This window comes from Brevibacillus sp. HB1.3, assembly GCF_013186635.1.
Taxonomy (GTDB): Bacteria; Bacillota; Bacilli; order Brevibacillales; family Brevibacillaceae; genus Brevibacillus; species Brevibacillus brevis_D.
On sequence record NZ_JABMIT010000003.1, the window covers coordinates 402,949 to 459,339 of the forward strand.

A 56,391-nucleotide genomic window follows, 5' to 3' on the forward strand; every position below is an offset into this window, starting at 1 on the left:
CCTCTGGCCAAAGAGGCTTGTCGGGATTTGTGATGGACAATGTATGATTGTCGATCGTCAGCTCGTACTCTTTTGTTGCAGGACGCAATGATATGTTCACCTTCTTTTGAAACGATATAGGTGTTCCTACTATCTCCCATCCCCGATTCTCTATGTGATGGGAATGGCTCTTTGCATATATTTCCTGCCAATCAACCATAATACGGGTAGCTTTCCATTGGTTGGTGATGAAAATGAAATTCAAGAAGAAAGATAAAATGAAGGAACTGATTGAGACAATGAATGCCTGCAGCTTGATTGAGCTGGAGGGTGTACCGATTTCTCCCAAATTGGAAGAGAACATTGAGCTGTTGAAAAAAATGTTCGCTGATTGCTCTGATTTTGTCATACGAGATTTCTGCCAAAAAAACAGTGTCCGTGCGATTGCTGTCTTCGTCGATGGGCTCATTGATACCAAAGAGGTCAATTCCGCACTGAAATCGTTAATGGTGCTTGAAGACGGCGATGAAGATATAAAAGTGATAGAAGAGTCACGTTTGCCTGTTTCCCAGATGGGAAGAGTAGACGATTATAAAAAGCTACTACAGGCTGTGCTTTCAGGTGATACAGGTATTCTTGTAGAGGGAAATACAGAAGCGCTTACACTCGGCATTCGTGGAGCAGAAAAACGCTCGGTTAATGAACCAGAAGGAGAAGCCGTCGTACGGGGGCCGCGTGAGGGCTTTATCGAAAATATTCGCACGAACACGTCGATGCTGCGGCGCAAATTGCGAACACCTCGATTGAAAATGAAGTCCTTGGTAGTTGGACGTGAGACAAACACCAACCTGGTGGTTGCCTTTCTGGATGGGATAGCTGATCCAGAGATCGTACAGGAGGTCACTGGTCGAATCAGTAAGATCAATTTAGATGCTGTGCTGGAAAGCGGATATATCGAAGAGATGATCGAGGATAACACATACTCGCCTTTCCCTCAGGTTATGTATACGGAGCGCCCAGACACGGTTGCTGCGGCATTGCTGGAGGGGCGTGTCGCGATATTTGTGGATGGGACACCGATGGTTTTAATCGTGCCGGTAACGTTTTGGATGATGATGCAGGCAAGCGAGGATTACTACGAGCGATTTCAAATGGCAACCCTTGTGCGACTGTTGCGTTATGTTTTTCTCATTATCTCGCTCATTACCCCTGCTTTATATGTGGCCATTACGACCTATCACCAGCAGATGCTACCAACCACGCTTCTTTTAAGTATTGCGGCGGCACGCGAGTCTATTCCTTTTCCGGCTATTGTAGAGGCTTTAATCATGGAAATTTCTTTTGAGGCCTTGCGTGAAGCGGGGATTCGTCTCCCGAAAACGGTCGGGCAAGCCGTCAGCATTTTAGGTGCGCTGGTCGTTGGTCAGGCAGCCGTGCAGGCAGGGATTGTTTCTGCCCCTATGGTTATCGTCGTATCGCTCACAGGGATAGCCTCATTTACCGTCCCGCATTTTAATGCAGCGATTTCATTGCGAATGCTGCGCTTTCCGATCATGATAGCCGCTTCAATCCTCGGCATCTATGGGATGCTGGTATTGTTATTGCTAATCCTCGGGCATATGGCCAACCTGCGCTCTTTTGGCGTCCCTTATTTATCGCCGTTAGGACCGATGTCGATCGGCGATCTCAAAGACGTACTGATGAGAGCTCCATGGTCGATGATGGAAAAACGCCCGAGCTTTTTGGGCGTACAAAATGCAAGGCGTATGAATGATGAGTTTGCTAATTCTATTCAGCAAAGAGGAGGGCAATCAGGGGTGACAGGCAACCGTCATCCAAACGAGGAGGGGGAATCGTGAAGACTGTAACCCGCATGTTGGTTGTGGCGGTCTGTATGTTCTTGGTATCTGGCTGTTGGGATCGGCGTGAAGTCAATGATATGGCGATCGTCATTGCAATGGCGATGGATAAGGAAGGTGACGGCAAGTATCGGTTATCGATTCAGGTCCCACTGGTCAGCAGCCTTGGTGCACAGTCAGGAGGTGGTGGGGGGACAAGTGGTGATAAGAGTTATTACGTAGATTCCGCTGTAGGCAGGACAATTCGGGAAGCGAATGGATTTATCCAATCAAGAATGTCTCGGCAAATTTACTATTCCCATCACAGGATGATCGTTATAGGCGAAGAACTGGCGAAGGACGGAATGTCGGATGTGCTGGATATTGTCACACGTTTTCCCGAAAACCGATTGACAGCTTATATTGTCATGACGAAAGGCAAAGGAATTGAATTATTAACCGCACAGCCGCAATTTGAACGTTTTTCAGGTGAAGCGATGCGTGAGCTGGTAAAGATGGGGGGCATTTCGGTAACGCTGAAGGATGTGGCCCAAATGCTCAGTACTCCAGGGCTTGATGCCATTTTACCCGTTCTGGCAGCAGTGGATTCCCATCCGAAAGGGAAGTCAAAAGAAGTCGAGGCGACGGGGGTAGGTCTATTTCGGAACGACAAGCTCGTTGCCATCATTAAACCGAGAGAACTGCTTGGTTTGCGCTTGTTCCAACGCGATTTTACACCGTTTTCGTTTATCCTTCCCCTTAACAAGAAAGAACGGCTTACGATTAGTCTTTCGAAAGGAAGGGCGAAAATCAAGCCCGAGATCAGGAAAGGCCGCATTCATTACAAAATTGACCTCTATGCTTCTGCCGTAGTGGTAGAAAATATGTCAAACCTCGATCTCGAGAAAGAGAAAAATATCAGAATGCTGCAAGCGAAGCTCGACGAACAAATCAATAGCGGTGTGAAACACATGATGCAAACGATCCAACATTATCGATCAGACTTCATTGGGTTAGGAATTGCATTATCAAGGAATTATCCGCGAGAGTGGCGAGAGCGATATCGGAACAGGTGGAATGAAGAGCTTCCGAAAATCACTTATGAAATCCGAACCAAAGTGAACATGGCCAATATCGGACAGACAACGAAAAATATTACCCAAGGTGAAGATAATCATGAATAGAATATTTTTGGTCTTTTTTGTCCTCATGCTGATTCTTTCCTTTGGAGAATTCATCCTGAAGCGAAAAGGCATGGATGGAAGACAGCAGGGAGTCATTGTTATTTTCTACACCCTCACCATTGTTTGTCTGATCGCCTTGCAATTCCAGTATTATCAAGTGCTCCCCACGAGTCGTATCATGAACATGTTCTCTCCCTATGTGAAGCGATGGGTGGAACAGTTTATATAAGGAGGCCCAAGTATGATTCACAAGCAAGTTGTCAATCATCGACAAATTGCCTGGCTGGTCGGTAGTGTCTTGATGACAGGAATGATGATCAGTTTATTGCGATCTATTGTGCAGGTAGCAAGGATGGATGCTTGGTTCTCACAAATTTTACCGATTTTCTATGCATTTTTGATCGCTTACGTTTTGAGTGGACTGGTTGAGGCGTACCCGGGGAAAAACATCTTTGAAATCGTTTTTATTATTGGTGGAAAGTGGATTGGTGGAACGATCAATCTGCTCATTTTGTTTTATATTTGGATCATCTTGGCGCTCGATATCAAAGTGGCTGCTGATTTTTTACATATCTCGTTATTGCCAACCACACCAATGGAAATCATTCTACTCGTTTTCGTCCTGTTGTTGATGTACTATGGCAAAACGAGTCTTGAGGTGGCGGCACGGGTAAATGAGTTTTACTTTCCACTCTTTTTCATCATGTGGATATCGCTATATTTCCTGCTGATGAATGAATACAACGTAGAGCGTTTGGAGCCAATCCTGACGAGTAGCTTGGACCGGATTGTAATCAGTAATTTGTTTCCGTTGGGTGTATATGGGGATATTTTTTTGTTTGGGGCATTCTTACATGCCATTGTAGAGCCACGACTCTTTCATGCTGCGATGAAGCACGGGATCATCATCGTTGGCTTTATGACGACAATTTTGTTGCTCGTCTTGCTTGGAGTGTTGGGCTTCGTTATCGTCGGTCGACTGAATTTCCCCATCCATATTCTCGTCCAGCAAATCCACGTTACAGATTTTTTGGACAGGGTCGAGATAATCCTGTTTAGTGTGTGGTTCCCTGCTTTTACAACCAAGGTCACTGTCACTTACCTGGCATTTTTAGTGGGGGTTGGATCGTTTGGGGGACAGCGGCATTATAATACATTCAATGCTCCATGCGGATGGTTTATGGCTGTATCGTCCATACTCGGGTTTCCAAATGTCGTACAAAATGATCAGTTTATTAGTTATAGCTTGCCGATGATCGTGCTCGGCTTCCAATTGCCGTTGGCGCTCTTTTTGCTTATTCATGTGAGAAGAAAGAATAAAGGAAGAGAGCAAAGCCTCATTCCCGAAGGAACGAAGCTTTATCGATTTTACAGGTCGATGGTGTGGGGCACGACAGTCTGTTTGATTGGTTGCGTAATAGTCATTTTGATTGGGGACTTTTTAAAAGATAAATCAGCGATAGGTGGGATTGTGACAGCTCTCGTGTACATTGCCCTCTTACTGACAGCGCTGTTTACGAGCTACGGGGAAATGCAGGCTCTTAATCATGGTAAGCAAAGGCTCGGGAAAGCAAAACAGGCAGGAACGTTTCGACAATAGCAAAAGGCATCTTCTGTTGGACAAAGGGCTGGATTCTCTCCGTGAAAGCTCCCAGCCTTCATACACCTTTAACATTCAACTTTTTTCTGTCTTTCATCTATCTAAAAATCTCAATACACGTCCATTAACGTATTCTGGTTGTTCCATCGACAAAACGTGGCCAGCATTTTTTACGATTTCCGCTTCTATACCGGGAACAAAAGTCGAAGCACGATGTAATGCGGATTGCGGGTCATAAATGACTTCGTGCTCGCTAAGCAATAAGAGAATCGGAATTTTTACTGATTTTAATTCGTCGTCAGTGAAAACATACGGGAATCCATCAGCTTTCGGTTTTGGATTTCGTAATTCATCCTCCCACATAACTCCGGTATGAAACTGCTTTGCAAAGTTTGGGTGTAACACGTAACGATCGCCCATCATCCACTTTAAAAAATTCTCAACACCATCAGGCAGAGCAAGGCCAAGTGCATATTTGTAGAAATCTGGATGAAATGGTACGAATGTTTCAGCAGGACTAAGTAAAACTGCCTTTTCCACTCTCTCGACTGCACGTAAAACAAAATTCATAACATGAAGCCCACCAAGCGAAAGTCCAACCATATTCGCCTTTTTGATACCCAGATTGTCAAACACATCGAGAAGCCATTCGGCGTAACCCGCTCTCGTACCGTTTACATCCTCAGGAACACTTTTGTTTTTATCGCCCATGATATCAATGGCATATGTCCGGTATTTGCGGCTCCAATCAGCAATATTTGGATACCACATGGTGGAACTAAACAAGGCTCCGTGTAGCAATACGAGTGGTGGTGCATCCTTTGGTCCACTTGCAATGATATGCGTTTGTCCGAAACGGGTAGATACATAAAATGCTTCGTAGGGAACTGGCCAAAGAGTAAGGCTTTCTTCATAGGTTTGATAATAGTGAATGCCACTGTCATTTGGTGATGAAATGAACGATGCATGGTTAGACATACAATGCTTCCTCCCAATCCTGTTTATATTGATGTGAAAAAACATGAGGGAATCTGGAATTTGAATGATACAGTAATTAAATTTAATATAATACAGATTATAAAACTCGTCAATAATCAATAAAATAAGGAGTTTTATTGATTGTTACAGCATTGAAAATTGGGTATAACAGAATGGTTTCCCTGGTAATTAGGGCATGGCATTATTTTGGATTGTAACTATTTTTCAAGAATGAAACTGGGTATATCGTGGGAACTCCAGATACTACAGCGACTAATCGACCCGGAGTTTTTGCATAGTGGGTTAATTTCTGAAATCAAATTTGGTATGAAGAACAACAAATACTCCCATAAAGAGGAGTATAAGAGTAATACTACACCCTTTTCAGAGGTGAAAAATGAATCCAATTATACCTATGGAGCCAATTAGCTGTGAGGTAATACCCCAAGGGGACGACTGGATGGCCCAAGTTAAATGGGATGGAGTTCGAATCCTAACTTACTTTGATGGTCAGGAAACTCGTTTATACAATCGGAGAATAAATGAGAGGACTCACCAATACCCAGAGTTAGCTGAGATACAGACATATTGCAATGCTCGCTCGGTGATCTTAGATGGAGAAGTGATTGCACTAGGAGCTGACGGAAAACCGTCATTTCATGAAGTGATGCGACGGGATGGGATTAGACGATTGGAGAAAGTCAGCCAGGCACAGAAGGCTGTCCCCATTACCTACATGATATTTGATGTCCTATTTACAAATAATGAGTGGATAAACGATCTTACATTGAGAGAGCGTCTCAACTTACTATCAGAAATTATTATTCCAAACGAGCGTGTACAATTGGTTACCGGTCATGATGATGGAAAGGCTATGTATGAAGTCATCAAGCAGCACGGTATGGAAGGCATTGTTGTGAAGAATCTAAACAGCAAATACGTCATTGGTGGGAAAGAGAAGCAGTGGCAAAAGAAAAAATACTATCGGGACACCATAGCAGTCGTTGGGGGAGTTACACTGCGTGATAACGTTGTGAATTCTCTCTTGTTAGGGCTGTATGATCCAGAAGGGCGCTTATTTTATATAGGCCACGCAGGAACAGGTAAATTAACTCGAAATGACTGGATGGCCCTGACGGAAAAGATTGTACCCTTGATACAAAATGATAGGCCCTTTGTAAATACCCCAGCAAGGTTCAAGGGGGCTGTGTGGCTGAGACCAAGTGTCACGGTTAAGGTACAATTTGCGGAATGGACAGAAGGCTATACGTTACGACAACCGAGTATTCAAGCAGTTGTTGATATACCTGTTGATTACTGTGTCTTGGAGTAGATTCTCATGGTGCAACAAAATGAAACATAAAAAAACATCCCTTATCTTAAAGTGTGGGATGTTTTTCTGCGAAACTATCCTTTGATTCCGAAAGTTGGAAATTCACCGGGCGATCATTCGGTGTGAGTGGATGAATACTTGTTGGAATTTTACGAAACTTTTTTATTGATTAAGTATTGAATTCGAGCTATACTACTCTGTATAAAGTAACTGATCGGTTTAACGGATTTGGGCTGTATCTGGTTGAGCTGTTTCCTCCTTCCGTGGTACGTCCACCACACCTCATGGGAAGGGAGCTGCTCTCTGATATGGCCCTCTTTGCGTCTCTTGCTCCAGTTGGGAATGTTAGTTGTTCACTTTCCTTAATCCTTTTTTCATTGATATACGATTAGAGACTTGTTTATAATGACTGTGCGAACTCATTTACGAAAGAAGGAATTGACTTGCCGTTTCTTCGGTTTAAAGGCTTTGCGAAGCAAGACATAGAGCCCATATCTCAGATTCTTATAGAAGAGTTTTCCAAAAATGCTGAAGTCGCTCAGGAAAAGGTGAAATTGGAGCTGCTTCAGGTAGAGCAACTAACAAACAGTCCTTTGTCTGTAGAGATCATGATGTTCCCCCGCGAACAAAAGCAACATGATGCGATTGCAAGCGCCGTACACGGCATTTTGAAGAAGCAAGGCTTTTTGCATGTCCATATTTTCTTCATCCTGCTATCGCCTACTCTCTATTATAAGGAAGGACTTCCGTTGCAGGTCGGGATAGCGAAATAAGCACGAAAAAAGGTCGAGATCCTCCAGAAAGGATTTCGACCTTTTTCTATTAATAATAGAGGCTTTCGGTTTGCAGGCACTTGGCGCATGTTCGCGTTAGTGGAGTTTCGATATAGACGTGGCTGCAGTCTTGTTGAATGAGCCGCAATTGTTTTTTCGATTGCTCTAGCTCAGCCTCTAGTCGAATGATCTTTTCGCGTAAACGACTGGCTTCCTCCATAGGCATCCCCCTTGATTACGACTGGTACAAACGGCTTCCTTGTTCGCGGAATTCACGCGATTTTTCCTGCATCCCTGCAAGAATGGCGGGATCTTGGGCAGATCCTTGTTCATTAGCAATGTGACGAATGTCGTGCGATATTTTCATGCTACAAAATTTAGGCCCGCACATGGAACAAAAATGGGCGGATTTGGCGGCTTCTGCTGGCAACGTTTCATCGTGATATTCGCGGGCGCGCTCTGGGTCCAAGGACAAATTGAATTGATCGTTCCAGCGAAAATCAAAACGAGCTTTGGATAAGGCGTCGTCTCGCTGTTTTGCCCGCGGATGTCCTTTTGCGAGATCAGCGGCATGCGCTGCGATTTTGTATGCGATTAAACCGTTGCGGACATCCTCTTTATTAGGAAGGCCGAGATGCTCCTTGGGCGTCACGTAGCAGAGCATCGCTGTTCCGAACCATCCAATCATGGCAGCGCCAATCGCTGAGGTAATATGGTCATAGCCGGGAGCAATGTCTGTCGTGAGCGGTCCAAGTGTATAAAAAGGGGCTTCATGACAAATGGATAACTGTTTATCCATATTTTCGCGAATAAGATGCATAGGGACGTGACCGGGGCCTTCAATCATGACCTGTACGTCGTGTTCCCACGCAATTTTTGTAAGTTCTCCCAAAGTTTCAAGCTCCGCGAACTGTGCCTCGTCATTCGCATCCGCAATAGAGCCAGGACGCAGTCCATCCCCGAGGGATACACAAATGTCATAGGCCTTCAGGATTTCGCAAATTTCAGTGAAATGCGTATACAAAAAGTTTTCCTCATGATGGGCCAGGCACCATGCGGCCAAAATGGACCCACCGCGAGAGACGATGCCGGTAACACGGTTCGCTGTCATGGGGATGTAGCGCAAAAGAACGCCAGCATGAATCGTGAAGTAATCGACGCCTTGTTCCGCCTGCTCAATCAAGGTGTCTCGGTAAACCTCCCATGTCAAATCCTCGGCTTTCCCATTAACTTTTTCAAGTGCTTGATAAATCGGGACAGTACCGACTGGAACGGGGCTGTTGCGGATAATCCACTCCCGCGTGGTATGTATATGTTTTCCCGTCGAGAGGTCCATAATGGTGTCGGCACCCCAACGAACAGACCAAATCATTTTTTCGACCTCTTCTTCCATCGAAGAGCTGACGGCTGACGTTCCGATGTTGGCATTGATTTTGACATGAAAATTGCGGCCAATGATCATCGGCTCGCTTTCCGGATGATTGACGTTAGAAGGAAGGATCGCACGTCCAGCGGCGATTTCTGCCCGTACAAATTCAGGGGAGACACCCTCACGAATAGCAACGTATTCCATTTCCGGTGTGATGATATTTTTTCGGGCATAATGAAGCTGGGTAACATTTTTCCCTGGCTTTGCCCGTTTTGGTTTGTAGTCCTCTCGAGGGAAAGTGGGAAGGGTGGTAGCCTTTTCTTCGTTTCGGATGCCGTCGTCGACTAGTTGTGGTTCGCGACCGACATACGTTTCCGCATCATTTCGCTCATCGATCCACTGATGGCGAACGGAGGGCAGTCCTGCTTGAATGTCAGGAACGTAACCCGTTGCGGTATACTCGCCACTCGTATCGTACACGCGAAGAGGAGGATTGGGTGTGGAGCCAGACAATCCTTCGGTAGGATGAAGGGAAATCTCGCGCATTGGGACACGGATGTCCGCACGACTACCTGTTTCGTATACTTTGCGACTACCTGGAAAAGATGACACCAATGACATAAAAAAACCTCCTTGTTTTGGTTGCACGAAAGTGAGAACCGTTAGGGAGGCGAAAGAAACTTCCGCGAAAAAGCGCCGCATAAACAACATGCGACGCCAACGCGAGAGTAGAGAAGAAACGGGTATCCTAAAGATACGCGCATCTTTTCGTGTCGTATATGACATTCCTCCGCTGGCATTACCCAGTTCAGGTTCAACGGTCGATGGCACAGTACCATCCTCTCAGCCTGGTGAATCCCAAGCTCCCGTGCTTTTTTATTTTGGATTGCAAGAATAGGATAACGGGAAGTCCATCTAATTTCAAGGGAAATTTTCCAGCAGGAAATTGCAGGTGTGCAACACATTTTCCTCCTCCCTATTCTCGTGAACCGGACTAAAACTGTTTCTGTAGACCCACATGATTCCGATCTGTTACGATGAAGTTCGAAAAAAAGCAACTGCTTCCAGCGCTTTGATTTTCCTCGTTGTCGAAGCAGGATGGAGAAGTATTTTGAGGTGATGAGGTATGGATGTTTATTCGGATCTAAAACAAGGAGAACGTGGAGCGTGGGTGAGTATTTTCGCCTACATTTTCTGCTCTGTACTAAAAATAGGAGTTGCGTATGTCACTGCATCAGAAGCTTTAATGGCCGACGGTCTTAACAACTCAACAGATGTTGTCGCATCGATTGCTGTTTTGATCGGGCTGCGTATCGCAAGGAAACCACCTGATAAAGATCACCCGTATGGCCATTTCCGGGCCGAGACGATCTCAGCACTTGTCGCATCATTTATTATGCTATTTGTTGGAGTTCAGGTCATTACGAATGCTGTACCATCCTTATTTGACCCAAAACATTCGGCTCCTGACCTGTTGGCAGGGTGGACAGCACTTGCGACCGCCGTCATTATGCTTTTCGTCTATCGCTACAATAAAAAACTCGCCATCAAAACAAACAGCCAAGCACTAGATGCAGCAGCCGCTGACAACCGTTCAGACGCATTCGTCAGTATCGGGACGTTTATCGGGGTGGCTGGCGCACAGTTTCAATTGAATTGGCTGGATCCGTTAGCTGCTTTTGTTGTTGGTCTCATCATTTTGAAGACTGCGTGGGATATTTTCAGGGAAGCAACCCACCGTTTGACAGATGGCTTTGACGAAAGCGAACTCGCGGACCTGAGGGCTACAATTTCCTCGATTTCGGGGGTGAGGGATATTAGTGACATCAAAGCCCGCTACCATGGAAGCAGCGTGCTGGTTGATGTTGTGATCCATGTAGATCCAGGTCTGAATGTGGTGGAGAGTCACACCATCACCGAAAAAATTGAAGAACAGATGCGCAAGATTCACCGTATTAACGCCGTTCATATCCATATTGAACCGTGTAGAAAAATGGCGCCTAGTTAGATTCCGTCATGGGAATACCAAAAAACCTGTCCAGTGTGGGCAGGTTTTTTTGCTGTGTGTAGCTAACCAGTAGTAGCCTTCTTTTTGCGGAGTGTTTTGGTTGTAGAAGTAGTCGTAGTCTTTTTGGGACTGGCTGGCGCCGCCTTTTTCGCTGCCTGCTCTTTTTCGGACGAGGAGGCAGCGGTGGTGCGTTTTCGCGCAGGCTTTGACGGAGTTGGTTCTGGCTCGATTTTGATGGGCATAGCGGCTTGACCAGCTGTAGATTCCAAGCTTTCTTTTAGGGCCTGCATGAGATCGATAACATTGGTTCTTGCCACTGTAGGGGCAGTGGCGATCTCCTGACCCTCCAATTTTTTCTCAATCAGTTTTTGCAGATCGGATCGATATTCATCCGTATATTTTGCTGGATCAAAAGGGATTGTCATATTGCTAATGAGCTCAGTTGCCATCTTCAGTTCGTTTTCGGCCAACGGTACAGCGGCTTCAGGCAAGGCAGGCACTTGACTAACGGGACGTACCTCATCTGGATAAAAGATCGTCTCCAGCATGATGCAATGTTCATACAGTCGGATAACGGCCAGGCTTTGCCGATTGCGCATCGTCACCTGTGCAACGCCGATTTTTCCTGTCTGTTCCATAGCGGATCGCAGCAAGGCGTATGCTTTTTCGCCAGTGTCCTGTGGAGATAGGAAATAGCTCTTATGAAAATAAACGGGATCGATCTCTGACAAGTCTACGAAGTCGATAATTTCAATGGCTCTACGTGTTTCTGGGGTAATGGCTTCCAGATCGTCATCGTCGATCATGACAAAATGTCCTTTTTCGTATTCGAAGCCACGGACGATTTCGCTCGTATCGACCTCTCGTTGACAGTGCGGGCACATTTTCGTGTACTTAATCGGGGTATTGCACTCTTTATGCAGTTGACGAAAGCGAATATCGCGCTCTTCCGTTGCAGTAAACATGCGAACAGGTATATTGACGAGGCCGAAGCTGATTGAGCCCTTCCACACCGTATGCATGCGGATACCTCCTTCACAGTTATTTTTGTATAGTATCTGTATCCGCTTAAAAGAAGTGCCGAGGGAATTGAAGGTGGAAAAGTAAAAAGCCAGCCGATTCGATGCGGCTGGCTATTGTATGCAGCTACTGTCCATGTTTGACGATGTCCGATTGATCTGCACGCGATTGCATGTCACGCGCCAGCTCGACGTCTTTGCCTGTGCGGTCTGCAATGGACTGGGCTTTGGACGCCTTCAGCTTTTGTGCGGATGGTCGCTTTTCTGCCATGAATGACTCACTCCTTTCAGGCAAGCTACAGGAAGAAGGTGTTGCAGGTACATGTAGTATGCGCTGGACACAAAAAAATACCCCATCGTCAAATGACGAGGGGCGACCGTTCAACTCCTCCCGGTGAAGGGAGCGATGGCACGAAATGCTCCTATCAGACACGTCGTGCGCCTAAGTGAACAGCCTTTCAATTATGGGAGAGGAGAAACCGGAGGAAGAGCTTATGGGGAAACGTAAGTCTTCTCCGCGGTTGTCAGCGACACCGTTGCGTCGCTATTCAACATCTTTTCCAATCGAATGGGGTAATATACCTTTCTTGCGCATAAATTTTTCCAGTTGCTAATTTTACGGGTGTAGGCAGTTGTGATAGTATGATATCATTCTCAGTCTTAGAAAATCGCGTCTTAAAACATACATATTAGGAAAGCAGACAGGTGAAATGAGTATGCGAGTCATCGCTGGAGAACACAGAGGAAGACGGTTGGCAGCAGTCCCAGGCAAAGGAACGAGACCGACAACCGATAAAGTCAAAGAATCGATTTTTAATATGATTGGCCCTTATTTCGATGGCGGATGGGCATTGGACCTATACGCAGGAACAGGTGGTCTCGGGATCGAGGCGTTGAGTAGGGGCGCGGATCGAGCTGTTTTCGTGGAGCGAGATCAAAAAGCATTTGCCGTGGTAAAGCAAAACGTCAGCACTTGTAGGCTAGATGATTATGCCGAGCTATATCGAATGGATGCGGAGCGCGCCATTCGCACACTGAGTACCCGCAATCAAAAATTTGACCTCGTCTTTTTGGACCCGCCATACGCCCAGCAAAAGATCGTAGAAGAAATTGAGATGTTGCAGGAGCTGGGAATGCTGGCGGACGGAGCGTGGATCGTGGCTGAGCATGATATCGCAGACTCCTTTCCGGATGCGATTGGTCATTGTGTGAAGGATCGAGCGGCGAAGTATGGGGATACGGCCGTTACCGTGTATTATTACGATTTGGAGCCACACGTCTAACTTTTCAATCAAGGTGCAAAAAGAGCACTAAGGGAGGATAACCCGCTATGGCAATTGCCGTATGTTCAGGAAGCTTTGACCCTGTTACTTATGGGCATCTCGACATTATTGCGCGGGGTGCCAACGTTTTTGATAAGGTCATTGTGGCCGTCTTGATCAATTCCAAGAAAAACTCATTGTTCAGCGTAGAAGAGCGTGTCGAATTGCTTCGTCAGGCAACGGCTGATATGAAGAATGTAGAAGTGGACTCTTTTGACGGCTTGTTAATTGACTATATGAACAAAAAGGGCGCACAGGTGATCATTCGTGGCCTTCGTGCTGTTTCTGATTTTGAATATGAGATGCAAGTCGCCTCGATAAATAAAAAGCTAGACGAAAATATTGAAACGTTTTTCATGATGACGAACAATCAATATTCATACTTGAGCTCAAGTATTGTAAAGGAAGTTGCGAAGTACAAGGCGAGTGTCGCCGATTTAGTGCCGCCGATCGTAGAAGAGGCACTGAAGCGAAAAATGGCCGAGTAGATTATCGCGTCTTGCTGCGGTTCATGTGCGAAAGAGTCAGGCTGGTACACAACAGAATCGCACCGACGCCGATGGCGAGTCCCCCTGATAATAGTAAGGTCTCCCACCAACTCGTCGCAGGAATCTCAGCTTTCGCATGCACAAATACAGGGACGGCTTTCTCCACGAACCAGGAACTCACTGTGGCAAGTGGCCCCCAAAGGACAAAGGTCAAAATCGCAGCTAGCAAAGCATGCAGGGATCTGGCAATCAAGTAAGGGGCGACACGAATATCCGTTTCGCTCAAGATACTTGCGACCTGTGCGTGAACACTCAGACCGCCCCAAGACAATATCGCACTGGCTATGGCCGCTTTCCAGACCATGGAAACATCATTTGGCACAATGCTCGCTGCCTGTGCACCAAGGGTTACTTCGAACAATCCAGCCACGATTGCTTGGGAGAAGGCTGGTGGAAAACCAAAGGGACCGAGAAAAATCGAGAGAAGCGTACTGATGATTTGCGTCAGATGAATGGTGGAAAAAAGTTGGATTAATACCGAGAAAACAATGATGAAGCCACCGATCATAAGCAGTGTATTCAGAGCGGATTGCACGGCTTCTCCCATTAATTTTCCGAACGGACGACGATCGCGGATACGTGCCCGATGCATCGCTTGTAAGGCCCGCAAAGGAAGAGGTAGTGAATTTTTCTCCAATGGGGCTGAAGTAATCGCAAAAGGCGCATGAAAACGATAGATTACGCCCATGAGTACAGCTGACAAATAATGAGTCAGGGCTAGAATGATGCCCATTTGCTCGCTGTGGAAAAAGCCGATTGCCACTGCCCCCATGACGAATAAGGGGTCTCCTGTTGTTGTAAAAGAGACGAGACGTTCACCCTCAGCCTTCGTTACATTGCCTTGCAGACGCAGGCGTGTAGTCAGCTTTGCGGCTACCGGATAGCCGGACGAGAAGCCCATAGCCAGTACGAACCCGCCCGTGCCCGGAACGTTAAACAGTGGGCGCATCAATGGCTCCAGTAACACGCCGACGAAATGGACGACACCCAGACCCATCAACACTTCAGACAGCACAATAAAGGGAAGGGTAGAGGGAAAAACTACTTCCCACCATATCTTTAGACCGCGTACGGCAGCTTCAAAAGATATCTGCGAGTAAGCAATCAACGCAATCACAATGAAAACGGTCGAGATGGCGAGCAACAAGGTAAGTACGGGTGAGTGGCGTGACATGGATTCCTCCTGAATCGAAGAAAAGTAGTAGTACATGTCTACGTGGCAGGCGGAAGAACTATGCGTAAGCTTGGTCGACGAATCGCTCCCAAGTGTGAAAGGTTCAGCGATTTACCACATAGGCTGGTTACAGGGAGGGGTTTTTCCATGCAGACAAAGCGTAAACCAATCGTGGGTGTAGCCTTGGGTTCTGGGGGTGCTCGCGGTTTTGCACATATTGGTGTATTGAATGCGTTAGAAGCACATGGTATCCAGATTGACATGCTGGCTGGCTCCAGTATGGGTAGTCTGATTGGGGCCGTCTATGCCAACGGGATTGAACCGAGCATGATGGGGAAGCTTGCCATGAATTTAAAACGCAAGCATTGGCTCGATTTAACCGTACCCAGCATGGGCTTTGTTACGGGGGAAAAGATCAAGCAATTGATTCGCCTGTTAACGCACGGGAAGCGCTTGGAAGAGCTGAACAAGCCGCTTGCCATTGTCGCGACGGATATCGAAACAGGGGAGCGAGTGGTCTTTCGGGAAGGCCCAATTGATCAAGCGGTGAGAGCAAGCATATCCATTCCAGGCATCTTTGTCCCTGAAAAAGTAGGAGGGCGGCTTTTGGTCGACGGAGGAGTCATTGATCGTGTACCGGTGACAGTATTGCGTGAAATGGGTGCCGATATCGTGATTGCGGTAGATGTCGCCCAATTCGATACGCGGGTGGAGGTCAAAAGTATTTTTGATGTCATCGCCCAAACCATTGATGTCATGGAAAGGGAAATTCTGCGACATCGAATCATTGCGGCAGACATCGTAATCAGGCCGGATGTTGGACACTATAGCAGTATCGCGTACACGGGTGTCCAAGAAATAATCGAGCTAGGCGAACGTGCGGGTACTGAACATATCGAACGCATTCAGGAACGAATTGCAAATTGGGAGGCACAAGAATGAGTGAGGAACAGCTTTATGCCAACAGACGCAGATCTTCAGGAACCAGAGGCTTTAGCTGGATACTTGCCTTGGTTTTTGTCTTGTTGGGTATTTCTTTTTTTGTACCGACGAATTATTACGTGAGTCGTCCGGGTTCAGCGATTGAGCTGGGGCCGATGATTCAAGTGGAAGGCGGCAAGAAGGACGAGACCGGCTCCTTCATGCTAACGACAGTTCGAATGGGCGAAGCGAATTTGCCGTGGTATTGGTATGCAAAAATGGCGCAGGATGTTGAGCTGTTGCCCAAGGAACTGGTTGTCAGCAAGGGCGAGGACAGCGAAGATTTTATCCGTCGAGAACAAGCAGTCATGGACAATTCACAAAAAATTGCGGAGGCAGTCGCATTCCGTCTTGCTGGTTTCGAAGTGAAAATCGAAAAGCAGGGTGTGTGGGTGATGGGTACCTTGGAAGGCTTCCCTGCCCATAAAACGCTGCGAATCGGTGATGTCATTACGTATGTAGACGGGGTCCGCACATCTGAGGCAAAAGATTTGCTGACAGCCCTCTCTGCAAAAAAAGCAGGCGATCAAGTCGAAATTACGTACACAAGAGATGGACAAGAGGCCAAAACGATGTTAACCTTGGAACCACTACCTGAATCCAAGTCAGTTGGAATTGGTGTACGCCCTGACAACAAACAGGAAATCATCATTCCAAAAGAAGTAACCATTGCCTCTCAAGGGATTGGTGGTCCTTCTGCGGGATTGATGATGACGCTGGAGATTTATGACCAGTTAAATACGGAGACGGATTTGACAAAAGGCTATAAAATTGCAGGAACAGGCACGATTTCGTTAGACGGAAAAGTAGGCAGGATCGGTGGCATTAATCAAAAGGTAATCGCAGCGGACAAAGCGGGTGCAGAGATCTTCTTTGCTCCACAGGATACGCCAGATACGAGCTCCAACTACGAGGAGGCGTTAGCAACTGCCAAGCGGATTGGAACGTCAATGAAAGTGGTTCCGATCAAGACGGTAGAAGAAGCGATTACGTACTTGAATGCTCAAAAACCGAAATCTACCTGAGCAAACTAGCTGTCAAGCAAAAATGGTTGACAAAGCTTTGGGCAGGGTCTATAATCATCTTTGTTGTGCATGAGGTGAAATGCTATGAACATTAAGTTAGCAGAGTTAGAGCACCGAAAAGGAGAGCCGTTGCCATTCCAGGTAACTCTGGATGCAGATGAGCTGAAGAAGCGCCATCATGAGATTCGTGGGATTACTCCTGTGACTGCGAGTGGTGAAGCCGTACAGCTGGGCAATCTCTATTACGTAAAAGGAAGCATGAAGGCAGATGTGAATTTTGTCTGCGCAAGATGCTTGAATCCTTTTGTCGATCAGGCAACAGTAGATTTCTCTGAGACATTTGCGCTTGCGGATGATCCGATTCTGCAAGATGATGAGGACAGCGATATCCTTCCTCTGGAAGGCGATGAAATCGAGCTGGACTCACTGCTTCAAGAGGATTTCTTACTGGCTATGCCGACCTTCCCGCTTTGCGAGGAGGATTGTAAAGGTCTGTGCCCGACTTGCGGTGTAAACCGTAATGAAGTGGCATGCAGCTGCAAGAATGAGCGTGTTGACCCGCGATTGGCTGGGTTGGCTGACTTTTTCAAAGACAGCAAATAAGTATTCTTACTGTATTCAAGATGATTCGCCGACCATTCGTGGCAGCGTCTCATTTTTGAAGGATGGCATAAGCATTTTGCCTATACTGTCCACCCAATAGAGCTTCTTAGCATTTGTCAGTTGAAGGAGGTGTAAGGAAGATGGCAGTACCTCAACGGAGAACTTCCAAAACCCGTAAAAGAATGCGTCGTACGCACTTCAAATTAGAGATTCCAGGCATGATCAAATGCGATAATTGCAGCGAATACAAGCTTGCGCATCGTGTTTGCCCAAGCTGCGGTCACTACAAAGGCGTGAAAGTAGCGAAGTAATATTCGCTGCTAAGAAAGCAAGGTGAGAAATCGCCTTGCTTTTTTTGTTCCTTCTTATTGCTTATGATTACTTACAAACACTTATTATCACTTGTAACTTTTGCTTAAATAACTTATAATGAAGCCAAGATAAGGATGGGGTTGAGGCTTCGTGTTTCAAGAGGAGAGGCTCGCTGCAATTCTTGCGTATTTGCAGGAGCACCAGCGTATCAGTGTGCAAGAGGTAGTTGATCAGTTTGGTGTTTCCCGTGACACAGCAAGGCGTGATATTGTCAAGCTGGAGGAGCAGGGACAAATCCTGCGGACCAGGGGAGGAGCGGTACTGCCCAGCCTCAACAAAAAGAACTACTCCCATCAGGAACGAATGCAGCTTGATTTGACAGGAAAGCGCAGTATTGCGGCAGCGGCGGCTCGTCTGATCAAAGACGGCGATTACATGCTGCTTGATGCTTCCACAACTGTTCAGCTCGCAGTGGAATCGTTACAGACCCGCGACCATGTCATCATCACGAATTCATTAGCGACTGCCGCCAGTATGTCCCGAAAAGAAGGCGTTCTTGTCAAGCTACTGGGCGGAGACGTACATGCAGAGGATCAATGTGTGCTCGGTACACGCGTGATTCAAAACCTCGCTGATTTTCATGTCGATAAAGTACTGGTTGGTGCATGCGGTCTTACAAAGGAAGGGCTCATGTCCACGCAGGAGGATCACGGATTTCTGATTAAAGAAATGATCAAGCGTGCCGATCAGGTGATCATACTCACTGACCATACCAAGTTTGGAAAAAGCATGCTGTATCGGGTTGCAGGTTTTGACCAGATCGATATTATCGTGACCGATAAGCTGCCTGAAAAGGAAGTAGCTGAGGCTTTGCACGCCAACGATGTAGAGGTGATTGTAGCTTCCACATGAAGCTATTGATCCATAAAAAAGAGGATAAGTTCTATTTGGCTGGCGTGAATGGGTGACCAGCGTGACAGCAAATGGATTTATCAGGGAGAGTCCTTCAAATGGGAAGGGCTCTTTCTTTTTTCTTGCATTTGTGTACGGCCCCTGCTATTCTAGTAATCCTGACTTTTCCAAGAGGAGGGTTTTATGGTCTATTGGCGGATTATTCGCAAGAGTTATCGTCGGAATCTTCAGTATCGTTTATCGCATGTCGTCAACAATGTCGCAAGCTCGATTTTTGGGCTTGTTTTTATTGCCATTTGGACGGGGGTCCTTTCTGGGAAACAAGTTTACGGACCTTATGATGTCAAAACGATGGGGTTTTACATCGCGATTTGTCAAAGTGTTCTCTGGATGACAACATTTTTGTCCCCAGGTCTGAATGTGCAAATCGCGGTTAGAAGCGGGGCTGTCAGTCTGGATATGATCAAGCCTATTCACTATCTCTGGTACAGGCTCAGCCAGGAGTTTGGGCGACTTCTGTACAACGCTTGTTACCGAAGTGTTCCGATTGGCTTGCTGCTAGGATTAGCGGTAGGCTTCTTTTTTCCTTCCCAGCCGTTTACTTACTTCTGGTTTATCCTCTCGCTTCTGCTAGGAACGTACATAGGCATGCTGCTCTTTTATCTCGCGGGCATTTCTTCCTTCTGGACGACAGAAATTCGCTGGGTACACCTCATCCTTTTGTCATTGATCTTTGGGTTAGGCGGACAAATGATTCCAATAGACTTGATGCCCGGGGTCATTGGAAAAGTAGCGCCTTATTTGCCCTTTTCGGCAATGATTTATTATCCGGTCATGACTTTGCTAGAGCTTGCGCCTCCTTATGGCATGCTTGTACAAGTTGGCTGGGCGCTCGTTTTAACGGCAGTTGCTTTATTGGTGACGAAAATGGCAAGAAGAAAGCTAGAAATTCAAGGAGGATAACCACATGTTTGCCCTCTATCGCAAACTGATTGCGGCCAGCATTCGCTCGCAAATGCAATACAAGATAAATTTTGTCACGAGCGCTGCCACGACCGGAATGATTATGGTGCTTGATTTTATTATTCTCTCTGCGATTTTGTATCGATTTCACGATGTGGTCGGCTGGAATATTTACGAGGTTGGGATGCTTTACGGGATTTCCTCGGCATCTGTCTCCTTGTATCGGCTGTTTGCCCCGGAAATTAACGACTTTGAGAAGTACATCGTACAAGGGGAGCTCGATCAATTGCTCATCCGTCCTGTTTCGCCTTTGCTTCTGCTATTGACACGCAATCTTGATTTGTCGAGAGTGGGAGGGTTGGTACAAGGGGTGTCTGTTTTGGTCATCTCCTTGTCAGGTCTTGCGGCCGAAGGGAAATCGATCATAGGGTTGGTGCTATTCTCACCGGTTGCTATTTTGTCTGGCGGGGTGATTTATTTCTCGATTGGACTTGCTACGGCTGGGGTCGCTTTTTGGACGCATCAGATGAAAGACATGCTGACCTTTACTATTTATGCACCAGCCAATGCTTCCAATTATCCGATCGGGCTATATCCAAACTGGCTCAAATGGCTGTTTTTCTCAGCGATACCGATCGCGTACATGAATTATTTGCCAATGTTGACGCTTTTGGGCAAAGGGGGCGAATGGTTTTATCCATTACTCACCCCGGTAGCAGCAGCGTTTGCTTTTTATTTCGCTCGTATGCTGTGGAATGTCGGGATTCGACACTACCATAGTACTGGGAGCTAAGGAGGGGTAACATGATTGAAGCAAAGCACATCGGAAAATCATTTTTCCTGAATCAAGCCAAAGAGGGGCGCTTTGCTTCTCTACGAACACTCTTTTCTCGTGAACGAAGGGAAGTCAAAGCCGTCCATGATATCTCCTTTTCCATTGGCAGAGGCGAGTTCGTGGGATATATCGGGCCGAATGGCGCAGGAAAATCGACGACGATCAAAATGCTGGCAGGAATTCTTCATCCCAGTCAGGGGGAAATACGAATAGGCGGATATAGTCCACAGCGGGAAAGAATTCAAGTAGCCTCACAGATCGGAGTAGTGTTCGGGCAGCGAACACAGCTGTGGTGGGATTTGCCAGTCAGAGATTCCTTTGAAATTTTGCAAGCGATGTACAAGATTAACGACAACGCATATCGGCGATCGATGGAGGTGTATCAGGAGCTGCTGGACCTCCATGAATTCCTTGATACGCCAGTGCGTAAGTTGTCGTTAGGTCAAAGGATGAGAGCTGATTTAGCTGCGGCACTGCTGCATGATCCGCCTGTCCTGTTTTTAGACGAGCCTACGATTGGGTTGGATGTGGTTGCGAAGACGCGCATCAGAGCATTTCTGAAAGAAGTGAATCAGAGCCAGAAGAAGACCATTCTATTGACGACTCATGATATGGACGATATTGAACAACTCTGCAACCGGATTATCGTGATTAATCATGGCAAAAAGATGATGGATACGAGCTTGGCTGATTTGCGGCAACAGATAGGGCTACCAAGCCTCATACGAATTGAATTTCGACAACCGCCCAAAAAGCTTTACGAGCTAGAAGGAATCGAGCGGATGGAGCTATCAGAGAACGTACTTTCGATCTACTTCGACAAAGGGAAAATTTCTTCGCCGCGAATCCTTGCCGAAGTGGCGGGGTGGGGTGAACCTTTGGACATCCAGATGAAAGAACCGGGGATTGAGGAGATCATTCGTCTCATTTATCGGTAGGGACGGCTACCTAATTTCGTGATCCATACTTGTAATTCCACATCTTCTCCCTTATACTGTGTTTTGGTACCAGGTATTAAAAACAGATCGCAATCATACATAGTACAACTGAATCCTGCTTAAGGGGGTGTTCGGCATCGCCCGCTTGCCAAAAAAAGATCGCCAGTCTCGCTTGGTGCAGTATCTGGCGGATAACCCATTTGCGACGGACGAAGATCTGGCTGAGTTATTTCATGTCAGTATTCAAACCATACGTTTAGACCGACTGGAATTAGGAATACCGGAGCTGCGTGAACGTATCAAGACAGTCGCAGAGAAAAGTCTTGATCCTGTAAAATCATTGGGCATCGATGAAATCATAGGTGAAATGGTTGATTTACAGCTCGATTCACAGGCTATTTCCGTATTGGAAATAAAAGAAGAACACGTTTTCTCCAAAACACAAATTGCCAGAGGGCATTATATATTTGCTCAGGCCAACTCGTTGGCAGTAGCAGTAATTAACGCAGACGTAGCGTTGACAGCTACGGCGAGGATCCGCTTTGTCCGTCCTGTACGAACAGGGGAAAAGCTGGTTGCTAAAGCAGTGGTGAGAAGCCGTAACGGCGACGAATGCAAGGTGCGCGTAGAGACGAAGGTCCAAGGTGAACTGGTCTTTACCGCAACCTTCCGGGTAGTTGAAATGTCGAGCTATCATAACAGCATGGATGAGGAGTAAGGAGGAATCACGGTTGCGAATTGCAGTGGATGCGATGGGCGGCGATCACGCACCGAAGAGTACCGTATTAGGGGCGCTTGCTGCCATCAAGGAAAACCCGGCCATTACAGTTGTATTGGTGGGAGATGAACAGGCTATTCGGAACCATTTGCCGCAGGATATTCCGGCAAACATTGAAATCGTTCCTGCAGCGGAAGTGATTTTGCCAGATGATGAACCGGTTCGAGCTGTTCGGCGTAAGAAAAATTCTTCGCTGGTCGTAGCAGTTGAGATGGCGCGCGAGAAAAAAGTCGACGCGATGATTTCGGCAGGAAATACGGGCGCATTAATGACAGCGGGCTTGCTGTACGCAGGTCGCATGGATGGAATCGAGCGCCCGGCGCTTTGTGCCTATATCCCGAATTCAAAAGGCCGCGTAACACTGACGCTAGACGTCGGAGCCAACATGGATGCCAAGCCACATCAGCTTGTACAATACGCGGTGATGGGGAGCTTGTATGCTGAGAAAGTGTTGGGCTTTGAGCGTCCGACAGTAGGCTTGCTCAATGTCGGGACGGAAGAAGGAAAAGGAAACGAATTGACGAAAGCTGTTTTTCCTCTCCTTCAAGAAGCTGACTTAAATTTTGTAGGAAATGTGGAAGCACGCGATGTTATGCAAGGAGCCTGTGATGTGCTCGTATGCGACGGCTTTGTAGGAAATGTTTTGTTAAAAGCCGTAGAGGGTGCAGCCTCCACTATCTTTTCGCAGTTGAAGCAGGAGTTTACTTCCAGCCTGATTAATAAGCTAGGAGCGGCCATTCTGAAACCTGGATTGGTTCGTTTTAAAAAGAAAATGGATTATGCGGAATACGGTGGTGCTCCCTTGTTGGGATTGAAATCCCCTGTGATCAAGGCTCACGGTTCCTCAAATGAGCGTGCAATGAAAAACGCGATCGTCAGTGCTACGCGGTTTGTTCAGCAGGACGTGAACGAGGTTATCCAGCAATCATTACAGAAAAATACTTTGGGAGAAAGCGAGTGAAGCAGATGAGTGCAAAGCGTTCAGTAGGGATTTTGTCTACAGGCTCTTATACACCGGAGCGGGTATTGACGAACTTTGATCTGGAGAAAATGGTGGAAACCTCTGATGAGTGGATTGTTTCCCGTACTGGAATCAGAGAACGCCGTATTAGCTCACCGGAGCAAGCTTCTTCCGACTTGGCTTACGAGGCTGCCAAAGCTGCTCTCGAAAAAGCAAACATCAGTGCGGAACAGCTGGATATGATCATTGTCGCTACCGTAACACCTGACATGTCGTTCCCGTCTACTGCTTGCTTGTTGCAAGAAAAGCTGGGTGCTACACGCGCCGCTGCAATGGATCTTTCCGCGGCTTGCACAGGCTTTTTGTACGGAATTACAACAGCGACTCAGTTCATCCAAAACGGTTTGTATAAAAAAGTGTTGGTCGTAGGCGTTGAGACCTTGTCCAAAATTACGAATTACAAAGATCGAAATACATGTGTGTTGTTCGGAGACGGTGCGGGTGCGGCTGTTATCGGTGAAGTTACCGAGGGCTACGGCTTCCAGTCCTTTGAGCTCGGCGCAGATGGATCAGGCGGTTCGCTCTTGTGCTTGCCGGCAGGTGGCTCCAGAACGCCTGCATCTGCTGAGTCTGTCGAACAAGGACTGCACTATCTCTACATGGCAGGCGGAGAAGTTTTCAAATTCGCCGTTCGCGTGATGAATTCTGCAACAGAGGCTGTCTTGTCCAAAGCGGGCGTATCGAAGGAAGAGATCGACCTGTTAGTGCCGCATCAGGCAAACAAACGCATTATCGACTCTGCTGTACAGCGTTTCGGTCTGTCTGAGGATAAAGTTGCGATCAACTTGGATCGCTATGGAAACATGTCCTCTGCTTCTATTCCTGTAGCACTGGATGAAGCAGTAAAGGCTGGTCGTGTAAAAGAAGGCGATAACCTGATTCTGGTTGGGTTTGGTGGCGGCTTGACTTGGGGAGCGACGCTCTTGAAGTGGTGCACAACCCCGGCAGAAGGGAGCAAGTAGGAATGGGAAAGGTAGCCTTTGTTTTTCCAGGGCAAGGTTCACAATTTGTAGGAATGGGGCAAGCGCTCTCCGAACAATCGGAAGCGGCCCGTCACATATTTGAGCAGGCTGATGAAGCGCTCGGCTTTTCCTTGTCGGGACTGTGTTTTGCAGGACCAGAAGAGGAATTGAAGCTGACAGCAAACACACAGCCAGCTATTTTGACAGCAAGCATCGCTGTTATGGCAGTATTGAACGAAAAGTTGCCTGACTATAAGCCTGCGTTCGTGGCAGGTCACAGTTTGGGTGAGTATTCCGCTTTGGTTGCAGCTGGGGCTTTGTCCTTTGCAGATGCAGTCAAAACTGTGCGAGCTCGTGGTCAGTTCATGGAAGAGGCAGTGCCAGCGGGGCAAGGTGCAATGGCCGCTGTCTTGAATATGGATCGCGCAGCACTGCATGCGGTTTGCGAAGAAGTAACGGCATCTGGACATCCTGTTCAATTGGCGAACATGAACTGCCCAGGCCAAATTGTCATCTCTGGTTCTGCTGAAGGTGTGAAGCTGGCCGGGGAAAAAGCGAAGGAAGCTGGCGCAAAGCGCGTCCTTCCATTGAATGTAAGCGGGCCGTTCCACTCGAGCTTGATGCAGCCGGCAGCAGATAAACTGCAAGCTGTTTTGGCTGGCGTTACGGTACAAGAAGCGACAGTGCCTGTCGTGGCAAACGTAACAGCTAGGCCAGTATCTGAGGCTACAATCATTGTAGATCAATTGGTTCAACAAGTTTCCGCTCCAGTTTTGTGGGAGGATTCTGTACAGTGGATGGTCGAAGCAGGTGTGACCACTTTTGTAGAAATCGGTCCAGGAAAAGTTTTGGCCGGTTTAATCAAGAAAATCGCACCAGCGGATACGACGATTATCTCTGTGCAGGACATGGATTCACTTACTGAGCTTTTGAACGGAGGGGTACTATGTTAACTGGAAAAACAGCACTGGTCACAGGGGCTTCCCGTGGTATCGGGCGTGCAATTGCATTGAAGCTGGCAGAAGCTGGCGCGAATGTCGTTGTCAATTACGCAGGTAGTGAAGCAGCAGCGAGTGAAACTGTTGCCCTTATTAAAGAAATGGGCCGCGATGCCATTATGATTCGCGCGAACGTTTCTTCTACAGAAGATGTCAACGAGATGTTCAAAGCTGCTTTGGAACATTTTGGTGTGATCGATATTCTCGTGAACAATGCGGGAATTACTCGCGACAACCTGATCATGCGTATGAAAGAAGACGAGTGGGATGATGTGATTGCGACGAATCTGAAGGGTGTATTCAACTGCGTAAAAGCAGCGACTCGCCCGATGATGAAGCAGCGTTCAGGCAAAATCATCAACATCACTTCTGTGGTAGGTGTTTTGGGGAACGCAGGACAAGCAAACTACGTGGCGGCAAAAGCTGGGGTTATCGGCTTGACGAAGACGGCTGCTCGCGAGCTGGCTAGCCGTAATATTACGGTGAATGCTGTTGCGCCAGGATTTATCGATACAGAAATGACTGCTGTATTGCCGGAGGATGTCAAAGCAGGGCTCACAAGCCAAATTCCGCTTGCCCGTTTGGGACAAACAGATGATATCGCATCTGTCGTGCTGTTCCTGGCATCTGACGCAGCTAACTACATGACAGGGCAGACCCTGCACGTAGACGGCGGAATGTACATGTAGGAAGAAAACCTCAAACGAGCATTTTTACGAAACTGGTTTTTTGAAAGCTCATCCACTATAATACGGGAGAGGGGGTGAAGCAAGATGGCAGATACTTTGGAGCGTGTAAAGAAAATCATCGTCGATCGTCTGGGTGTAGATGAGTCCAAAATTACTTTGGAAGCTTCTTTCAAAGAAGACCTGGGCGCTGACTCCCTGGATGTGGTTGAACTCGTAATGGAACTCGAAGATGAGTTTGATTTAGAGATTTCCGACGAAGATGCTGAAAAGATCACTTCTGTTGGTGAGGTTGTTAAATACATAGAATCTCACAAGTAGATTGATCTGTTGGAAGTCCCGTACCATACGGGACTTCTCCTTCAATAGCCACCTGTACATAATTCAAATAAATACACGTTTTGCATGCAGTGAATGTTAGAAGCTGACTGCTGACTTTCATATAGAGGTGATTGAAATGAAACGCAGAGTGGTGATTACTGGCGTTGGTGTCGTTTCTCCAGTAGGGAATGACGCACAGACTTTTTGGAACAGCTTGCTGGAAGGAAAATCAGGCATTGACCGTGTGGCTGCCTTTGACGCTTCTGATTATCCAACACAAATTGCAGGCGAAGTGAAAAACTTCGATCCTGAGCAGTATATGGACAAGAAAGATATCCGACGTACAGACCGATTCGTTCAGTTTGGATTAGCTGCTGCCAAAATGGCTGTAGAAGATGCAAAACTGGAGATCACGCCAGAAAATGCGGAACGAGTGGGTGTATACATCGGGTCCGGAATCGGTGGTCTGACTACATGGGAAGAACAGCATTCCGTCTTGTTGGAAAAAGGACCACGTCGTGTGAGTCCATTCTTTATTCCGATGCTAATTGCGAACATGGCGTCTGGTGCAGTATCGATTCAATACGGTGCAAAAGGACCAACCTCCAGTGCGATTACCGCTTGTGCGACAGGTACAAACGCAATCGGTGAAGCACTGCGTTTGATCCAGTTCGATCACGCAGATGTCATGATCGCAGGTGGAGCAGAAGCAACCGTGCGTCCAATGGGATTTGCAGGCTTTTGCTCAGCGAAAGCGATGTCCACCAGAAACGATGAGCCGCAAAAAGCAAGCCGTCCGTTTGACAAGGATCGTGATGGCTTTGTAATGGGCGAAGGTGCTGGTGTTCTGATTCTGGAAGAGCTCGAGCATGCGAAAAAACGTGGAGCAACGATCATCGCGGAAGTCATTGGCTACGGGATGAGTGCAGATGCGCATCATATTACTTCTCCATCTCCTGGTGGCGAAGGAGCTGCGCGTTGCATGGCAAGCGCACTGAAAGACGCTGGCGTTGACCCAACAGAAGTCCAATATATTAATGCACATGGTACTTCTACTGGCCAAGGAGATATCGCAGAAACACAAGCGATCAAGACTGTATTTGGCGAGCACGCATACAAATTGGCTGTCAGCTCGACCAAATCGATGACAGGCCATTTGCTGGGTGCTACGGGTGGTGTCGAGGCAATCGCGACGGCATATGCGCTGCGTGATCAAATACTGCCTCCAACAATCAACTTGGAAAACCCGGATCCAGAATGTGATCTGGACTATGTTCCGAACCATGCGCGCAAGGCGACCGTCAATGTGGCTGTTTCCAATACATTTGGATTCGGCGGTCACAATGCAACGGTAATCCTGAAGCGATACGAAGCATAAATGAGCCCTACTGATAGAAAAAGTAGGCAGTCTCCTGGAATGGTGGTGAGGGTGATGAATTTTGCACAGCTGCAAGAAACGATAGGCTTTCGCTTTCGCGATGAAAGTGTTTTGCGGCAGGCATTCACCCATTCTTCCTACGTGAACGAGCAACGCGGCAAACGAATATCAGACAATGAGCGGCTAGAGTTTTTGGGGGATGCTGTGTTGGAGTTGACCGTCTCCCAGTTTTTGTATAAAACTTTTCCGAAGATGAGCGAAGGGGAAATGACAAAGCTGCGTGCAGCCATTGTCTGTGAGCCTTCTCTCGTCAAGTTTGCTGAACTGTTGAATTTTGGCGATCTCGTATTGCTGGGAAAAGGGGAAGAGCTGACAGGTGGACGTCAGCGACCAGCCTTGCTAGCGGACGTTTTTGAGGCGTTTGTAGGTGCGCTTTACTTGGATCAGGGGTTGGACGCAGTCTTTTCCTTTATGGAAAAATACGTCTACCCGCGCATTGACAAAGGAGAGTTTGCCCAGGTAACCGACTTCAAGAGCCAGTTGCAGGAATTTGTTCAACAAGACAATCTGGGAGACATCCATTACCGAATTGTAGAAGAAAAAGGACCAGCTCATAATCGAGAGTTCGTATCTGAGGTGCTATTGAACAATCGTTCGCTTGGCATCGGCTCTGGCCGCTCTAAAAAAGAAGCGGAACAGCAAGCTGCTGCACGAGCATTGGTCAAGCTGGGGGATAAATAATCACTCGTCAGCGAGAAGGGCTGCATCATCTGCTACAAGATGGTGCAGCTTTTTTCTTTCGGGTGGGAAACAGAGGGAAAATACTGCGAGATGACCGCTATCTATGATACACTTACCTACAGATGATCATGTAGGCTCGTAGTAGGTAGCTCCTGTTCGATGCAGGGGCTTCTTTTCGGGTACCATCCGATCCTTGCATGTTTGTAAGCTTGTCCATTTGGCTGGCAGTCTTGGATGGTTTCTTAAGGAGGACCGTACGTATGTATTTGAAACGCCTGGAGCTGGCTGGATTCAAATCCTTTGCCGATCGCACGGAATTGGAATTTGTACCAGGGGTAACAGCCGTAGTGGGACCGAATGGAAGTGGGAAAAGTAACGTTTCTGATTCGATCCGCTGGGTGCTGGGGGAACAGAGCGCGAAGTCGTTGCGTGGAGCGAAAATGGAAGACATTATTTTCGCGGGTAGTGACAAGCGCAAGCCAGTGAATTTTGCAGAAGTGACACTCACCTTGGACAATACAGATCGTTCACTCGATGTGGAATATTCGGAGGTATCCGTTACCCGCAGAGTGTATCGTTCTGGTGATAGTGAGTACTACATAAACAACAGATCCTGCCGTCTAAAAGACATTATGGAGATGTTCATGGATACCGGGCTGGGGAAAGAAGCGTATTCGATTATCGGCCAAGGTAAAATTGAGGAAATTCTCAGTACCAAGTCCGAGGATCGCCGTGGAATATTTGAAGAAGCAGCCGGAATCGTCAAATACAAAACACGCAAGCGCGAGGCGGAGAAAAAGCTCGATGACACCGAACAAAATCTGGTGCGTATTCACGATATCGTCAGTGAAATTACGGAGCAAATCGGACCTTTGCAAGAGCAAGCAGAAACAGCCAAAACGTACAAGGAGCTTCATCGCAAGCTGGTTGAGCATGAAGTAGCTCTTTATGTGCAGCAAATTGAAGTAGCTCATACGAAGTGGGAAGCAGCCACAGGACGCGTAGAGGAACTCAAGCATCTGTTAATTGGACAAACCACCGAAGCATCCAAGCAAGAAGCTGATTTGGAGCAGGCGCGTTTTCATGTCACCCAAATCGACCAATCGATCGAAGAACTGCAACAAGTGCTTTTGACAGTTAGTGAAGAGACCGAGAAAGTCGAAGGACAACGTGAGGTATTGCGGGAGCGTATGCGCAATCTCAATGCCAATCGCCAGCAGACGATGGAGCAGATGCATCGGATTACGGAGAAGCAGCACGGTCTTGAGGCCGAACTGGCAGAAGAACAAGAGCGGGCCAAGGAAGCGGATCGCCGCATGACCGAAGCCCACGCTTCGCTGCAAGAAGCAGAAGGTCAATTTTTTTCCATGGTGCAATCACTGACAGATGACGTGGAGCGTTTGAAGAGTGATTACTTCGAAAAGCTCAACGAAATGGCGAATCTGCGCAACGAAAATCGTCATCAAGAGCAGCTTCTCAAGACAAGCGAGGCCAGAGTCGAACGTCAATTGTCTGGAAAAAAACAGCTCGATGAAGAAGAAGAGCAGCGTCTAAATCAGTTGAGCCAACTCCAAGATCAGCTGGAGAAGATCGTTTCTACCATTCAAGAAACCGGCGTTAGATACAAAGAGCTAGTCGAGGGCATGCGAGAAGGACAAGCCCGCCTTGAAACAGCCCGTCGAGAGCTGCGCCATTGGGAACAAAAGCGGGAAGCAGCGAAGTCCCGTTTTGACCTGTTAAAAGAAATGCAGTCGGAGTTCGCAGGGTTTCAGCAAGGGGTAAAAGAAATTTTGAAAGCACGCGAGCGGGGCTTCAAAGGGATCCATGGAGCAGTCGCTGAGCTCGTTGTCGTGCCACAGCAATACGAGACAGCGATGGAAGTCGCATTGGGTGGCGCACTTCAAAACGTCGTCGTGGACAACGAAGCATCTGGTCGTGCAGCCATTGCTCACTTGAAGCAGCATAATGCAGGTAGGGCAACATTTCTACCGCTCGATGTCATCCGTCCTCGCACCTTGCAGGCAAGCGACAAGCGCCAGCTGGAGGATGAGAGTGGAGTCGTCGGAATCGCGAGTGAGCTCGTGACCTTTGAGGAAGCGTATCGACCCATCCTCGAAAGTCTATTGGGCAATGTCATTATTACGGAAAAGCTGGAGCAGGCAAACCGTGTGGCCCGTACGCTTGGCTACCGCTATCGCGTCGTGACGCTGGAAGGCGATATCGTGAATGCTGGCGGTTCCATGACAGGGGGGGCCTTGAAAAAGAACAGCACGAACCTGCTTGGACGCAACCGTCAATCAGAAGAGCTGGAAGCACAGCTGGTAGAAATCGACCAGGCAATTTCTGGGCATACTACCCTTATGGAGCAGCTGACGAAGGAACTGGCGCAAATGCAGCAGGAGCAAGAAGCTCTGCGGACAGAGGGCGAAAGTCTGCGACTGAAAGAACAGGAAGTAAAAGGGCTCTTGCAGCAAAAAGAATCGGAAGGCAGATCCTTGGGCGAGCGAGCAAAGCTAGTTGAGCAAGATATTGAAAGCTATCGCCGCGAGATGGAAGAAGCCAAACGCAAGCAAGAGCAGCTGCAAGCTTCTTTGACTGCCATGGAGCAAGAGGAAAAAGAGCTCAGTGAGCAGATCGCAGAAGCTGAGGCGAAACGCCAAGAGCAGCTCGAATCCAAAGAAGAAATGAATCAAAAGATAACAAGTCTCAAAGTGCTGAATGCGCAGGTCAAGCAAGAATATCAATCACGCTTGGAGCAAACAGAACGCTTGCTGGAGCAAAAAAGCCAATTGCAGCACGAATGGGAAGAACAAAACGCGAACTTGGCATCTCTTGACGAACTGGAGCGTACGAACGAATCGTCCGGGCTTGAGCTGGATCAGCGCATTAGCGAATTGCGTCAGGATAAAGACCGTGTAGCCGGCTTGATTCAAGAGCGGCGAAGTGAGCGGGCCACTCTCTTTTACAAACAGGAGCAAGTAGAACTACAGGTCAAGGAAATCCGCCGCGAGGTCAAATCGCTCGAGGAAAAGCTTCATCAGGAAGAAGTAAAAGTCAATCGTAACGAGGTAGAGCTCGATCATCTGTTGAATAAACTCTCCGAAGAATACGAAATGAGCTACGACCTGGCGAAGCAAAAATATCCGGCACGTGGCGAGATTCAGGAAGAGACACAAGTGGTCAATCGTCTGAAAAAGCAGATTGGGGCACTTGGCACTGTGAATCTTGGGGCGATTGAGGAATATGAGCGCTTGTCAGAGCGTCAACAGTTCTTAAGCTCGCAGGAAGCTGACCTGAATGAAGCAAAAGACATGCTCTATCAAGTGATCCAAGAAATGGACGCAGAGATGTCGCGCCGCTTCAAAGAAACATTTGATGCGATCTCGGAACAGTTCCGCGACGTGTTTGTCCAATTGTTTGGAGGAGGACGGGCAGATCTTGTGCTCTCCAATCCAGATAACCTGCTTGAGACGGGCATCGATATCGTGGCGCAGCCACCTGGCAAGAAGCTGCAAAATCTTGCGCTCTTGTCCGGGGGCGAACGTGCTTTGACTGCAATGGCCTTGCTGTTTGCCATCCTGCGTGTGAAGCCAGTACCATTCTGTGTATTGGATGAGGTAGAAGCCGCTTTGGATGAGGCAAACGTTAATCGCTTCGCCGAGTACATGCACCATTTCAGTAACCAGACGCAGTTTATTTGCGTCACTCACAGAAAAGGCACAATGGAGAGCGCAGACGTGCTATATGGTATCACGATGCAGGAGGGCGGCGTGTCCAAACTCGTCTCCGTGAAGCTGGAGGACAGTGATAAATTTATCGAATCAGCCTCTTAAACGGATTTGCCATTCAATTGATACTACCCGCAAAGGAAGATGAACATGAGTTTTTTCAAGCGCCTTCGTGATGCTATTGTCCAAAAATCCGAAGAGGTCACCCAGAAGTTTACGGATGGTTTGGCGAAAACGAGAGACCTGCTAGTAGAAAAAGTAGAGGATCTGGTACGTCGCTACAAAAAGATCGACGATGACTTTTTCGATGAATTAGAAGAAATTTTGATTACATCCGATGTGGGCGTCAATACCGTAATGGAGCTCATAGACGACTTGCGGACAGAGGTGCGCAAGCAAAAAATCGAGAATGCGATCGACCTGCAGCCGATTCTCTCAGAAAAACTGGTTGCCCTTTTGAAAAATGATGATGCTGCAGATACGACTCTGAACGTAGAGGACGGTCGTCTGAACGTCATTTTGTTCGTAGGGGTCAATGGAGTTGGAAAAACAACCACAATCGGTAAAATGGCGCATATGTTCAAGCAGCAAAATAAAAAAGTGTTGCTGGCAGCAGGTGACACATTCCGTGCAGCAGCGATTGAACAGCTGGAGGTTTGGGGAGAGCGTGTAGGAGTTGACGTAATCAAGCAGCAACAAGGCTCTGATCCGGCTGCCGTGATCTACGATGCGATTCAGGCAGCGAAATCCCGACAGGTCGATGTGCTGTTGTGCGATACCGCAGGTCGCTTGCAAAACAAAGTCAATCTCATGGAAGAGCTGGCGAAGGTACACCGCGTATTGCAACGCGAATTGCCAGGAGCTCCGCACGAGGTTTTGCTAGTTTTGGACGCTACCACAGGGCAAAATGCGCTTTCGCAGGCGAAAACGTTTGGACAGTCTGCTGGAGTAACAGGTTTGGTCCTGACCAAACTGGATGGTACAGCAAAGGGCGGTATCGTCATTGCGATTCGCAACGAGCTGAACATTCCGGTGAAATACGTAGGGTTGGGTGAAAGAATGGATGACTTGCAGCAGTTTGATCCTGAGCAATTTGTTCATGCGTTATTTGCTGGATTGATTCAAAAAGATGAAACAGAAGAGCAGGAAAATGCGTAAAAACATAGTGTTTCAAAGATAAAAAAATGATGTCAATAAAAAACCTTGACACTAGGTGTGGAATTAGGTACTATAATCTACGTGCTGTAAAGAAAAAGTCTTTACAGTTTGAAACGAGTACCTCATAGCAAAGGATTGGTTTCATGTTAGAAAAGACCAATCAAGTCAATCTCTTGTTTGACTTTTACGCGCCGCTACTCAAGGGCAAGCAGCGAGAATATCTTGAGCTGTATTATCTGGACGATTTATCGCTCGGAGAAATTGCCGAGATGCATGAGGTCAGCCGCCAAGCTGTTTATGATCATATCAAGCGGGCAGAGAAGCAACTGTTTGAATACGATCAGAAGCTTCGCCTCGCTGAGCGTCATGAAAAACGCATGGACGTGTTGAATCGCATGAACGAACTTGTAAATGAGCTTTCGGAGAGCGAGACAAGAGACGAGCTGAACACTTTGCTCCACCAACTGTCAGAGATGGATTAGGAGGGCTCGCATGGCGTTTGAGAGCTTAGCCAATCGGCTGCAAAACGCGTTTGACAAACTGCGCGGCAGAGGGAAAATAGACGAGACCATCGTGAGTGAAGCGATGCGTGAAGTTCGTCTGGCCCTGCTGGAAGCAGACGTTAACTTTAAAGTAGTAAAAGACTTCGTTGCTCGTGTCAAGGAGCGCGCAGTCGGTCAGGAAGTTATGAAAAGCCTGACACCTGGTCAAATGGTGATCAAGATCGTGAATGAAGAGCTGGTCGCTCTGATGGGTGGCAACGTCGCTCAGCTCACGATGGCGCACCGCCCGCCGACCGTCATCATGATGGCAGGTCTGCAAGGGGCAGGTAAAACGACCACAACCGGTAAGCTGGCCAAGTATTTGCAAAAGCAAAACCGCAAGCCGCTTCTGGTAGCGGGAGACATTTACCGTCCTGCTGCGATCAAGCAGCTTCAGGTTTTAGGGGAGCAACTCAATGTTCCCGTCTTCACTCTCGGTGATCAAGTCAGTCCTGTCGAAATCGCTCGCCAAGCGATTGAACACGCGAAGACAAATCATCTCGACGTAGTCCTTATCGATACCGCAGGTCGCCTGCATATTGACGAAGCGCTGATGGACGAGTTGAAACAGATTCGCGAAGTAACCAAGCCCGATGAGATTTTGCTCGTCGTGGACGCGATGACAGGTCAAGATGCCGTCAATGTAGCAGAGAGCTTTAATAGCCAGCTTGAACTGACTGGTGTGGTTCTCACAAAGCTCGACGGTGATACCCGAGGCGGTGCGGCACTATCCGTCAAAGCTGTCACTGGCAAGCCGATCAAATTCGCGGCGATGGGTGAAAAGCTGGATGCGCTCGAACCGTTCCATCCGGATCGTATGGCTTCCCGTATTTTGGGTATGGGGGACGTACTCAGCCTGATTGAAAAAGCACAGGCATCCGTGGATGAAGACAAAGCACGCGATATGGAACGCCAAATGCGTCAAGGTGAGTTTACCTTCGACATGTTCTTGGATTCCATGCAGCAGCTCCGCAACCTGGGTCCTTTTGAAGACATTCTCGGCATGCTGCCAGGAATGAACAAGATGAAGGGCAAAATGAACGTGGATGAAAAGCAGATTGCCCGCGTTGAAGCGATCGCCAAATCCATGACCAAACAAGAGCGCGCGAATCCTGATTTATTGAATGCCAGCCGTCGCAAGCGTATCGCAAGCGGAAGCGGAACGAGTATTCAAGAAGTCAATCGCTTCCTCAAGCAGTTCGAGGAAATGAAGAAGATGATGAAGCAATTCTCAGGCGCTGCTGACAAGATGGTCAAGAAGTCGAAGAAAAAAGGCTTCGGATTACCTTTCATGGGAAAAGGCGGAGGCAACAACCAGGGCGGGATGAATTTCCCCTTTAACTTCAAGCCACCGTTCAAGTAAGTAGGCATGATCTCTCGCGACACTGACTTGTCAGCTGGCCGCGATGGTTCAGATATAGTAGCACCAACGCAGATGTTCTTCTCGCGTTGATTAATACAGGAGGTGACACAACATGGCAGTTAAAATCCGTCTGAAGCGTATGGGTTCCAAGAAAGCTCCTTTCTACCGTGTAGTAGTAGCTGACTCCCGTTCCCCACGCGATGGCCGTTTCATTGAAGAAATCGGTTACTATAACCCGGTTGCACAACCGGCAGTGGTGAAAATTGATACCGACAAAGCGGTTCAATGGATCCTGAATGGTGCAGCTCCAACTGATACCGTTCGTAACCTTCTCTCCAAAGAAGGCGTTATGGCTAAAGTGCACGAAACCAAATACGGCAAATAAGTCGGTCATCTGGAGGTTTGATGATGAAAGCGCTGGTCGAAACGATCGCTAAAGCTCTCGTCGATCATCCGAATGAGGTTCGTGTTAACGCAGTGGACAAAGAGCGAACTCTCGTCTTTGAATTGTCGGTACACCCTGATGATATGGGGAAGATTATTGGCAAGCAAGGTCGAATCGCGAAAGCCCTGCGCACGGTCGTGATCGCCGCATCCGTGGAAACGGACAAGCGTGTCACGGTTGAAATTGTATGAGAAAAGGCTGGGAGCTTTCCCAGTCTTTTTTCTAGTATCCAAGATGCTTATAGACCTTGATGATTTTTCCGAAAGGAGTGGCGAAGGTGCTTACTATATTTCGGACGGTACAGGTTAAACTGATTATTACGGAAGCATCACGGGCTGCTCTCATTGATCAGTATAGCCAACGACTTCGTTTGCAGCGTAAAGAGTGGGAGCAGTGGCAGTTTCAATCCAAAAAGCTATTAACCGAGGCGAAGAAAAAGTCTGCGGATACATATGCGTTGGCGCAGGAAAAAATCGCGCAGGAAGAGCGACGACGCAAGGAAAAGATAGATCACCTGACATATACCCTCCAGCAGGTAGAAAATCTCCCGGAGGGAAGCGAGATCGATTACCAGACTGTTCAAAGCCCTGTCACGATCCAAGAGGGCGATGTCTGGGATGAAATGATGTCTGGAACGGAAATCATGATAAAAGATGGCTTGGTACATGAGATTCGGCTACAAACGAAAAATGGGATCAAAGAAAAGGGGAATGAACACGTTGAGCCAAAATAGCTTTTACGGAGTAGGCAAACTGGTTAATACGCATGGCCTGCGTGGTGAAGTGCGTGTAACACCAACGACTGACTTTCCAGACCAGCGTTTTCGCAAAGGAAATGAGCTGTACTTGTTCCACCCGACACTCAGTGAGCCACTAAAATTGAAAATCGCTTCTCGTCGCTCGCATAAAAATTTTGAGATTGTGAGCTTTCACGGCTATGAGCATATTAACGATATCGAAAAATACAAGGGCGGAGAGCTGAAAATTCCAGAGGAAGCACTGATGGAATTGGAAGAGGATGAGTTCTACATTCATCAGCTCGTCGGCTGCATCGTCGTAACCGACGAGGGCGAAGAACTGGGAAAAATCGTGGATGTCATGCAGCCAGGAGCAAACGATGTGTGGGTAGTGAAGGGGAAACGCGGAGAAATCTTGTTGCCGTATATCGATGAATGCATCAAGGAAGTGGACATCGCGAACAAACGTGTGGTCTGCCATCTGATGGAAGGCTTGCTGTAGGAGGAACTTCAGATGCGGATCGATATTTTTACGCTCTTTCCCGAAATGTTTACAGGTGTTTTGTCCAGCAGCATTTTGGGAAAGGCTAGCGAAAAAGAACTGGTTGATTTTCATGTCACCAACTTTCGCGATTTTTCTGAGAGCAAGCACGGAACGGTTGATGACACCCCTTATGGCGGTGGCGGAGGAATGGTCTTGAAGCCTGAGCCGTTGTTCCGTGCCGTAGAAGGCTTGACGGGAGAGAAAAAACCGCGAGTGATTCTGATGTGTCCACAGGGTGTGCCTTATCATCAGAAGCTGGCAGAAGAGTTAGCGCAAGAGGAGCATCTTGTCTTCATTTGCGGTCATTATGAAGGGTACGACGAGCGAATCCGGGAACATCTCGTCACGGATGAAATCTCAATTGGTGACTACGTTCTGACTGGGGGAGAGCTTGCGGCGATGGTGGTCATTGACAGTGTCGTTCGTTTGCAACCAGGAGCGTTGGGAAACCAGACGTCAGCCGTTGAGGATTCCTTTTCAACAGGACTGCTCGAGTACCCTCATTACACAAGACCGGCAGAGTTTCGCGGCTGGAAAGTGCCAGATATACTGTTGTCAGGGCATCACGCCAATATTGAAAGCTGGCGGTTAAAAGAATCACTGCGTCGAACAAAAGCACGGCGTCCAGATTTGTTGGAAAAGCTGGCGCTGACAGATGAAATGAAAAAGCTATTGGCTGAATTGGAACAGGAAAAAAAGTAGGGAACAATAGGAGAAGAGTCTTGTAGTTTTGTGCCAGCTGTGTTAATATACTTCTTGTGGCAATTTTGCCCGCTGACTAAGGCGGTCCGCTACTCGTAACGCAGCCTAAGCGGCTGGACCTATGGGTTAGACGAGTAAGAACGTCTATCGGAAGGAGGAAATTCAAATGAACCAAATTATCCGTGAACTGGAAAAAGCGCAATTGAAACAGGACATTCCTGCGTTCCGACCTGGTGACACTGTTCGTGTACACGTTAAGGTTATCGAGGGTCAGCGTGAGCGTATCCAGCTGTTCGAAGGCGTATGCATTCGCCGTCGCGGTACAGGTATCAGCGAAACATTTACAGCTCGTAAGATTTCTTACGGCGTAGGTGTTGAGCGTACATTCCCAGTACACACGCCTAAGATCGACAAGATCGAAATCGTGCGTCATGGTAAAGTACGTCGTGCGAAACTGTACTATCTGCGCGATCGCGTAGGTAAAGCAGCTCGTATTAAAGAAATTCGTCGATAAGCGTAACGCTTAGAAAGAGGACTGGCCTGCTTGCCAGGCCTCTTTTTTCCATTTAACGATCTTGAAATAAAATAGTTCATCTTGACATATGTTACAGCTAAGGTTGGACGAGCTTTCATGGGAGGATCGTAAGTCATGAGCGAAGAAATTACCTCCAGTCATAAGAAGAAAAATGAACTATGGGAATGGATAAAGGCACTTGGGATCGCTTTAGTCCTGGCGTTTTTCATTCGTACCTTTTTGTTCGCCCCGTTTATTGTAGAAGGCGAATCCATGGAAAGTACATTACATAACAGCGAAAAATTAGTTGTGAACAAGGCTATTTATTTTTTGCAAGATCCGAGACCTGGTGAAATCATCGTGTTCCATGCGGAAAAGGAGCGAGATTACATCAAAAGAGTCATTGCTGTTGAGGGTGATACAGTAGAGGTCAAAAACGATCAGCTGCTGGTCAATGGCAAAGTGGTAGAGGAACCGTATCTTGCACAATCAAAAGAACAAGCGAAGCAGCAGGGAGAGCCGTTCTTTACCCACGATTTTCCCCCGGTCCAAATACCGGCAGACCATATTTTTGTGATGGGCGACAACAGGTTGAACAGTCATGACAGCAGAGCCATCGGTCCTGTTGCCGTCAGTACGGTTGTTGGCAGAGCGGAATTTACTTTTTGGCCGGTAGCGGGAATTCGCTTGACAAGATAACCTAAAGCTTCAAGGTAGGTGAGACATCATGACGATCCAATGGTTTCCTGGCCATATGGCTAAAGCACGTCGTCAAGTAACGGAAAAGCTGAAATTAATCGATGTAGTCATCGAGCTTCTCGATGCACGTCTGCCGCTTTCCAGCCGCAATCCGATGATTGACGAGATTGTCAGTGATAAACCACGTTTGATATTACTCAATAAAGCAGATTTGGCGGATGAACGGGCAACAGATGAGTGGATTGCTTATTTTCGCAAGCAAGGCATTCGCACATTGCCGATTGATGCCCTGAGTGGAAAAGGCGTCAGCAAGCTGCCAGAAATGTGTAAGGAGCTAGCTGCTGACATGCTGGCAAAGCGCAGTGAGCGGGGGATGCAAGGTCGTGCCATTCGCATTATGATCTTGGGGATTCCCAATGTAGGCAAGTCTTCCCTCATTAACCGCTTGTCCAAGCGTTCGGTAGCGGCAACAGGTGATCGTCCGGCGGTAACCAAGGCACAACAATGGGTGAAAATGGGCGATACACTGGAGCTTCTCGATACGCCTGGTATTCTTTGGCCGAAATTTGAAGATCAGATGGTAGGTCTGCGATTGGCGGCAAGTGGGGCAATTAAAGACGAGCTCATCGATTTTACGGAGGTAGCATTATTTGTTATCAGCTACATGATGCACTACTATCCGGAACGCTTGATCGAACGCTTCAAGCTAAAAGAATTGCCTGAGGATCGAGTAGAAATGCTCGAAGAAATCGGGAAGAAGCGCGGATGCCTCGTTTCTGGCGGAAATATCGACTACGACAAGGCAGCGGAAATTTTTCTGCGTGAGCTACGTTCCGGCAAGCTGGGAACGGTCTCTGTTGAGCGCCCGATTGACTGGGAAATGGACGAACCGATTGGTAAGCCAGTATCTTTTCCAGAATAAACTTTCCAGCCATCAAAAACCTGTCTATCGACATACACGGTAGGCAGGTTTTTACTATGAGGATCGGTAAGGAGAAATGAGTCAATGAATCTAGCGGATATGTCGATAAAAGAAATACGAGTGACGATGGAAAAGTTGGACGAGGTACCCAAAGATTTTTTACAATTGCTGAAAGAAGATAAAAGAGCAGGTGTACAGGCTATGGCGAAGCAGGCGGAGGCAGCGATTGCACGTCAAGAGAAGCTTGCACAGATGTGGACTGACATGACCGTCTATGAGAAAGCCATGTTTGAAAAGGGGCATCAATACATATTCGGGATTGATGAGGTTGGGAGAGGTCCATTGGCTGGTCCTGTTGTTGCATGTGCCGTGTGTCTGCCAAAAGATTTTTACTTGCCAGGCCTGAATGACTCGAAGAAGATACCCGTGTCTACTCGGGAGGCTTTTTGCGAAATCATTCAAAGAGATGCACTTGCTGTGGGAATCGGCATTGTCGATGCAGCAAGAATCGATGTGATCAATATACTAGCTGCTACAAAAGAGGCGATGAAGCTGGCGATCCAACAGGCAGGTATCGCTCCAGACGTATTACTGATTGACGCCGTACAGCTAACTGGAATGAATTGCGAGCAGGTTCCGATTATCGGGGGAGATGCCAAAAGCGTTTCAATTGCAGCCGCATCGATTGTGGCGAAGGTCACCCGTGATCGATTGATGACCGAGTATGCCGAACAGTATCCAGCCTATGGCTTTGACAAACACGCAGGCTACGGCACCCCAGAGCATCTGGCAGCAATCGCTCGATTTGGACCTACACCGATTCATCGCAAGACTTTCACTGGAGTAAAAGAACACGCCTAACAAGTGCTAGGAACATACTAGCTACAGGAGGAGGATCTGCATGTTTTCCCCGTCGCAACTAATTCAATCATTCGTGCAAAAAGCACCCATATCCGCTCCGAAGCCGGTTGAGCTTACTCCCGGACAAGTGTTTAAAGGCACGGTAATCAAGAATTATCCGGACAATATGGCGCTCGTACAAGTCGGGGGAATGCAGGTTCAGGCTAAAATGGAGGCAAGTCTGGAACCGGGCCAAAAAGCTTGGCTGCAAGTCCAGCCATCAACAGGTGTCGTCACGTTGAAGGTTTTGGATAGTGCCGGTGAAGGAGCTGGCAAAGACGCATCTCTAGAAGGGCTAATGCGATCACTAGGGATTGCCGATACAAAAGAGAACAAAGCGATCATGCAAGCGCTGCTTGGTGCCAATCTTCCTGTGAATAAGGAGACCATACAAGCTTTTTCAGCCGTAGCTGGGCGATTAGGCGTTGACAATGGCACTATTGAGGCATTCATGACTGCCATGAAACGAAATTTGCCACTTACCCCTGATACAATCGCAGGGCTCAAAGCTTTTTTGTCGGACAAGCCAATGGGGCAGCTCATACAAAACCTGCTTCAGCAAGCCTCGCTCTTTTTAGAAGGAGAGGGACAGCCTTCGCAGATGACAGGGCAGGTGCCGCAAAGCCAATCACAGCAGGTCCCCGGACAAGCTAATGCAGCAACGGGAGATGTCAAACAGCTTGTTAGTCAGTTAAAAGAAAAGTTGACGGGACTCTCTATACTTATCACGGGCAACGATGGAACAGACGAGGGAATGGCAGTCAAACAAATGCCACAAGGAAATCAGCCCAATCAGGGTGCTTCGCAGAATGCGACTGGAGGAAACCAGACACAGCCGCTGCCTACGCAGAGCGGTCAGCCTTCATCGCAAGTTCAAACATCGCCTCAACCATCAATGGTGGCTCCAAGTAACATACCAACGCCATCACAGCCTGGTTCGTCAACTATTTCTACTGAGACAATGTCTGCACTAAACACCGCCGCTAAACAGGTAGACTCGCAGCAAAATGCCATGACCGGAAAGAGTAATCAGTTGCTGCCTAACCAGACCAGTGGTCCAAGCATCGATTCAAAGATTGCTCAAAACAAGCCCTTGCCTACTCCTCAGTCCTTACAGATGAATCAGGACCCGATCCAAAATAAACAGATGGCTGAGCAAAGGGTTGTAGTGAACGACGCGGGGCAAAAAGTCGTACCACAAATGATGTCTCAAGTAGCTGGTGCAGCGAATGGAACTACAGCTGCTAACCCGATTGCTGAATTGTTTCGTCATTTAGGCGTAACCCACGAGAGAGAATTGATGGGCCAGGCTTTTTCACAGGGAGCCATCGATTCACATTCATTAAAGCAGATGGATACAGTTAAATCCCTCTTGCTACAAATCAGTCAAGCGCCAGCTCAGGCACTGCCATCCGGCTTGCGTGAAGCAGCAGATCAACTGCTGCAACAAGTGACCGGACAACAATTGATGATGATACAGCCTGCTAACCAAGCTTTGTCTCAAATCGTCATGCAAATTCCGATTCGCCAAGGTGAAGGGGATGAGACGGCTTTCGTCCAAATCGAATCGAAAAAGAAAGGCTCTGGACAGCTTGATCCGGAGAACTGTCGTCTTTTCTTTCATTTGGAACTCCAAAGTATGGGGACAACCATGATTGATGTAAGTATCGTGAATCGAATCGTTAACCTGCAAATTTTTAACGATACGCCATGGGTGGAAGCACTCATTCAAGGGTCCAAGGATCGCTTTGCTGACCAATTACAGGACGTTGGCTACCATCTATCGGCTATGCGAGTCCAGCCAGTCCCGGCCGAGCGCGGGAAGTCGACAAGTCCGATTCAAACCAAAGGCCCCATCCTGGCTGACTATAAAGGGGTTGACCTTCGCGTATGATGCCGCCATCCCCTTCAGAGCAAAAACGCAAACAGGCAGTTGCACTAAAATATCAGGCGGGTACCATGGAAGCGCCAAAGGTCGTGGCAAAAGGAAAAGGGTACGTGGCTGACAATATACTGAAGACAGCGAAGGAGAATGATATACCGGTACAGGAGGATCCATCACTTGTAGAGGTTTTGGGCAAGCTGGATTTGGATCAACAAATACCGCCGGAGCTGTATCAAGTTGTGGCAGAAATCCTTGCTTTTGTCTATCGGATCGATAAAGGCGGAGGAACCAAATAATGAGTGATCGCCGCCGTCTGCTTGGTCAAAGAGGAGAACAGCTTGCTGAAGGATATTTAGTGAACAAGGGTTTCCGCATTATCGATCGAAATGTTCGAACAAAACGTGGGGAAATGGATTTGATTGCTCTTGACGGAAAATGCTTGGTTTTCATTGAGGTTCGAACGAGGAGCAGCCAATCTTTTGGAACAGCGGGCGAGTCGATTACTTGGAAGAAGAAACAGAAGCTGCGTGAGCTTGCCATCGAATACTTGCAAAAAAGCGCACAGCCAATCCCGACCTTTCGTTTTGATGTCATTGCAATTTACACCGGTGCATCAACGCAAGGTGAAGACTTCATGAAGCCTGTCATTGAGCATTATGAGAGTGCTTTCTAGGAAAAACGGGCTCTTGACCACGGATATATTGGGGATACGTCTACAGCATCAGTCGCAGAGCCAGCGTACTATGTACTGTACTCGACGCGATGAAACTCCTCCAAGCATCAATATCCGCTTTCCGGCTCAAAAGCTGGGAAGCATTTTTTTTGATGAAAAGGATCGATTCGTACAGACAAGCCCATAACTCATGGCAATTTTGCTTATGAATCCGGGTAATAAACAGTTGTTTAAAAGAAAAACAAATATTTTTCAAAAAAAAAGCTGATTTGGTGTGACATTTTTCCATCTCATTCGTCAATAGAAGTATAGGAAATAATTTGGAGGTAAAAAACATGAAAAAGATTAAGAACAATCTAATGAAAAACGTCTCCTTAGCAGTAGCAGCTATTTGTACTGTTCAGTTTTCAGTTACTGGCATTGCTTCTGCACAAGTTGCGACACCACAATCTATTCAAGCTTATAGCATGGTAGCAAGCACTACTGGGTTGAAAGCAAGCGTAGGCTCTTTGAACGTCACGATTGGAGATACAGAAACCATTCGCCTTACTTATAATGGCAGCCCTATCGATAACGCATTGGTTGATTGGGAAATTGGCAGCTCCAGCATCGCTTCTGTTAGCAATGGGGTTGTGTACGGTAAGAAAGTAGGAACGACTGTTGTTACTGCTAAATACAACGGTTATCGCGCTACAGTTAGAGTGACTGTTGACAGAGCGCAGACTCTCGAAGCAACGAAAACAGAGGTTTCTGTTAAAAAAGGTAAAAAGACAAACGTTAGTTTGAAATTTGCGGGCAGCAGTATCCCTGGATCAAAAGCAACTTGGAAAACCGCGGATAAAACTGTGGCAACTGTTGACGATGGTGACATTAAAGGTGTAGGCGAAGGAAGCACAGTTATTACTGCGAGCTACAAAGACCAAGAGGTAGAAATCCGCGTTGATGTTGAAGGCGGCGGAAATTCAGACGGTAAACTGGAAGCAGATGTTACCAAACTGAAATTGGAAAAAGGCGATAAAGAAACCATTAAGTTGACATATGACGACGATAAACTTTCTGGATCAAAAGCAACTTGGAAAACTTCAAAGTCCTCTGTAGCAACCGTAAACGATGATGGTGTCGTTACTGCAAAAAGCAAAGGTACAGCAACGATCACTGCAAAATACAAAGGCTACGAAGTAGAAATTGAGGTTTACGTAGATACAGACACTTCTGGTAAACTGGAAGCAGATGAAACCAGCATCTCCTTGAAAAAAGGCGACAGAGACACGATTCAGCTACGATATGATGATGATAAATTGTCTGGATCAAAAGCAACTTGGAAAACATCCAACTCCAGCGTGGCAACAGTTGATGATGGTGTCGTTACGGCAAAAGGCCAAGGAACAGCTACCATTACAGCATCATACAAAGGCGATAAGGTCGAAATTCGTGTAAAGGTCGATTACAACAACTCTGGTAAACTGGAAGTAAACGACAGCTCGATCTCCTTGAAAAAAGGGGAAAGAGAAACATTAACATTGAAATATGATGGCTCCACCATTAGCAACTCGAATGCATCTTGGTCCACATCCCGATCCTCAGTTGCAACAGTAAGCAGCTCTGGTACGATTACAGCAACAGGTAAAGGTAAAGCTACCATTACTGCTCAATACAAAGGTGAAAAAGTAGAAATTGAAGTGACTGTCGATAGCTCCTCCTCAGGAGATCTGGAAGCAGACGAAACGAGCATCACCTTGAAAAAGGGCGAGAAAGAAACTGTAAAACTGAGATATGATGGCGACACGATTAGCAATTCAAAAGCAACCTGGAAAACTTCTAAATCTTCCGTAGCAACAGTTAGCAGCAGTGGTACAATTACAGCAAAAGGTAAAGGTACGGCAACGATTACAGCTACGTATAAAGGCGAAAAAGTAGAAATTGAAGTAAAAGTTGGCACCAAGAGCTCAGGCAAGCTGGAAGCAGATGACACAAGCCTTTCCATGAAAAAGGGTGACTCCGAAAAGATCACGCTCACCTATGATGGCGATGACATCAGCAGCACGAAAGCTAAATGGAAGTCCGATAAAACTTCCGTAGCTTCCGTATCCAGCAGCGGTGTGGTAAAAGCTAAAAAGAAAGGTAAGGCCACTATTACAGCTGAATACAAAGGCTATGAAGTGGAAATCGAAGTAACGGTAAAATAATGGTTGATAAGAAACTCGCTGAATCGTAACTGGTTCAGCGAGTTTTTTTCCAAGTGGAAGGAAAGCCATTTATTTGATTGTGGAGGAGGAATGAACCTTGAGAGAGATCATTCTGGAAAAGTTAAGAGAAATCGAGCAAGCGCATGACTTAAAAGTATTGTTCGCGGTTGAATCGGGAAGCCGGGCATGGGGATTTCCGTCCAAAGATAGCGATTATGATGTGCGTTTTGTCTATGTGAAGAAACCGGAATGGTATTTGTCCATTGATGACAAACGGGATGTTGTGGAAGAACCAATCAATGACCTCTTAGATATAAACGGCTGGGATATTCGAAAAGCGCTCAAGCTATTTCGAAAGTCGAATCCACCTTTACAAGAATGGATTGTGTCAGACATCGTTTATCTCGATACACTTGGCTTTCGTGATGAGCTGGCAAAGTTGCAAGGCGAAGTATTTTCGCCGAAGGCTTCCTTGCATCATTACCTCAGTATGGCCAAAGGGAATTTTCGGGACTATCTGCAAGGTGAGCAAGTCAAAATCAAAAAATATTTTTATGTATTACGCCCGATCCTCGCGTGCATCTGGATCGAAACATATCATACGAATCCCCCCATTGGATTTGATCAGCTGGTTGCAGAGCTGATAACTGATCCTACATTAAAAAGTAAAATTTCTGAGCTGCTCCAAAGAAAAATAGCTGGGGATGAGTTGAACTTAGAGCCAAGAGTCGAAGAGCTTCACCATTTTATTGAGGAACAAATTGAGCGTCTGACTGCACTGGCTAGTCAATATACAAATGATCTGGAGGACCCGACAGAAAAGCTGGATGAGATATTTCGGAAGTATTTGCAGAAGGCGTGGATAATCAGTTAGTCATGAAGGAATCGTTATGATAGAGGGGGGGACATATTCATGAAGGATCATATTCGAAAACGTATACAGCAACCTCTCGAAATTCACTTTGATCAACCAGATAAACCATACGGCTGCTTCTCCAATTTCTCTACTCACCCAATAGAGCTGGAAGGGGAACTTTGGACAACTTTGGAACACTATCTGCAAGCCAAAAAATTTTTAGGGACTACCCAAGAAAAAGAAATCATGCGCAAGGCATTACAAGCAAAGGTAGAACAGTACCCTATCATCCGTGAAATTCTGCTCTCTACTGGGGATGCCACCTTAATCGATTGTATGAGCAACGATTCAGACGTACTAGGAAGATTATGGATGGAAGTGCGTGAAAGCCTAGATGGGTACCAACCGCATTTCTATTTGCCGCCATGGATTGTATTTCCAGAAGAGCATCCTTATAGTTTGTGTTGGCGGATGGGATTTGGTGAGGACTATCTCATGCATTATTGGCCATGGCTAGAGGAAATGAGTGTGGATGCCCGGAAAGAGTATGACGCTTATTTTCCGGTACCAGAGGAATGGCAGTTTGAAGATTTGGATGAGGAGGACGAATGAAGCTACTGTTCGTTTGCAGCAGAAATAAATGGAGGAGCTTGACGGCAGAAAAGATTTTTCATGGAATCAATGACTATGATGTAAGATCAGCAGGTACTGAAATTGGGGCGCGTATCAAAGTGAATGCCGGTCTTATTGGCTGGGCTGATCTCATTTTCTGTATGGAGAAAAAACATGTAAGGCGGTTACAAGAAAAGTTTAGTTCGGAATTGATGGATAAAAGGATCATCTGCTTGGGCATCCCTGATGAATACATATACATGGATGAGGAACTGATCGAGCTATTAAAATCGAGTGTGTCGGCATATATAGAGATACCGGATTAAGCTGTTATTGGACATGGTCGAAGTATACCGGATTATTTTGTATAATAGGGATGATATGACTCAATCGCACTATCCATACTTATCGTAAAGCGAGGATTTTCACCATGAAGAAAAAACTTGTACTGGTTCTAGATGTTGAAGTAGCAGACAAAGCTGATATGCAGCAACTGGCCGATTCTATGTCCACAGCTATTCAATCCGTTGATGGGATTGCCTTGCAAGACCTGGTTATGTTTGATAACGATGAAAACAATGCTGACAAGCTCATTGCGAACATAAAGAAAGAAATGTCCTAAAAAAGGAGAGCAGTCTTGTGTTTTTCGTTTATGTACTGGTTTATCTCATCGTTGCTCTCCTTTATGGATTTTGGACGATGAAAAGCCACCAGCTCTGGGTTCGACTGACAGGAAATTTCATCGTACACCTATTTATTGCTACAATCGTGAGTCTCGGTTACTTTTTTACGTAAAGAAGTGGCCATGACCTGTAAGGGGAGATGAGTGGATGGATTATCAAAAATTGAGTAAAGAATTGTCCTATGCGCTGCGTCATGCCCCTCATGAATATGAGCTTGAGTTAGACGAACAAGGATGGGTACCTATCAAGCAATTGCTTTTGTCACTTCATGAACAGCGAAAGTGGCGAGCGGTTACCGAAGAAGATTTACATAAGATGATTTCGTTATCAGAAAAAAAGCGCCATGAGATCAATCAAGGCAAAATTCGCGCCCTGTATGGACATTCGGTGCCGCAAAAGATTCGCAAGGAAGAAAAAGAACCGCCTGCGTATCTTTATCATGGCACGCCGCAAAGATTCCTCGATTCTATTTTGGCTAGCGGCCTTGTTCCAAAAGGAAGACAGTACGTGCATCTGTCTGAAGACGTCCAAACAGCACAGCAGGTTGGGAAAAGACGAGACGATCATCCCGTCCTTTTGCGAATCGATGCGAGGCAAGCTTGGCAAAATGGTGTGAAGTTTTACCATGGAAATGAGCTCGTTTGGTTGGCAGATCACGTGCAAAAAGAATACATCTCTATCTATAAGAAATAGCTCGAATTGCTCAGGAAGAAACAACACAGCATGGGAAAAGACTCGCATTTGGAACGCGGGTCTCTTTTTTGTATCAATGATAATCGCAAGGAGGTAAAAGCGTATGGAATGGATGTTTGCTTTTCTACTGTTGGCAGGACTTTTTGCAATCTACGACGCGATTCGGAAGCTGAACCAGAACATTGTAAAGCAAGTCGATCAAAACCAACGAATCATTGAACTCCTGAATGAGTTGAAGAAAAAGCAGTAAGTGGTAAGGATGACTGAGCACGAGATCTTAGCTACCACGATCGTGTATTCATAACGTGACGGTGAGCAGTTTTTTTACGTATTCCGCATGATGATTACCAAAATGGTAGTAAACTTCTCCAACGACGTTTCGTAAGACGGCTACATATTTCTGGCACGGTGACGTCCCATTCTTGAAGATTTTTAGAAAGATAGGGCCAAGATATATTAATCTGAATGTGACCTTGATCATATGTTGAGGACCAGCGATTATCGTTTTCGCCATCGTATTCAAATGGTTTCAGCAATAAGACACGTTCTAAATCGTTGGATAAAGTGATGACGTCCAGGTCAATCCAGTTCACCTTCGTTTTACACTTTTTCATACAGATAAAGTATGCCGTCGTCGATCGACCAACTAAGCAATGAATGCTTCCAATCGCTTGTTTGCGAGGGTAAGTATTTTTCGAGATCATTTACGATTTTTTCCCAATTTTGATCACTATCATTTATCTCAATGAACTTGCCATGAACAAAATCAAAAATAAGGTAACCCATTTCGTACTCAATGCAGTCGATTTTATAGTAAGAGACACTGTACACATCGTCCCAGTCGATCTTAACTGGTTCAGCATGCTCGTAGTGGATGGAAATTTGATGGGGATCAATAGTAAAAATCAATATAGAAACAACTCCTTACCCGTTTATTTGCAGTATACCTGTTGGAGAGAAAGTTTTCCAGAAAGGTATGGCGGAGTGGAGGGTGGTTGGCACGAGCATTCTTTAACAATGTGGCCTGCTATCATAAATTAGGACGACATTCCTAATCAAAAATACATTCTCAATTATGCAAGAAGTAGGATAATTCCGGAAATATTATGAGAGTAACAAATGTACTTAGATGAGCGCTGGACACAGCAAATCAGATTGCGTAAATTAATGGGACTATTATTTTAAATAAAATGATGGATTTCATGAATCAAAAAATAACAAAGTTTCAATTGTCCTTTTTACATAAAAAAAGGCACCATACCGTAGTATGATGCACAATTTTGATAACGCATATGGATGGTACGATTAATCGTAACTTCTGATGTATCCTTTAACATAATATTCAGCTCCGACCGTCAGCTTATACAGACAAGCTCCATCCATATAGTAGTTGGTGGTGAAAGTTCCATTGTCCACTTCGAAAACGTTAATTGTATCCGCCTTCCATGTTTTCCCACCATCGCAACTAGAGCTTATATGTCCACCAGCAAGGCTATTTGATGTAATGGTGACCCTTCCGTATTTGTGCTGCCCCTGAATTGGATCACTAGTTGCTGCGGTTCGATTGGCTGTAACAGTTGCCTCGGTTGGGGCTGCTAAAGCTGAAGTAGTTGAAAATGCTGAGAGAATAGCTGCAATTCCAAGTGTTAGAACTTTTGCTTTCATTAGATACAACCTCCTATATGTTTTTTGTTGGAACAAAAGGGAAAATTTCCTAATTTATGACAATTAACTCAAAATTAATTATAATTCCAATAATTTAAATTGTAAACAATTCTAAAGCGATATTTTTATAGTAGTTTCCAGTAATCCTATATATCTACTTGAGGGTGAAATAAAACTTAGATTTCAGTTTCAAAATGCTACTCAACATTCTGATAAAGCAGTGATTTGATAGTATTATGAGCTTGACTGGAATAGATACGAGGAAAGATGGTCAATGGGTTGTGAGAAATACAATAAGGAATAAAAACTCGAATTAAATGAGTTTATAGAAATAGTATCCCTGAAGAATTTCATAGATGGGTTAAAATATAATAAAGGGCAATATGCTTTGATTCTTGTGGCAAATTTCACTTATCAAAGGCTGTTATTTACTTGCCCACCCCCTCTATCTTTTCCTACCCTATAACCAGAGGGGGAGAGGACATGTACGCATGCAGTTATTCAGGCACAGTGCTTGGCATAGATGGAATGGTCGTCACTGTAGAAACAGACATAGCCAATGGCTTGCCTCAATTCGATTTGGTGGGACTTGGCGGTTCCGCAGTAAAAGAAGCGAGAGATCGTGTTCGTGCTGCCTTGCGCAACGCAGGCTACGACTACCCCATGCAGCGGATCACCGTCAACCTAGCACCAGCAGATCAACGCAAGGAAGGCTCAGGTTTCGACCTTGCGATTGCGTTTGGAATTTTACTAGCCTCGAAGCAGATGCTCCCTAGACCAGAGAGAATTCTTGTTCTAGGAGAGTTGGCATTAGATGGTTCTCTTCGCCCTGTAACGGGCGTACTCTCCATTCTGCTAGAAGCTAAAAATGCAGGATTTACGCACGTAATTCTCCCCGAACAAAATGCAGCGGAAGCACGGCTCGTCGACATTACAGTACTGCCTGCTAGCAATCTGGAAGAGGCCGTAAACTATTGGAAAGAAGGACTTCATAGTAAGAACATAGACTTGATTATTACCGAATCAGAGATAGGCAAGACTAATGCCAACCAGCTGCCTCCCGACTTTGCCAATGTTTACGGACAGCAATTTGTAAAACGGGGCTTGGAGATCGCAGCAGCTGGATTTCATAATGTGATATTGGTGGGGCCGCCAGGTTCAGGGAAAACTCTTTTAGCTACTTGCCTGCCTGGTATCATGCCGAACATGACTATTCATGAATCTTACGAAGTGACGAAAATATACAGTATTGCTGGTCAATTGAAGCGGGAGAGTGGGCTTGTTGAAGAAAGACCTTTTCGTGCCCCGCACCATACGATTACTGCTACTGCACTAATTGGCGGTGGTGCGCAAATCCCGCGTCCGGGAGAATGTAGTTTGTCTCACGGTGGGATCCTCTTCCTGGATGAGATGCCCGAGTTTTCTCGACATGTATTAGAGGTACTACGCCAGCCGCTGGAATCAGGGGTTGTCACGATTGGACGATCTAAGCAGGTTTTTACCTTTCCCGCTCGTTTTCTATTAATTGGTTCGTGCAATCCTTGTCCTTGTGGATTCTTTGGTACTCGAGAGAAGCAAACCTGCTCTTGCTCTCCTCAACAAATCTACAAATACCGCTCAAAACTCTCAGGTCCCTTGCTAGACCGCATCGATCTGCACATCGAGGTGCCGAGAGTACCCGTTCAACTCCTTCACAACAGAAAAGCAGAAGAGTCTTCAAAAAACATTCAACGTCGGGTAGAACAGGCGAGGGCTGTTCAATGCGAAAGATACCACTATCGTCCTGGATGTCCTTTTAATAGTGTGATGAATGGAGAAGAACTGCGCCAATTTGCGCAACTAGATAAGGAAGGACAGGAGATGCTGCAGCTTGCCTTCGAGACATTAGGTTTAAGTGCAAGAGCGTACGATAGAATTGTAAAAGTAGCGAGGACAATTGCAGATTTAGATGGGGCGTCCCGTGTAGATGCTGCACATGTAGCAGAAGCAATTCGCTACAGAGCCTTGGACCGAGGGCTACTTTTTTAATGGAGCGGAGATATGATCAAAGTAGAATACAGTATCTGATAAAGGGATAAAACAAGTTAAAGCGAGATAGTATTCAAAAATCAAGCAGAGTAAAAGTAGATCCCAAGGTGGTAATAAAATTTACTAGTACAACATTTTTGAGACAAAATGTCGCTAAAATATGTGGGATTAATTACCTGAACGATTGTTAATGAAGCTATTTCGTCATCTAAGAATCTTGATTCAATACTTTTTTGTGGGAGGCTTTCTGTTAGGTTGCTCCCATATGTAGAATCCGGATATGGTGCGGATTCTATTCGAGTGGCAATCAGTAGAAAATTTGCTCATTTCCTAAGCAAAAAAAGTCTTGGTTCCCTCGATTTTGGTTACTCAACTATTGCTGCTTCGATGCAAAGTTTGTTTTCTTTGCTGCATAGTCACGTCTGCAAAGATATCAACCCCTGTCCAAATGTCAAATAGTCAAGTTTTCGAGGAAAACAAATGGTTAGTCTGCATGCGCCAGTAAATGAACACACCACATACAGACTAACCACTTCACTACCAAAAAAGTAACAGTAAATACTTTTGTAACCCTACACAATCGTAATAACATAAAACACAAACTCCCGACATTCCCCAGTATCCCAAGGCCGACAATACTTCACTGAAATCGACGTCATTCCTCGCCGCAAAGCCTGAAAGGACATCACTTGATGCCCCTCTTGCCCAATACGAGCTGGCGATGATGGAGGAACAAAATGATTCGCATGCAATGATAAAAAGCGAGCATCCACTGGATTAGACAAGTCCCACTGGTAGCCTGTAGAGGGATTTGCCACTAGCGTAATCGTGAACAAGTGGCCTTCCTGCACTTGCAGTGTATACGTCGAGGTCTTGACCACTGATTTTCTTTCCTCCCTTTAAATAAAGACGATACTCATTTTCCATACCATATGAAAGAGGCTCGATAGCTGCTCACGACGGAACAAACAAAGAAATTATTTTGCATGTATTTCAAGTGATTCCGTTCGTTTACAAGTTGTGGAATTACTTGATACATCTATCATTTTGCGAAAATATAACGATGAAAAATAGCCATTGTACGTACAATGTTCCTAATTAATTTGAAACAATTAGTATGATCTGGAAAGGAATATGCATGATGCTGGCGAATAAGTAGGGACAAAGACACATATTGTCGAAATGTCTGCTGATATTTGTAATCTTTATTACCTAGTTGGTGTGATGACTAGAAATATCCACAGAGAGTAGAATTTCTTTTGCTCGTGCACGTAGGTACATTTCCCAGCACTTCCATGGCGTAGAATACCTTGGCATGGAAGAAGCTTTTTCTTTGTGTTCATACTTGCTAGGAAAGGGAAAGGAAAATTGATGGAGAGCATTGCAGAATTATTTAAGAAAAAAGAGTACTACCACGCATTTCAGCCAATATGTCAACTTCCTGAGAAAAGTAGGATAGGGTATGAAGTATTACTTCGCAATAAAGCGGGGATCCATCCAGAGGCATTGTTTTCTTCGGCGAAGGAAAACAAAATGCTGCCAGAACTCGACGTCCATTCCCTGCATTATGCGCTCTTGACTTTTTTTCATTCGTCGATTGAACACAAAAACGAGCTTTTATTCGTGAATATTTTTCCTTCTACCATAATAGAAGACACATTTCCTAGCTTCATTCAAAAGATTGCTCGTTCCTTCCGTCCCTTTTTAACCCAAATCGTTTTGGAGATCAACGAATCGATTATGGAGGGAGAATGCTGGAGCGAACCCATTTTTACACGACGCATAGCTGAACTGAAAAAGTTGGGGTTCCTAATTGCGTTGGATGATGTCGGAGATGGCGCAAACATATTCGGTAAAATTGAAGATATTTCGCCTGATTACATTAAGATTGACCGCTTTTTTTCGCAAGAACTCTCGAGTTCATTAGAAAAGCAAAAGACTGTAAAATTGTTTGTCGATTTTTGCAAAGATGCACCTCAACTCATTCTCGAAGGAGTTGAAGAAGAAGAGGATTTTGCTTGTGCTTCTTTATTGGGCGTTGCAATCGGCCAGGGATACTTGTTTGGTAGACCAGGCAGTTTGCCGAACGAATAAGAGGGCAATGCAGAATTGGAGGAATTTTTATGGCTAGTGATAACAACGTATATTCCCGGAAAGCAACGCTTTCCTTAAAAATATCCGAGTTTGAAGTCCCTCCGATGCAGGATCTGTTGATCATCGGACGGAAAGCACCTATTGGTCCTGAGGCTGTAAGGAGAATGGCGGATGCGCTTTCCCCAGAGCAGTTTACCTTAATAAAGATGAATCATCCGAAGATTGAGGCAGTCTTGTTAAGAAATACCCTTTTGCAAATGATTGATGAAAAATTATTAATGAAAATCATTTTGGAAGAGGCAGAGCGCATGATTAGCGACTCCATGGTTCTGCGATCTGAATTGAAAATAGCATTGTCTGTTCAACGAGAGGTGGATCTATTATGAACATCTCCGACATCATGACGACGACGATTTGTACCATCACCTCTGACAAAAGTGTCTCTTATGCGGCGGAGCGAATGAACGAATCTCAAGTTGATTCGTTAGTTGTCATGGATCACGGAGAGGTGCTGGGAATGGTTACGACAAGAGACGTGCTCTCCGCTCATCCTAACCGAATCGTTGCCGATGCCATGAGCAGTCAGCCGTTCTACCTGTCAGCAAATCACAATGTTTGGGAGGCCTATCACGCGCTTCATCAAGAACAAAGTGGTCTGGCTTTGGTCAAACAAGAGGATCAACTGATCGGATTCATCACAAAAGAAATCGTAGAGATGAAAATAGCAGAATATCGAGACCCATTATCGGGTTTGTATCGCGCTCCATACATCCAGTTTATTGGGGAAAATTTTTTAAAGGAGCGTAAACCTTTCCATTTGCTTTTCATCGATTTGAACGACTTTGGCCGAATTAATAAGCTGCATGGTCATCCATTCGGGGATGATGTCATCCGCACCTATTCATCGGTTCTCTCTTCTTTGGCTGAAGAACAGGGGGATTACTTATGTCGTTATGCAGGGGACGAGTTTGTTTTGATCTCTACGATTTCCGATGAACAGATTCAGGAATACATTTCGCTTATTACACGTCCAACAAACGTTCTCGATGTCTTTGTATCTGCAGCTGTTGGCCATGTGAATGGGTACCAAACACCAGACTTCTTCGCTAGGTCCTGGCGGGAATTAATCGCTGAAGCAAGTCTAGGCTCCTCAGCTGCCAAATTATCCAAAACACTTACGTCCTCAAAAGTATAGTTTGCTAGTAATGCGCATACACTTTTGGACAGGTTTAGATCTTTCTTTGCAACCGATTATTTTATGGTACGTAATATATATTGTGAATAGAGCAACACGAGGAGGCAATGACATGATTGTAACTACTACCAGCATGATTCAAGGAAAAGAAGTGGTTGAGTATTTGGATATCGTCAGCGGAGAGGTAATCATGGGTGCAAACGTAGTCCGTGACTTTCTCGCAGGAATTACGGACATCATCGGAGGCAGAAGTGGCTCGTATGAGAGTAAGCTCGCAGAAGGTCGCGAACTGGCCTTGCGTGAAATGAAAGAAAAAGCACGGGCATTAGGTGCAAACGCAGTGATTGGGGTTGATCTCGACTTCGAAACATTGCGGGAAGGTATGATGATGGTTATTGCCACAGGCACAGCTGTCCGTGTAAAGTAAGCCGGTAAACACCCGGCTTTCTTTTTTTACCGAAAGCGGTCCTTATACATAGCCAGCAAGGAGAAGTGAGCATGCAGGTACAAAAAACTCTTCAGGATTTATCGAATAGAATAAACACCCAGCCACAAGGGATCACTGGATTACATGCGGTTTACCATTTTGTCCTAAGTGGAGAAGAGGGGGGCACCTACGAGGTGGTTTTTGCCGATAGTCAAGCGGACTATACGATGGGCGTGACAAGGGAAGCGGGCTGCAAGCTGGAGTTGTCTGATAAAGATTTTATTAAGCTTGTAGAGGGACGCTTGAATCCCACAGTTGCTTTGGTAACGGGCAAGCTGAAGATTAGCGGACAAATGGGACTTTCGTTTAAATTACAAACAATATTGCATCACTATCAATTGCAAAAATAACGAAAAAACTAGTCAATTCTTAAAAAGTTGCGTTAAAATATGACCAAACAATGACACCTACTCTAACACAAAACGAGGGGAAACATGCGCCATATTTGTTCATTGATTGCGATGGTAAGCCAACTGGAAGAACAATCTGTGCGTTTTGATTT

66 protein-coding genes and 1 riboswitch (2 of these 67 cut by a window edge) are annotated in these 56,391 nt (G+C 46.3%); of the genes, 56 read left to right on the plus strand and 10 right to left on the minus strand.

The window, feature by feature from the left end; genetic code table 11:
• Positions 1–88, minus strand: partial view of a non-homologous end-joining DNA ligase gene (gene ligD / locus HPY31_RS09565; protein WP_172140666.1) — the 5' portion only. Its footprint begins 815 nt before the window's first position; the window shows 88 of its 903 coding nt (coding positions 1–88); the start codon lies at positions 86–88; its stop codon lies off the left edge, out of view.
• A gap of 169 nt (positions 89–257) precedes the next feature.
• Here ligD and HPY31_RS09570 point away from each other — a divergent pair, with 169 nt between their 5' ends.
• The 4 genes from HPY31_RS09570 to HPY31_RS09585 are packed head-to-tail and all read left to right on the plus strand — an operon-like array spanning position 258 to position 4,601.
• A complete protein-coding gene (locus HPY31_RS09570; protein WP_371811698.1) occupies positions 258–1,838 on the plus strand; it encodes a spore germination protein in 1,581 nt (526 codons plus the stop codon).
• Entirely contained in the window at positions 1,835–3,001 is a 1,167-nt protein-coding gene (locus tag HPY31_RS09575; RefSeq protein WP_172140408.1) for a Ger(x)C family spore germination protein, read from the plus strand. The genes HPY31_RS09570 and HPY31_RS09575 overlap by 4 nt, the downstream gene beginning before the upstream one ends.
• Positions 2,994–3,230: a hypothetical protein gene (locus HPY31_RS09580; RefSeq protein ID WP_064200662.1), complete on the plus strand. Its 237-nt coding sequence runs from the start codon at positions 2,994–2,996 to the stop codon at positions 3,228–3,230. Before HPY31_RS09575 ends, HPY31_RS09580 begins: the two co-directional genes overlap by 8 nt.
• Positions 3,231–3,242: 12 nt before the next feature.
• Positions 3,243–4,601, plus strand: coding sequence for a GerAB/ArcD/ProY family transporter (locus HPY31_RS09585; protein WP_172140410.1), 1,359 nt, complete (start codon positions 3,243–3,245; stop codon positions 4,599–4,601).
• Positions 4,602–4,694: 93 nt separating this feature from the next.
• Here HPY31_RS09585 and HPY31_RS09590 read toward each other — a convergent pair whose 3' ends face one another.
• Positions 4,695–5,579 carry a carboxylesterase gene (locus tag HPY31_RS09590; RefSeq protein ID WP_172140412.1) on the minus strand — a complete coding sequence of 295 codons (885 nt, stop codon included), beginning with the start codon at positions 5,577–5,579 and terminating at the stop codon, positions 4,695–4,697.
• Between the two features lie 397 nt (positions 5,580–5,976).
• Here HPY31_RS09590 and HPY31_RS09595 point away from each other — a divergent pair, with 397 nt between their 5' ends.
• A complete protein-coding gene (locus HPY31_RS09595; RefSeq protein ID WP_172140414.1) occupies positions 5,977–6,912 on the plus strand; it encodes an ATP-dependent DNA ligase in 936 nt (311 codons plus the stop codon).
• Between the two features lie 443 nt (positions 6,913–7,355).
• Positions 7,356–7,685, plus strand: a complete 330-nt coding sequence (locus HPY31_RS09600) for a DUF1904 family protein (RefSeq protein ID WP_064200666.1) — start codon at positions 7,356–7,358, stop codon at positions 7,683–7,685.
• 49 nt (positions 7,686–7,734) lie between these two features.
• Here the strand turns inward: HPY31_RS09600 and HPY31_RS09605 are convergent, their stop codons facing one another.
• Positions 7,735–7,905, minus strand: coding sequence for a hypothetical protein (locus HPY31_RS09605; RefSeq protein ID WP_172140416.1), 171 nt, complete (start codon positions 7,903–7,905; stop codon positions 7,735–7,737).
• 15 nt (positions 7,906–7,920) lie between these two features.
• Complete coding sequence (thiC, locus tag HPY31_RS09610) at positions 7,921–9,675, minus strand: phosphomethylpyrimidine synthase ThiC (protein ID WP_172140418.1); 1,755 nt, start codon at positions 9,673–9,675, stop codon at positions 7,921–7,923.
• A gap of 146 nt (positions 9,676–9,821) precedes the next feature.
• A riboswitch (TPP riboswitch) is annotated at positions 9,822–9,934 on the minus strand.
• 246 nt (positions 9,935–10,180) lie between these two features.
• Between thiC and HPY31_RS09615 the strand changes: the two genes are divergently transcribed.
• A complete protein-coding gene (locus HPY31_RS09615) occupies positions 10,181–11,062 on the plus strand; it encodes a cation diffusion facilitator family transporter (RefSeq protein WP_172140420.1) in 882 nt (293 codons plus the stop codon).
• Positions 11,063–11,124: 62 nt separating this feature from the next.
• On the opposite strand, the gene ku is transcribed toward HPY31_RS09615, so the two are convergent.
• Both ku and HPY31_RS09625 read right to left on the minus strand, forming a co-directional pair.
• Positions 11,125–12,084, minus strand: a complete 960-nt coding sequence (gene ku / locus HPY31_RS09620) for a non-homologous end joining protein Ku (RefSeq protein WP_172140422.1) — start codon at positions 12,082–12,084, stop codon at positions 11,125–11,127.
• A 124-nt stretch (positions 12,085–12,208) separates the two neighbouring features.
• Positions 12,209–12,352, minus strand: a complete 144-nt coding sequence (locus HPY31_RS09625; RefSeq protein WP_016743266.1) for a hypothetical protein — start codon at positions 12,350–12,352, stop codon at positions 12,209–12,211.
• A 445-nt stretch (positions 12,353–12,797) separates the two neighbouring features.
• Here HPY31_RS09625 and rsmD point away from each other — a divergent pair, with 445 nt between their 5' ends.
• A complete protein-coding gene (gene rsmD, locus HPY31_RS09630; protein ID WP_087346965.1) occupies positions 12,798–13,364 on the plus strand; it encodes a 16S rRNA (guanine(966)-N(2))-methyltransferase RsmD in 567 nt (188 codons plus the stop codon).
• Between the two features lie 47 nt (positions 13,365–13,411).
• Positions 13,412–13,891 (plus strand): pantetheine-phosphate adenylyltransferase, encoded by a 480-nt coding sequence (coaD, locus tag HPY31_RS09635; RefSeq protein WP_137028288.1) that lies wholly within the window; start codon positions 13,412–13,414, stop codon positions 13,889–13,891.
• Between the two features lies 1 nt (position 13,892).
• Here the strand turns inward: coaD and ylbJ are convergent, their stop codons facing one another.
• Positions 13,893–15,125, minus strand: a complete 1,233-nt coding sequence (gene ylbJ, locus HPY31_RS09640) for a sporulation integral membrane protein YlbJ (protein ID WP_172140424.1) — start codon at positions 15,123–15,125, stop codon at positions 13,893–13,895.
• A gap of 147 nt (positions 15,126–15,272) precedes the next feature.
• Between ylbJ and HPY31_RS09645 the strand changes: the two genes are divergently transcribed.
• The 40 genes from HPY31_RS09645 to HPY31_RS09845 all read left to right on the plus strand — a co-directional run bounded on the left by HPY31_RS09645 (position 15,273) and on the right by HPY31_RS09845 (position 48,670).
• Positions 15,273–16,067, plus strand: a complete 795-nt coding sequence (locus HPY31_RS09645; RefSeq protein WP_172140426.1) for a patatin-like phospholipase family protein — start codon at positions 15,273–15,275, stop codon at positions 16,065–16,067.
• Positions 16,064–17,131 carry a SepM family pheromone-processing serine protease gene (locus HPY31_RS09650; RefSeq protein ID WP_172140428.1) on the plus strand — a complete coding sequence of 356 codons (1,068 nt, stop codon included), beginning with the start codon at positions 16,064–16,066 and terminating at the stop codon, positions 17,129–17,131. The genes HPY31_RS09645 and HPY31_RS09650 overlap by 4 nt, the downstream gene beginning before the upstream one ends.
• Before the next feature lie 84 nt (positions 17,132–17,215).
• A complete protein-coding gene (locus HPY31_RS09655) occupies positions 17,216–17,734 on the plus strand; it encodes a YceD family protein (protein WP_087346950.1) in 519 nt (172 codons plus the stop codon).
• A 140-nt stretch (positions 17,735–17,874) separates the two neighbouring features.
• Positions 17,875–18,045 carry a 50S ribosomal protein L32 gene (gene rpmF, locus HPY31_RS09660; RefSeq protein ID WP_005834357.1) on the plus strand — a complete coding sequence of 57 codons (171 nt, stop codon included), beginning with the start codon at positions 17,875–17,877 and terminating at the stop codon, positions 18,043–18,045.
• A 151-nt stretch (positions 18,046–18,196) separates the two neighbouring features.
• Positions 18,197–18,958 (plus strand): DeoR/GlpR family DNA-binding transcription regulator, encoded by a 762-nt coding sequence (locus HPY31_RS09665; protein WP_172140430.1) that lies wholly within the window; start codon positions 18,197–18,199, stop codon positions 18,956–18,958.
• Positions 18,959–19,141: 183 nt separating this feature from the next.
• Complete coding sequence (locus tag HPY31_RS09670; protein ID WP_172140432.1) at positions 19,142–19,921, plus strand: ABC transporter permease; 780 nt, start codon at positions 19,142–19,144, stop codon at positions 19,919–19,921.
• 4 nt (positions 19,922–19,925) lie between these two features.
• Positions 19,926–20,714, plus strand: coding sequence for an ABC transporter permease (locus HPY31_RS09675; RefSeq protein ID WP_172140434.1), 789 nt, complete (start codon positions 19,926–19,928; stop codon positions 20,712–20,714).
• 11 nt (positions 20,715–20,725) lie between these two features.
• Complete coding sequence (locus tag HPY31_RS09680; RefSeq protein WP_172140436.1) at positions 20,726–21,694, plus strand: ABC transporter ATP-binding protein; 969 nt, start codon at positions 20,726–20,728, stop codon at positions 21,692–21,694.
• 127 nt (positions 21,695–21,821) lie between these two features.
• Entirely contained in the window at positions 21,822–22,412 is a 591-nt protein-coding gene (gene fapR, locus HPY31_RS09685; protein WP_016743276.1) for a transcription factor FapR, read from the plus strand.
• A 13-nt stretch (positions 22,413–22,425) separates the two neighbouring features.
• The gene (gene plsX, locus HPY31_RS09690) at positions 22,426–23,433 is read left to right on the plus strand and encodes a phosphate acyltransferase PlsX (RefSeq protein ID WP_015891899.1); all 1,008 of its coding nucleotides are present in this window, start codon (positions 22,426–22,428) and stop codon (positions 23,431–23,433) included.
• A 5-nt stretch (positions 23,434–23,438) separates the two neighbouring features.
• Positions 23,439–24,455: a beta-ketoacyl-ACP synthase III gene (locus HPY31_RS09695; protein ID WP_026134260.1), complete on the plus strand. Its 1,017-nt coding sequence runs from the start codon at positions 23,439–23,441 to the stop codon at positions 24,453–24,455.
• Positions 24,456–24,457: 2 nt separating this feature from the next.
• On the plus strand, positions 24,458–25,408 hold the full coding sequence (gene fabD, locus HPY31_RS09700) for an ACP S-malonyltransferase (RefSeq protein ID WP_016743278.1): 951 nt from the start codon (positions 24,458–24,460) through the stop codon (positions 25,406–25,408).
• Positions 25,402–26,142, plus strand: a complete 741-nt coding sequence (gene fabG, locus HPY31_RS09705; protein ID WP_015891896.1) for a 3-oxoacyl-[acyl-carrier-protein] reductase — start codon at positions 25,402–25,404, stop codon at positions 26,140–26,142. The genes fabD and fabG overlap by 7 nt, the downstream gene beginning before the upstream one ends.
• Before the next feature lie 84 nt (positions 26,143–26,226).
• Positions 26,227–26,460 carry an acyl carrier protein gene (gene acpP / locus HPY31_RS09710; protein ID WP_005834336.1) on the plus strand — a complete coding sequence of 78 codons (234 nt, stop codon included), beginning with the start codon at positions 26,227–26,229 and terminating at the stop codon, positions 26,458–26,460.
• Between the two features lie 136 nt (positions 26,461–26,596).
• Positions 26,597–27,838, plus strand: a complete 1,242-nt coding sequence (fabF, locus tag HPY31_RS09715) for a beta-ketoacyl-ACP synthase II (RefSeq protein ID WP_016743279.1) — start codon at positions 26,597–26,599, stop codon at positions 27,836–27,838.
• A gap of 54 nt (positions 27,839–27,892) precedes the next feature.
• Positions 27,893–28,579, plus strand: coding sequence for a ribonuclease III (rnc, locus tag HPY31_RS09720; protein WP_026043146.1), 687 nt, complete (start codon positions 27,893–27,895; stop codon positions 28,577–28,579).
• A gap of 260 nt (positions 28,580–28,839) precedes the next feature.
• Positions 28,840–32,412 (plus strand): chromosome segregation protein SMC, encoded by a 3,573-nt coding sequence (gene smc, locus HPY31_RS09725; RefSeq protein ID WP_172140438.1) that lies wholly within the window; start codon positions 28,840–28,842, stop codon positions 32,410–32,412.
• Between the two features lie 45 nt (positions 32,413–32,457).
• Positions 32,458–33,465, plus strand: a complete 1,008-nt coding sequence (gene ftsY / locus HPY31_RS09730; protein ID WP_016743282.1) for a signal recognition particle-docking protein FtsY — start codon at positions 32,458–32,460, stop codon at positions 33,463–33,465.
• A gap of 143 nt (positions 33,466–33,608) precedes the next feature.
• On the plus strand, positions 33,609–33,947 hold the full coding sequence (locus tag HPY31_RS09735; RefSeq protein WP_016743283.1) for a putative DNA-binding protein: 339 nt from the start codon (positions 33,609–33,611) through the stop codon (positions 33,945–33,947).
• A 10-nt stretch (positions 33,948–33,957) separates the two neighbouring features.
• A complete protein-coding gene (gene ffh / locus HPY31_RS09740) occupies positions 33,958–35,370 on the plus strand; it encodes a signal recognition particle protein (protein WP_172140440.1) in 1,413 nt (470 codons plus the stop codon).
• Between the two features lie 112 nt (positions 35,371–35,482).
• Positions 35,483–35,755, plus strand: coding sequence for a 30S ribosomal protein S16 (rpsP, locus tag HPY31_RS09745; protein WP_007719713.1), 273 nt, complete (start codon positions 35,483–35,485; stop codon positions 35,753–35,755).
• 23 nt (positions 35,756–35,778) lie between these two features.
• Positions 35,779–36,006 (plus strand): KH domain-containing protein, encoded by a 228-nt coding sequence (locus HPY31_RS09750; protein WP_007719711.1) that lies wholly within the window; start codon positions 35,779–35,781, stop codon positions 36,004–36,006.
• A gap of 86 nt (positions 36,007–36,092) precedes the next feature.
• Positions 36,093–36,548: a YlqD family protein gene (locus HPY31_RS09755; RefSeq protein WP_015891889.1), complete on the plus strand. Its 456-nt coding sequence runs from the start codon at positions 36,093–36,095 to the stop codon at positions 36,546–36,548.
• Complete coding sequence (rimM, locus tag HPY31_RS09760) at positions 36,526–37,053, plus strand: ribosome maturation factor RimM (RefSeq protein WP_016743287.1); 528 nt, start codon at positions 36,526–36,528, stop codon at positions 37,051–37,053. Before HPY31_RS09755 ends, rimM begins: the two co-directional genes overlap by 23 nt.
• A 12-nt stretch (positions 37,054–37,065) precedes the next feature.
• Entirely contained in the window at positions 37,066–37,797 is a 732-nt protein-coding gene (trmD, locus tag HPY31_RS09765; RefSeq protein ID WP_016743288.1) for a tRNA (guanosine(37)-N1)-methyltransferase TrmD, read from the plus strand.
• Between the two features lie 166 nt (positions 37,798–37,963).
• The gene (gene rplS / locus HPY31_RS09770) at positions 37,964–38,311 is read left to right on the plus strand and encodes a 50S ribosomal protein L19 (protein WP_015891886.1); all 348 of its coding nucleotides are present in this window, start codon (positions 37,964–37,966) and stop codon (positions 38,309–38,311) included.
• A 135-nt stretch (positions 38,312–38,446) separates the two neighbouring features.
• Positions 38,447–39,010, plus strand: a complete 564-nt coding sequence (gene lepB, locus HPY31_RS09775; RefSeq protein ID WP_016743289.1) for a signal peptidase I — start codon at positions 38,447–38,449, stop codon at positions 39,008–39,010.
• A 28-nt stretch (positions 39,011–39,038) separates the two neighbouring features.
• A complete protein-coding gene (gene ylqF, locus HPY31_RS09780) occupies positions 39,039–39,932 on the plus strand; it encodes a ribosome biogenesis GTPase YlqF (protein WP_015891884.1) in 894 nt (297 codons plus the stop codon).
• Positions 39,933–40,016: 84 nt separating this feature from the next.
• Positions 40,017–40,793, plus strand: a complete 777-nt coding sequence (locus HPY31_RS09785; RefSeq protein ID WP_172140442.1) for a ribonuclease HII — start codon at positions 40,017–40,019, stop codon at positions 40,791–40,793.
• Between the two features lie 40 nt (positions 40,794–40,833).
• Positions 40,834–42,726, plus strand: a complete 1,893-nt coding sequence (locus tag HPY31_RS09790; RefSeq protein WP_172140444.1) for a hypothetical protein — start codon at positions 40,834–40,836, stop codon at positions 42,724–42,726.
• Positions 42,723–43,013 (plus strand): EscU/YscU/HrcU family type III secretion system export apparatus switch protein, encoded by a 291-nt coding sequence (locus tag HPY31_RS09795; RefSeq protein ID WP_172140446.1) that lies wholly within the window; start codon positions 42,723–42,725, stop codon positions 43,011–43,013. The genes HPY31_RS09790 and HPY31_RS09795 overlap by 4 nt, the downstream gene beginning before the upstream one ends.
• The gene (locus HPY31_RS09800; protein WP_172140448.1) at positions 43,013–43,390 is read left to right on the plus strand and encodes a YraN family protein; all 378 of its coding nucleotides are present in this window, start codon (positions 43,013–43,015) and stop codon (positions 43,388–43,390) included. The genes HPY31_RS09795 and HPY31_RS09800 overlap by 1 nt, the downstream gene beginning before the upstream one ends.
• A gap of 335 nt (positions 43,391–43,725) precedes the next feature.
• A complete protein-coding gene (locus tag HPY31_RS09810) occupies positions 43,726–45,576 on the plus strand; it encodes an Ig-like domain-containing protein (RefSeq protein ID WP_172140452.1) in 1,851 nt (616 codons plus the stop codon).
• Positions 45,577–45,673: 97 nt separating this feature from the next.
• On the plus strand, positions 45,674–46,450 hold the full coding sequence (locus HPY31_RS09815) for a nucleotidyltransferase domain-containing protein (protein ID WP_172140454.1): 777 nt from the start codon (positions 45,674–45,676) through the stop codon (positions 46,448–46,450).
• Between the two features lie 39 nt (positions 46,451–46,489).
• Positions 46,490–47,044 carry an NADAR family protein gene (locus tag HPY31_RS09820; protein ID WP_172140456.1) on the plus strand — a complete coding sequence of 185 codons (555 nt, stop codon included), beginning with the start codon at positions 46,490–46,492 and terminating at the stop codon, positions 47,042–47,044.
• The gene (locus HPY31_RS09825) at positions 47,041–47,370 is read left to right on the plus strand and encodes a low molecular weight protein tyrosine phosphatase family protein (protein WP_172140458.1); all 330 of its coding nucleotides are present in this window, start codon (positions 47,041–47,043) and stop codon (positions 47,368–47,370) included. The genes HPY31_RS09820 and HPY31_RS09825 overlap by 4 nt, the downstream gene beginning before the upstream one ends.
• 104 nt (positions 47,371–47,474) lie before the next feature.
• Entirely contained in the window at positions 47,475–47,666 is a 192-nt protein-coding gene (locus tag HPY31_RS09830; protein WP_015891874.1) for a hypothetical protein, read from the plus strand.
• 17 nt (positions 47,667–47,683) lie between these two features.
• Positions 47,684–47,839, plus strand: a complete 156-nt coding sequence (locus HPY31_RS09835; RefSeq protein ID WP_172140460.1) for a hypothetical protein — start codon at positions 47,684–47,686, stop codon at positions 47,837–47,839.
• A 35-nt stretch (positions 47,840–47,874) separates the two neighbouring features.
• A complete protein-coding gene (locus HPY31_RS09840; protein WP_172140462.1) occupies positions 47,875–48,420 on the plus strand; it encodes an RNA 2'-phosphotransferase in 546 nt (181 codons plus the stop codon).
• Positions 48,421–48,523: 103 nt separating this feature from the next.
• Entirely contained in the window at positions 48,524–48,670 is a 147-nt protein-coding gene (locus HPY31_RS09845) for a hypothetical protein (protein WP_016743298.1), read from the plus strand.
• A gap of 350 nt (positions 48,671–49,020) precedes the next feature.
• On the opposite strand, the gene HPY31_RS09850 is transcribed toward HPY31_RS09845, so the two are convergent.
• A complete protein-coding gene (locus HPY31_RS09850; protein WP_172140464.1) occupies positions 49,021–49,329 on the minus strand; it encodes a hypothetical protein in 309 nt (102 codons plus the stop codon).
• 396 nt (positions 49,330–49,725) lie between these two features.
• Positions 49,726–50,085 carry a hypothetical protein gene (locus tag HPY31_RS09855; protein ID WP_172140466.1) on the minus strand — a complete coding sequence of 120 codons (360 nt, stop codon included), beginning with the start codon at positions 50,083–50,085 and terminating at the stop codon, positions 49,726–49,728.
• A 483-nt stretch (positions 50,086–50,568) separates the two neighbouring features.
• On the opposite strand from HPY31_RS09855, the gene HPY31_RS09860 reads away from it, so the two are divergent.
• Positions 50,569–52,113 (plus strand): YifB family Mg chelatase-like AAA ATPase, encoded by a 1,545-nt coding sequence (locus tag HPY31_RS09860; protein WP_172140468.1) that lies wholly within the window; start codon positions 50,569–50,571, stop codon positions 52,111–52,113.
• Between the two features lie 572 nt (positions 52,114–52,685).
• Here the strand turns inward: HPY31_RS09860 and HPY31_RS09865 are convergent.
• A complete protein-coding gene (locus HPY31_RS09865) occupies positions 52,686–52,994 on the minus strand; it encodes a protease inhibitor I42 family protein (RefSeq protein WP_172140470.1) in 309 nt (102 codons plus the stop codon).
• Positions 52,995–53,484: 490 nt separating this feature from the next.
• Here HPY31_RS09865 and HPY31_RS09870 point away from each other — a divergent pair, with 490 nt between their 5' ends.
• The 6 genes from HPY31_RS09870 to HPY31_RS09895 form a co-directional block, all read left to right on the plus strand.
• A complete protein-coding gene (locus tag HPY31_RS09870; protein ID WP_172140472.1) occupies positions 53,485–54,207 on the plus strand; it encodes an EAL domain-containing protein in 723 nt (240 codons plus the stop codon).
• 29 nt (positions 54,208–54,236) lie between these two features.
• Positions 54,237–54,593, plus strand: a complete 357-nt coding sequence (locus HPY31_RS09875) for a hypothetical protein (protein ID WP_015891775.1) — start codon at positions 54,237–54,239, stop codon at positions 54,591–54,593.
• A complete protein-coding gene (locus tag HPY31_RS09880; protein ID WP_172140474.1) occupies positions 54,590–55,402 on the plus strand; it encodes a CBS domain-containing protein in 813 nt (270 codons plus the stop codon). Before HPY31_RS09875 ends, HPY31_RS09880 begins: the two co-directional genes overlap by 4 nt.
• A 112-nt stretch (positions 55,403–55,514) precedes the next feature.
• Positions 55,515–55,829 carry a YbjQ family protein gene (locus HPY31_RS09885; RefSeq protein ID WP_015891773.1) on the plus strand — a complete coding sequence of 105 codons (315 nt, stop codon included), beginning with the start codon at positions 55,515–55,517 and terminating at the stop codon, positions 55,827–55,829.
• A gap of 71 nt (positions 55,830–55,900) precedes the next feature.
• A complete protein-coding gene (locus HPY31_RS09890; RefSeq protein ID WP_172140476.1) occupies positions 55,901–56,239 on the plus strand; it encodes an SCP2 sterol-binding domain-containing protein in 339 nt (112 codons plus the stop codon).
• Positions 56,240–56,323: 84 nt separating this feature from the next.
• Positions 56,324–56,391, plus strand: partial view of an AlbA family DNA-binding domain-containing protein gene (locus HPY31_RS09895; RefSeq protein ID WP_015891771.1) — the 5' end (the start) only. Its footprint extends 826 nt past the window's final position; only the first 68 of its 894 coding nucleotides appear in the window; the start codon lies at positions 56,324–56,326; the stop codon falls past the right edge of the window.

Bases quoted from the DNA above. Each gene is read 5' to 3' on its own strand.
- fabD (WP_016743278.1), top strand. From the start codon at position 24,458: ATGGGAAAGGTAGCCTTTGTTTTTCCAGGGCAAGGTTCACAATTTGTA.
- HPY31_RS09645 (WP_172140426.1), top strand. From the start codon at position 15,273: ATGCAGACAAAGCGTAAACCAATCGTGGGTGTAGCCTTGGGTTCTGGG.
- HPY31_RS09845 (WP_016743298.1), top strand. From the start codon at position 48,524: ATGGAATGGATGTTTGCTTTTCTACTGTTGGCAGGACTTTTTGCAATC.
- trmD (WP_016743288.1), top strand. From the start codon at position 37,066: ATGCGGATCGATATTTTTACGCTCTTTCCCGAAATGTTTACAGGTGTT.
- HPY31_RS09870 (WP_172140472.1), top strand. From the start codon at position 53,485: ATGGAGAGCATTGCAGAATTATTTAAGAAAAAAGAGTACTACCACGCA.
- HPY31_RS09890 (WP_172140476.1), top strand. From the start codon at position 55,901: ATGCAGGTACAAAAAACTCTTCAGGATTTATCGAATAGAATAAACACC.
- coaD (WP_137028288.1), top strand. From the start codon at position 13,412: ATGGCAATTGCCGTATGTTCAGGAAGCTTTGACCCTGTTACTTATGGG.
- ffh (WP_172140440.1), top strand. From the start codon at position 33,958: ATGGCGTTTGAGAGCTTAGCCAATCGGCTGCAAAACGCGTTTGACAAA.
- ylbJ (WP_172140424.1), bottom strand. From the start codon at position 15,125: ATGTCACGCCACTCACCCGTACTTACCTTGTTGCTCGCCATCTCGACC.
- HPY31_RS09680 (WP_172140436.1), top strand. From the start codon at position 20,726: ATGATTGAAGCAAAGCACATCGGAAAATCATTTTTCCTGAATCAAGCC.
- rpsP (WP_007719713.1), top strand. From the start codon at position 35,483: ATGGCAGTTAAAATCCGTCTGAAGCGTATGGGTTCCAAGAAAGCTCCT.
- HPY31_RS09855 (WP_172140466.1), bottom strand. From the start codon at position 50,085: ATGAAAGCAAAAGTTCTAACACTTGGAATTGCAGCTATTCTCTCAGCA.
- HPY31_RS09825 (WP_172140458.1), top strand. From the start codon at position 47,041: ATGAAGCTACTGTTCGTTTGCAGCAGAAATAAATGGAGGAGCTTGACG.
- ku (WP_172140422.1), bottom strand. From the start codon at position 12,084: ATGCATACGGTGTGGAAGGGCTCAATCAGCTTCGGCCTCGTCAATATA.
- rnc (WP_026043146.1), top strand. From the start codon at position 27,893: ATGAATTTTGCACAGCTGCAAGAAACGATAGGCTTTCGCTTTCGCGAT.
- HPY31_RS09885 (WP_015891773.1), top strand. From the start codon at position 55,515: ATGATTGTAACTACTACCAGCATGATTCAAGGAAAAGAAGTGGTTGAG.
- rplS (WP_015891886.1), top strand. From the start codon at position 37,964: ATGAACCAAATTATCCGTGAACTGGAAAAAGCGCAATTGAAACAGGAC.
- HPY31_RS09675 (WP_172140434.1), top strand. From the start codon at position 19,926: ATGTTTGCCCTCTATCGCAAACTGATTGCGGCCAGCATTCGCTCGCAA.
- HPY31_RS09585 (WP_172140410.1), top strand. From the start codon at position 3,243: ATGATTCACAAGCAAGTTGTCAATCATCGACAAATTGCCTGGCTGGTC.
- HPY31_RS09880 (WP_172140474.1), top strand. From the start codon at position 54,590: ATGAACATCTCCGACATCATGACGACGACGATTTGTACCATCACCTCT.
- HPY31_RS09625 (WP_016743266.1), bottom strand. From the start codon at position 12,352: ATGGCAGAAAAGCGACCATCCGCACAAAAGCTGAAGGCGTCCAAAGCC.
- fabG (WP_015891896.1), top strand. From the start codon at position 25,402: ATGTTAACTGGAAAAACAGCACTGGTCACAGGGGCTTCCCGTGGTATC.
- HPY31_RS09860 (WP_172140468.1), top strand. From the start codon at position 50,569: ATGTACGCATGCAGTTATTCAGGCACAGTGCTTGGCATAGATGGAATG.
- HPY31_RS09810 (WP_172140452.1), top strand. From the start codon at position 43,726: ATGAAAAAGATTAAGAACAATCTAATGAAAAACGTCTCCTTAGCAGTA.
- HPY31_RS09750 (WP_007719711.1), top strand. From the start codon at position 35,779: ATGAAAGCGCTGGTCGAAACGATCGCTAAAGCTCTCGTCGATCATCCG.
- ftsY (WP_016743282.1), top strand. From the start codon at position 32,458: ATGAGTTTTTTCAAGCGCCTTCGTGATGCTATTGTCCAAAAATCCGAA.
- HPY31_RS09650 (WP_172140428.1), top strand. From the start codon at position 16,064: ATGAGTGAGGAACAGCTTTATGCCAACAGACGCAGATCTTCAGGAACC.
- HPY31_RS09795 (WP_172140446.1), top strand. From the start codon at position 42,723: ATGATGCCGCCATCCCCTTCAGAGCAAAAACGCAAACAGGCAGTTGCA.
- fabF (WP_016743279.1), top strand. From the start codon at position 26,597: ATGAAACGCAGAGTGGTGATTACTGGCGTTGGTGTCGTTTCTCCAGTA.
- rimM (WP_016743287.1), top strand. From the start codon at position 36,526: ATGAACACGTTGAGCCAAAATAGCTTTTACGGAGTAGGCAAACTGGTT.
- HPY31_RS09595 (WP_172140414.1), top strand. From the start codon at position 5,977: ATGAATCCAATTATACCTATGGAGCCAATTAGCTGTGAGGTAATACCC.
- rpmF (WP_005834357.1), top strand. From the start codon at position 17,875: ATGGCAGTACCTCAACGGAGAACTTCCAAAACCCGTAAAAGAATGCGT.
- smc (WP_172140438.1), top strand. From the start codon at position 28,840: ATGTATTTGAAACGCCTGGAGCTGGCTGGATTCAAATCCTTTGCCGAT.
- HPY31_RS09785 (WP_172140442.1), top strand. From the start codon at position 40,017: ATGAATCTAGCGGATATGTCGATAAAAGAAATACGAGTGACGATGGAA.
- thiC (WP_172140418.1), bottom strand. From the start codon at position 9,675: ATGTCATTGGTGTCATCTTTTCCAGGTAGTCGCAAAGTATACGAAACA.
- HPY31_RS09840 (WP_172140462.1), top strand. From the start codon at position 47,875: ATGGATTATCAAAAATTGAGTAAAGAATTGTCCTATGCGCTGCGTCAT.
- HPY31_RS09790 (WP_172140444.1), top strand. From the start codon at position 40,834: ATGTTTTCCCCGTCGCAACTAATTCAATCATTCGTGCAAAAAGCACCC.
- HPY31_RS09800 (WP_172140448.1), top strand. From the start codon at position 43,013: ATGAGTGATCGCCGCCGTCTGCTTGGTCAAAGAGGAGAACAGCTTGCT.
- HPY31_RS09695 (WP_026134260.1), top strand. From the start codon at position 23,439: ATGAGTGCAAAGCGTTCAGTAGGGATTTTGTCTACAGGCTCTTATACA.
- lepB (WP_016743289.1), top strand. From the start codon at position 38,447: ATGAGCGAAGAAATTACCTCCAGTCATAAGAAGAAAAATGAACTATGG.
- HPY31_RS09875 (WP_015891775.1), top strand. From the start codon at position 54,237: ATGGCTAGTGATAACAACGTATATTCCCGGAAAGCAACGCTTTCCTTA.
- acpP (WP_005834336.1), top strand. From the start codon at position 26,227: ATGGCAGATACTTTGGAGCGTGTAAAGAAAATCATCGTCGATCGTCTG.
- HPY31_RS09615 (WP_172140420.1), top strand. From the start codon at position 10,181: ATGGATGTTTATTCGGATCTAAAACAAGGAGAACGTGGAGCGTGGGTG.
- HPY31_RS09820 (WP_172140456.1), top strand. From the start codon at position 46,490: ATGAAGGATCATATTCGAAAACGTATACAGCAACCTCTCGAAATTCAC.
- HPY31_RS09590 (WP_172140412.1), bottom strand. From the start codon at position 5,579: ATGTCTAACCATGCATCGTTCATTTCATCACCAAATGACAGTGGCATT.
- HPY31_RS09655 (WP_087346950.1), top strand. From the start codon at position 17,216: ATGAACATTAAGTTAGCAGAGTTAGAGCACCGAAAAGGAGAGCCGTTG.
- HPY31_RS09580 (WP_064200662.1), top strand. From the start codon at position 2,994: ATGAATAGAATATTTTTGGTCTTTTTTGTCCTCATGCTGATTCTTTCC.
- HPY31_RS09570 (WP_371811698.1), top strand. From the start codon at position 258: ATGAAGGAACTGATTGAGACAATGAATGCCTGCAGCTTGATTGAGCTG.
- HPY31_RS09830 (WP_015891874.1), top strand. From the start codon at position 47,475: ATGAAGAAAAAACTTGTACTGGTTCTAGATGTTGAAGTAGCAGACAAA.
- HPY31_RS09735 (WP_016743283.1), top strand. From the start codon at position 33,609: ATGTTAGAAAAGACCAATCAAGTCAATCTCTTGTTTGACTTTTACGCG.
- HPY31_RS09670 (WP_172140432.1), top strand. From the start codon at position 19,142: ATGGTCTATTGGCGGATTATTCGCAAGAGTTATCGTCGGAATCTTCAG.
- HPY31_RS09605 (WP_172140416.1), bottom strand. From the start codon at position 7,905: ATGGAGGAAGCCAGTCGTTTACGCGAAAAGATCATTCGACTAGAGGCT.
- rsmD (WP_087346965.1), top strand. From the start codon at position 12,798: ATGCGAGTCATCGCTGGAGAACACAGAGGAAGACGGTTGGCAGCAGTC.
- ylqF (WP_015891884.1), top strand. From the start codon at position 39,039: ATGACGATCCAATGGTTTCCTGGCCATATGGCTAAAGCACGTCGTCAA.